57 protein-coding genes (2 of these 57 cut by a window edge) are annotated in these 54,698 nt (G+C 64.4%); 34 read left to right on the forward strand and 23 right to left on the reverse strand.

All coding sequences use genetic code 11. From position 1 onward, the window contains the following. Together ACU8YE_RS06710 and ACU8YE_RS06715 are read right to left on the reverse strand one after the other, a co-directional pair. A protein-coding gene (locus ACU8YE_RS06710; RefSeq protein WP_414560659.1) for an amino acid permease crosses the window boundary here: on the reverse strand, positions 1 to 274 show its beginning. 1,253 nt of this gene lie to the left of the window's left edge; 274 of the gene's 1,527 nt are visible here — the first part of the coding sequence; it begins with the start codon at positions 272 to 274; its stop codon lies off the left edge, out of view. Positions 275 to 352: 78 nt separating this feature from the next. Beyond that, the gene (locus ACU8YE_RS06715; protein WP_440075943.1) at positions 353 to 1,888 is read right to left on the reverse strand and encodes an amino acid permease; all 1,536 of its coding nucleotides are present in this window, start codon (positions 1,886 to 1,888) and stop codon (positions 353 to 355) included. Between the two features lie 359 nt (positions 1,889 to 2,247). On the opposite strand from ACU8YE_RS06715, the gene ACU8YE_RS06720 reads away from it, so the two are divergent. From ACU8YE_RS06720 to ACU8YE_RS06775, 12 genes are all read left to right on the forward strand, one after another. Further along, positions 2,248 to 4,329, forward strand: coding sequence for a 3-hydroxyacyl-CoA dehydrogenase NAD-binding domain-containing protein (locus ACU8YE_RS06720; RefSeq protein ID WP_446928369.1), 2,082 nt, complete (start codon positions 2,248 to 2,250; stop codon positions 4,327 to 4,329). A gap of 36 nt (positions 4,330 to 4,365) precedes the next feature. Continuing rightward, positions 4,366 to 5,004: a bifunctional nicotinamidase/pyrazinamidase gene (pncA, locus tag ACU8YE_RS06725; protein WP_232042850.1), complete on the forward strand. Its 639-nt coding sequence runs from the start codon at positions 4,366 to 4,368 to the stop codon at positions 5,002 to 5,004. Positions 5,005 to 5,070: 66 nt separating this feature from the next. Further along, positions 5,071 to 6,249 carry an acetyl-CoA C-acyltransferase gene (locus ACU8YE_RS06730; protein WP_446928370.1) on the forward strand — a complete coding sequence of 393 codons (1,179 nt, stop codon included), beginning with the start codon at positions 5,071 to 5,073 and terminating at the stop codon, positions 6,247 to 6,249. Between the two features lie 313 nt (positions 6,250 to 6,562). Continuing rightward, the gene (locus tag ACU8YE_RS06735) at positions 6,563 to 8,431 is read left to right on the forward strand and encodes an acyl-CoA dehydrogenase (RefSeq protein ID WP_446928371.1); all 1,869 of its coding nucleotides are present in this window, start codon (positions 6,563 to 6,565) and stop codon (positions 8,429 to 8,431) included. A 25-nt stretch (positions 8,432 to 8,456) separates the two neighbouring features. Continuing rightward, the gene (locus ACU8YE_RS06740) at positions 8,457 to 9,239 is read left to right on the forward strand and encodes an SDR family oxidoreductase (RefSeq protein WP_012762008.1); all 783 of its coding nucleotides are present in this window, start codon (positions 8,457 to 8,459) and stop codon (positions 9,237 to 9,239) included. Between the two features lie 32 nt (positions 9,240 to 9,271). After that, the gene (locus tag ACU8YE_RS06745; protein WP_027681422.1) at positions 9,272 to 9,706 is read left to right on the forward strand and encodes a PaaI family thioesterase; all 435 of its coding nucleotides are present in this window, start codon (positions 9,272 to 9,274) and stop codon (positions 9,704 to 9,706) included. Between the two features lie 81 nt (positions 9,707 to 9,787). Beyond that, a complete protein-coding gene (locus tag ACU8YE_RS06750) occupies positions 9,788 to 11,191 on the forward strand; it encodes a serine hydrolase domain-containing protein (protein ID WP_446928372.1) in 1,404 nt (467 codons plus the stop codon). Positions 11,192 to 11,236: 45 nt separating this feature from the next. Continuing rightward, entirely contained in the window at positions 11,237 to 12,247 is a 1,011-nt protein-coding gene (locus tag ACU8YE_RS06755) for an NADP-dependent oxidoreductase (RefSeq protein ID WP_316871268.1), read from the forward strand. Between the two features lie 97 nt (positions 12,248 to 12,344). Continuing rightward, positions 12,345 to 13,193 carry a class II aldolase/adducin family protein gene (locus ACU8YE_RS06760; RefSeq protein WP_446928373.1) on the forward strand — a complete coding sequence of 283 codons (849 nt, stop codon included), beginning with the start codon at positions 12,345 to 12,347 and terminating at the stop codon, positions 13,191 to 13,193. A 27-nt stretch (positions 13,194 to 13,220) separates the two neighbouring features. Continuing rightward, positions 13,221 to 14,177: a glutathione S-transferase family protein gene (locus tag ACU8YE_RS06765; RefSeq protein ID WP_232042844.1), complete on the forward strand. Its 957-nt coding sequence runs from the start codon at positions 13,221 to 13,223 to the stop codon at positions 14,175 to 14,177. A gap of 56 nt (positions 14,178 to 14,233) precedes the next feature. Then, positions 14,234 to 15,136 carry an SDR family oxidoreductase gene (locus ACU8YE_RS06770; protein ID WP_045206327.1) on the forward strand — a complete coding sequence of 301 codons (903 nt, stop codon included), beginning with the start codon at positions 14,234 to 14,236 and terminating at the stop codon, positions 15,134 to 15,136. A 36-nt stretch (positions 15,137 to 15,172) separates the two neighbouring features. Beyond that, on the forward strand, positions 15,173 to 16,099 hold the full coding sequence (locus ACU8YE_RS06775; RefSeq protein ID WP_322016717.1) for an alpha/beta fold hydrolase: 927 nt from the start codon (positions 15,173 to 15,175) through the stop codon (positions 16,097 to 16,099). Between the two features lie 9 nt (positions 16,100 to 16,108). Here the strand turns inward: ACU8YE_RS06775 and ACU8YE_RS06780 are convergent, their stop codons facing one another. Continuing rightward, complete coding sequence (locus tag ACU8YE_RS06780; protein ID WP_446928374.1) at positions 16,109 to 17,257, reverse strand: iron-containing alcohol dehydrogenase; 1,149 nt, start codon at positions 17,255 to 17,257, stop codon at positions 16,109 to 16,111. A 110-nt stretch (positions 17,258 to 17,367) separates the two neighbouring features. Here ACU8YE_RS06780 and ACU8YE_RS06785 point away from each other — a divergent pair, with 110 nt between their 5' ends. From ACU8YE_RS06785 to ACU8YE_RS06795, 3 genes are read left to right on the forward strand one after another with little or no spacing between them, the layout of a single operon-like run. Beyond that, on the forward strand, positions 17,368 to 18,348 hold the full coding sequence (locus tag ACU8YE_RS06785) for an alpha/beta hydrolase (RefSeq protein WP_446928375.1): 981 nt from the start codon (positions 17,368 to 17,370) through the stop codon (positions 18,346 to 18,348). Positions 18,349 to 18,370: 22 nt separating this feature from the next. Continuing rightward, entirely contained in the window at positions 18,371 to 18,808 is a 438-nt protein-coding gene (locus ACU8YE_RS06790) for an acyl-CoA thioesterase (RefSeq protein WP_024975656.1), read from the forward strand. A 9-nt stretch (positions 18,809 to 18,817) separates the two neighbouring features. Beyond that, entirely contained in the window at positions 18,818 to 19,270 is a 453-nt protein-coding gene (locus ACU8YE_RS06795; protein ID WP_232042840.1) for a GNAT family N-acetyltransferase, read from the forward strand. On the opposite strand, the gene ACU8YE_RS06800 is transcribed toward ACU8YE_RS06795, so the two are convergent. Beyond that, entirely contained in the window at positions 19,260 to 20,165 is a 906-nt protein-coding gene (locus ACU8YE_RS06800; protein WP_446928376.1) for a LysR substrate-binding domain-containing protein, read from the reverse strand. The genes ACU8YE_RS06795 and ACU8YE_RS06800 overlap by 11 nt on opposite strands. 100 nt (positions 20,166 to 20,265) lie before the next feature. On the opposite strand from ACU8YE_RS06800, the gene ACU8YE_RS06805 reads away from it, so the two are divergent. Next, positions 20,266 to 21,174: a sterol desaturase family protein gene (locus tag ACU8YE_RS06805; RefSeq protein WP_446928377.1), complete on the forward strand. Its 909-nt coding sequence runs from the start codon at positions 20,266 to 20,268 to the stop codon at positions 21,172 to 21,174. Between the two features lie 12 nt (positions 21,175 to 21,186). On the opposite strand, the gene ACU8YE_RS06810 is transcribed toward ACU8YE_RS06805, so the two are convergent. The 3 genes from ACU8YE_RS06810 to ygfZ all read right to left on the reverse strand — a co-directional run bounded on the left by ACU8YE_RS06810 (position 21,187) and on the right by ygfZ (position 23,476). Next, positions 21,187 to 22,002, reverse strand: coding sequence for an NRDE family protein (locus ACU8YE_RS06810; RefSeq protein ID WP_024975660.1), 816 nt, complete (start codon positions 22,000 to 22,002; stop codon positions 21,187 to 21,189). A gap of 128 nt (positions 22,003 to 22,130) precedes the next feature. Then, positions 22,131 to 22,421, reverse strand: coding sequence for a DUF4936 family protein (locus ACU8YE_RS06815; RefSeq protein WP_446928378.1), 291 nt, complete (start codon positions 22,419 to 22,421; stop codon positions 22,131 to 22,133). A gap of 14 nt (positions 22,422 to 22,435) precedes the next feature. Next, entirely contained in the window at positions 22,436 to 23,476 is a 1,041-nt protein-coding gene (ygfZ, locus tag ACU8YE_RS06820) for a CAF17-like 4Fe-4S cluster assembly/insertion protein YgfZ (RefSeq protein WP_260802458.1), read from the reverse strand. 133 nt (positions 23,477 to 23,609) lie between these two features. Between ygfZ and mltG the strand changes: the two genes are divergently transcribed. The 6 genes from mltG (at position 23,610) to ACU8YE_RS06850 (ending at position 28,467) form a co-directional block, all read left to right on the forward strand. After that, positions 23,610 to 24,608: an endolytic transglycosylase MltG gene (gene mltG / locus ACU8YE_RS06825; protein ID WP_232042836.1), complete on the forward strand. Its 999-nt coding sequence runs from the start codon at positions 23,610 to 23,612 to the stop codon at positions 24,606 to 24,608. After that, the gene (tmk, locus tag ACU8YE_RS06830) at positions 24,605 to 25,222 is read left to right on the forward strand and encodes a dTMP kinase (protein ID WP_316881125.1); all 618 of its coding nucleotides are present in this window, start codon (positions 24,605 to 24,607) and stop codon (positions 25,220 to 25,222) included. Before mltG ends, tmk begins: the two co-directional genes overlap by 4 nt. Before the next feature lie 81 nt (positions 25,223 to 25,303). After that, positions 25,304 to 26,314, forward strand: a complete 1,011-nt coding sequence (locus tag ACU8YE_RS06835; RefSeq protein WP_414560648.1) for a DNA polymerase III subunit delta' — start codon at positions 25,304 to 25,306, stop codon at positions 26,312 to 26,314. A 42-nt stretch (positions 26,315 to 26,356) separates the two neighbouring features. Beyond that, positions 26,357 to 26,776: a PilZ domain-containing protein gene (locus ACU8YE_RS06840; protein WP_316871285.1), complete on the forward strand. Its 420-nt coding sequence runs from the start codon at positions 26,357 to 26,359 to the stop codon at positions 26,774 to 26,776. Between the two features lie 52 nt (positions 26,777 to 26,828). Then, complete coding sequence (locus ACU8YE_RS06845) at positions 26,829 to 27,632, forward strand: TatD family hydrolase (RefSeq protein WP_260802462.1); 804 nt, start codon at positions 26,829 to 26,831, stop codon at positions 27,630 to 27,632. Further along, complete coding sequence (locus ACU8YE_RS06850; RefSeq protein ID WP_446928379.1) at positions 27,616 to 28,467, forward strand: ankyrin repeat domain-containing protein; 852 nt, start codon at positions 27,616 to 27,618, stop codon at positions 28,465 to 28,467. The genes ACU8YE_RS06845 and ACU8YE_RS06850 overlap by 17 nt, the downstream gene beginning before the upstream one ends. Positions 28,468 to 28,495: 28 nt before the next feature. On the opposite strand, the gene egtB is transcribed toward ACU8YE_RS06850, so the two are convergent. Next, positions 28,496 to 29,794 (reverse strand): ergothioneine biosynthesis protein EgtB, encoded by a 1,299-nt coding sequence (egtB, locus tag ACU8YE_RS06855; protein WP_446928380.1) that lies wholly within the window; start codon positions 29,792 to 29,794, stop codon positions 28,496 to 28,498. Between the two features lie 241 nt (positions 29,795 to 30,035). Between egtB and ACU8YE_RS06860 the strand changes: the two genes are divergently transcribed. The 6 genes from ACU8YE_RS06860 to ACU8YE_RS06885 are packed head-to-tail and all read left to right on the forward strand — an operon-like array spanning position 30,036 to position 35,694. Further along, positions 30,036 to 31,106: a LacI family DNA-binding transcriptional regulator gene (locus tag ACU8YE_RS06860; protein WP_446928381.1), complete on the forward strand. Its 1,071-nt coding sequence runs from the start codon at positions 30,036 to 30,038 to the stop codon at positions 31,104 to 31,106. Next, complete coding sequence (locus tag ACU8YE_RS06865; protein ID WP_446928382.1) at positions 31,103 to 32,134, forward strand: ABC transporter substrate-binding protein; 1,032 nt, start codon at positions 31,103 to 31,105, stop codon at positions 32,132 to 32,134. The genes ACU8YE_RS06860 and ACU8YE_RS06865 overlap by 4 nt, the downstream gene beginning before the upstream one ends. 2 nt (positions 32,135 to 32,136) lie before the next feature. After that, positions 32,137 to 32,988 (forward strand): ABC transporter permease, encoded by an 852-nt coding sequence (locus ACU8YE_RS06870; protein WP_446928383.1) that lies wholly within the window; start codon positions 32,137 to 32,139, stop codon positions 32,986 to 32,988. After that, positions 32,985 to 33,782, forward strand: coding sequence for an ABC transporter permease (locus tag ACU8YE_RS06875; protein WP_232042826.1), 798 nt, complete (start codon positions 32,985 to 32,987; stop codon positions 33,780 to 33,782). The genes ACU8YE_RS06870 and ACU8YE_RS06875 overlap by 4 nt, the downstream gene beginning before the upstream one ends. Beyond that, a complete protein-coding gene (locus ACU8YE_RS06880) occupies positions 33,779 to 34,840 on the forward strand; it encodes an ABC transporter ATP-binding protein (RefSeq protein ID WP_414560645.1) in 1,062 nt (353 codons plus the stop codon). Before ACU8YE_RS06875 ends, ACU8YE_RS06880 begins: the two co-directional genes overlap by 4 nt. A 5-nt stretch (positions 34,841 to 34,845) precedes the next feature. Beyond that, on the forward strand, positions 34,846 to 35,694 hold the full coding sequence (locus ACU8YE_RS06885; protein WP_446928462.1) for a phosphodiesterase: 849 nt from the start codon (positions 34,846 to 34,848) through the stop codon (positions 35,692 to 35,694). Here the strand turns inward: ACU8YE_RS06885 and ACU8YE_RS06890 are convergent. Further along, positions 35,691 to 36,374: an FMN-dependent NADH-azoreductase gene (locus ACU8YE_RS06890; RefSeq protein ID WP_446928384.1), complete on the reverse strand. Its 684-nt coding sequence runs from the start codon at positions 36,372 to 36,374 to the stop codon at positions 35,691 to 35,693. The two genes, ACU8YE_RS06885 and ACU8YE_RS06890, sit on opposite strands and share 4 nt — an antisense overlap. 142 nt (positions 36,375 to 36,516) lie before the next feature. Between ACU8YE_RS06890 and ACU8YE_RS06895 the strand changes: the two genes are divergently transcribed. After that, positions 36,517 to 37,446 carry a LysR substrate-binding domain-containing protein gene (locus ACU8YE_RS06895; RefSeq protein WP_446928385.1) on the forward strand — a complete coding sequence of 310 codons (930 nt, stop codon included), beginning with the start codon at positions 36,517 to 36,519 and terminating at the stop codon, positions 37,444 to 37,446. Here the strand turns inward: ACU8YE_RS06895 and ACU8YE_RS06900 are convergent. The 3 genes from ACU8YE_RS06900 to ACU8YE_RS06910 are packed head-to-tail and all read right to left on the reverse strand — an operon-like array spanning position 37,435 to position 41,478. Continuing rightward, positions 37,435 to 38,910, reverse strand: coding sequence for an amidase (locus ACU8YE_RS06900; RefSeq protein ID WP_446928386.1), 1,476 nt, complete (start codon positions 38,908 to 38,910; stop codon positions 37,435 to 37,437). The two genes, ACU8YE_RS06895 and ACU8YE_RS06900, sit on opposite strands and share 12 nt — an antisense overlap. 20 nt (positions 38,911 to 38,930) lie before the next feature. Next, the gene (locus ACU8YE_RS06905) at positions 38,931 to 40,142 is read right to left on the reverse strand and encodes a M20 aminoacylase family protein (RefSeq protein ID WP_322016696.1); all 1,212 of its coding nucleotides are present in this window, start codon (positions 40,140 to 40,142) and stop codon (positions 38,931 to 38,933) included. 34 nt (positions 40,143 to 40,176) lie between these two features. After that, on the reverse strand, positions 40,177 to 41,478 hold the full coding sequence (locus ACU8YE_RS06910; RefSeq protein WP_446928387.1) for an MFS transporter: 1,302 nt from the start codon (positions 41,476 to 41,478) through the stop codon (positions 40,177 to 40,179). A 234-nt stretch (positions 41,479 to 41,712) separates the two neighbouring features. Here ACU8YE_RS06910 and ACU8YE_RS06915 point away from each other — a divergent pair, with 234 nt between their 5' ends. Continuing rightward, positions 41,713 to 42,630, forward strand: a complete 918-nt coding sequence (locus ACU8YE_RS06915) for a LysR substrate-binding domain-containing protein (RefSeq protein WP_440476464.1) — start codon at positions 41,713 to 41,715, stop codon at positions 42,628 to 42,630. A 3-nt stretch (positions 42,631 to 42,633) separates the two neighbouring features. On the opposite strand, the gene ACU8YE_RS06920 is transcribed toward ACU8YE_RS06915, so the two are convergent. Beyond that, positions 42,634 to 43,596: an AraC family transcriptional regulator gene (locus tag ACU8YE_RS06920; protein WP_414560641.1), complete on the reverse strand. Its 963-nt coding sequence runs from the start codon at positions 43,594 to 43,596 to the stop codon at positions 42,634 to 42,636. 119 nt (positions 43,597 to 43,715) lie between these two features. On the opposite strand from ACU8YE_RS06920, the gene ACU8YE_RS06925 reads away from it, so the two are divergent. Further along, complete coding sequence (locus ACU8YE_RS06925) at positions 43,716 to 44,927, forward strand: MFS transporter (protein WP_446928388.1); 1,212 nt, start codon at positions 43,716 to 43,718, stop codon at positions 44,925 to 44,927. A 139-nt stretch (positions 44,928 to 45,066) separates the two neighbouring features. On the opposite strand, the gene ACU8YE_RS06930 is transcribed toward ACU8YE_RS06925, so the two are convergent. Together ACU8YE_RS06930 and ACU8YE_RS06935 are read right to left on the reverse strand one after the other, a co-directional pair. After that, positions 45,067 to 45,405, reverse strand: a complete 339-nt coding sequence (locus ACU8YE_RS06930; RefSeq protein ID WP_316871301.1) for a zinc ribbon domain-containing protein YjdM — start codon at positions 45,403 to 45,405, stop codon at positions 45,067 to 45,069. Between the two features lie 191 nt (positions 45,406 to 45,596). Next, a complete protein-coding gene (locus ACU8YE_RS06935; protein WP_440075930.1) occupies positions 45,597 to 46,583 on the reverse strand; it encodes a hypothetical protein in 987 nt (328 codons plus the stop codon). Positions 46,584 to 46,940: 357 nt separating this feature from the next. Between ACU8YE_RS06935 and ACU8YE_RS06940 the strand changes: the two genes are divergently transcribed. Then, the gene (locus ACU8YE_RS06940; RefSeq protein ID WP_440838214.1) at positions 46,941 to 47,288 is read left to right on the forward strand and encodes a hypothetical protein; all 348 of its coding nucleotides are present in this window, start codon (positions 46,941 to 46,943) and stop codon (positions 47,286 to 47,288) included. A 7-nt stretch (positions 47,289 to 47,295) separates the two neighbouring features. Next, positions 47,296 to 47,505 (forward strand): DUF1653 domain-containing protein, encoded by a 210-nt coding sequence (locus tag ACU8YE_RS06945; RefSeq protein WP_316871303.1) that lies wholly within the window; start codon positions 47,296 to 47,298, stop codon positions 47,503 to 47,505. 42 nt (positions 47,506 to 47,547) lie between these two features. Here ACU8YE_RS06945 and ACU8YE_RS06950 read toward each other — a convergent pair whose 3' ends face one another. From ACU8YE_RS06950 to bioA, 5 genes are all read right to left on the reverse strand, one after another. Beyond that, entirely contained in the window at positions 47,548 to 48,072 is a 525-nt protein-coding gene (locus ACU8YE_RS06950) for a hypothetical protein (protein ID WP_440476463.1), read from the reverse strand. Positions 48,073 to 48,256: 184 nt separating this feature from the next. Further along, positions 48,257 to 48,775 carry a hypothetical protein gene (locus ACU8YE_RS06955; RefSeq protein ID WP_322016693.1) on the reverse strand — a complete coding sequence of 173 codons (519 nt, stop codon included), beginning with the start codon at positions 48,773 to 48,775 and terminating at the stop codon, positions 48,257 to 48,259. Between the two features lie 55 nt (positions 48,776 to 48,830). Continuing rightward, positions 48,831 to 49,520 (reverse strand): dethiobiotin synthase, encoded by a 690-nt coding sequence (gene bioD / locus ACU8YE_RS06960; RefSeq protein WP_446928389.1) that lies wholly within the window; start codon positions 49,518 to 49,520, stop codon positions 48,831 to 48,833. A gap of 1 nt (position 49,521) precedes the next feature. Beyond that, a complete protein-coding gene (gene bioF / locus ACU8YE_RS06965) occupies positions 49,522 to 50,769 on the reverse strand; it encodes an 8-amino-7-oxononanoate synthase (protein ID WP_446928390.1) in 1,248 nt (415 codons plus the stop codon). Further along, positions 50,756 to 52,162: an adenosylmethionine--8-amino-7-oxononanoate transaminase gene (gene bioA / locus ACU8YE_RS06970; protein ID WP_343617897.1), complete on the reverse strand. Its 1,407-nt coding sequence runs from the start codon at positions 52,160 to 52,162 to the stop codon at positions 50,756 to 50,758. The genes bioF and bioA overlap by 14 nt, the downstream gene beginning before the upstream one ends. Before the next feature lie 392 nt (positions 52,163 to 52,554). On the opposite strand from bioA, the gene ACU8YE_RS06975 reads away from it, so the two are divergent. Beyond that, positions 52,555 to 52,722 (forward strand): hypothetical protein, encoded by a 168-nt coding sequence (locus ACU8YE_RS06975; protein ID WP_414560636.1) that lies wholly within the window; start codon positions 52,555 to 52,557, stop codon positions 52,720 to 52,722. 93 nt (positions 52,723 to 52,815) lie between these two features. On the opposite strand, the gene ACU8YE_RS06980 is transcribed toward ACU8YE_RS06975, so the two are convergent. The 3 genes in view from ACU8YE_RS06980 to benB are tightly spaced (at most 47 nt apart) and all read right to left on the reverse strand, a layout consistent with a single transcriptional unit that may run on beyond the window. Beyond that, positions 52,816 to 53,598, reverse strand: a complete 783-nt coding sequence (locus ACU8YE_RS06980) for a 1,6-dihydroxycyclohexa-2,4-diene-1-carboxylate dehydrogenase (RefSeq protein ID WP_446928391.1) — start codon at positions 53,596 to 53,598, stop codon at positions 52,816 to 52,818. Next, a complete protein-coding gene (benC, locus tag ACU8YE_RS06985) occupies positions 53,595 to 54,623 on the reverse strand; it encodes a benzoate 1,2-dioxygenase electron transfer component BenC (RefSeq protein WP_316871306.1) in 1,029 nt (342 codons plus the stop codon). Before benC ends, ACU8YE_RS06980 begins: the two co-directional genes overlap by 4 nt. Positions 54,624 to 54,670: 47 nt before the next feature. Further along, on the reverse strand, positions 54,671 to 54,698 hold the 3' portion of the coding sequence (gene benB, locus ACU8YE_RS06990) for a benzoate 1,2-dioxygenase small subunit (RefSeq protein ID WP_232042804.1). The gene runs 461 nt beyond the window's last position; 28 of the gene's 489 nt are visible here — the last part of the coding sequence; its start codon lies off the right edge, out of view; it ends in the stop codon at positions 54,671 to 54,673.

A 54,698-nucleotide genomic window follows, 5' to 3' on the forward strand; every position in this document is an offset into this window, starting at 1 on the left:
ACAGGCGGCTGTAAGTCACGAACGAGCCCGAGACGGGCAGATGCACCGCCAGTTCGCCAAGACTCGTCATCAGGCAATAGACCATCACGCCGATCAGCGTGTAGGTCAGCAGTGCGCCGCCGGGGCCAGCCTGCGCGATGGACGCTCCGGACGCAACGAACAGCCCCGTGCCGATGGCGCCGCCCAGGGCGATCATCATCAGGTGGCGCGAGCGCAGGCGTCGGCGCAGTTCGGATTGGGCTTCGAGGCCGGTGGGGGTGATGGGTGTATGCATAGCCGGTGGCGCCGGAGCGGGCGCCCCAATAAAAACGCCCGCCGGATGCTGTGCAACCGGCTGGCGGAGCGGGGGGGATTACTGCGTACGGTTTGCGACGGTCGGCAATTCGGGGCCAGGGTCTTGGCCGGCCAGCGAATCGCGCAGCACTGGCGGGCGCGGGAAGTGCATGTCCTGGTAACGGACAATGCCGCCGCCGCGCACCAGCCGGTAGCCGATCCAGATCAGGAAGAAGACCGGGATGCCGATGTACGTGGCGATCACCGCTGGCCAATCGACGGTGCCGGTGGTGAATGCCTGGTAGTTCTGGCCGAGCGTGATGATCAGGCACAGCCCAAACGCGAACAACGGGCCATATGGAAAGAACTTGGAGCGGTACGGCAACTGCGCCGGATCATGCCCCTGCGCCACAAGCCCCTTGCGGAACCGATAGTGGCTGATGGCAATGCCAAGCCATGCCACGAAGCCGGTCATGCCCGAGGTGTTCAGCAGCCACAGGTAGACCGTCTTGTCGCCATACAACGAACTCAAGAAGCAGAGCGCGCCGACGGCGGTCGTGGCCAGCAGCGCATTGCGTGGCACACCGTTCCGGGTAAGTTGCGCAAAGATGCGCGGCGCGCGGCCCTCGGTGGCCAGGTTGTAGAGCATCCGCGTGGACGCATACATGCCCGAATTGCCGGCCGACAGCACCGCCGTCAGGATCACCGCGTTCATCAGGCCTGCGGCAAACGCAAGGCCTGCGTGCTTGAAAACGAGCGTGAAAGGGCTCACGCCAATGTTCGTCACTTCCGTCGAGAGCAGATTGGGATCGGTGTACGGCACCAGCACGCCGATGATGAAGATGGCCAGCACGTAGAACAGCAGGATCCGCCAGAACACTTGCTTGACCGCACGCGGAATGGTGCGCGCCGGGTCGGCCGATTCGCCGGCCGCCACGCCAATCAGCTCCGTCCCCTGGAACGAGAATCCCGCGATCATCGCCACGCCGATCATCGCCGGCAACCCGCCGACGAACGGCGCATCACCGATCGTCAGATTCTGCAGGCCCGATTGCGGACCGCCTTTCATGATCCCGAAGATCATCGCCAGGCCAATGCCGATAAAGAAGATGACGGTGACGACCTTGATGAGTGCGAACCAGTATTCCGCCTCGCCAAAGCCGCGCACCGAGATGGCGTTGAGCAGGAACATGATGGCGAGGAAAACGGCGCTCCACAGCACGCCCGGCACATCGGGAAACCAGTAATGCATGACGAGCTGCGCGGCCGCCAGCTCCACGGCAATCGTCACGGCCCAGTTGTACCAATAGTTCCAGCCGAGCGCGAAGCCGAAGCCTTCGTCCACATACAGCGCGCCGTAGGTGGCAAACGATCCGGAAACGGGCATGTAAGCGGCAAGCTCGCCCAGGCTGGTCATCAGGAAATAGACCATTGCCCCGATGAGGATATAGGCGGCGAGCGCGCCTCCGGGGCCTGCCTGCGAGACCGATGCGCCCGAAGCCACGAAGAGCCCGGTGCCGATCGACCCGCCGATGGCGATCATGGTGAGATGGCGCGCGCGCAAGGTGCGGCGCAAGCCCGGCGTCTCTGAGGACGGGGTAGCGTGTTCTGACATGGATACAGAGTGGTCGATTTTGCTCGGATCGCGAATCAAATCGACGAAATGTGACGAGGCGTCCCCGCGCCTGGTGGGCGTCCGGCGAACGAAATGCGCGACTCTATCAAAACCGTCACGCAGCGGGCAAAAAATCCATGCTGCGTCACACGCGTTTGAACCCGTCGGGGCCCGTCGCATCGCCCGCCAGACGGCGCCGTGCAGCGCAAAAATAAAAATTGAACGACCGTGCTATTTTGTGTATTCTGTGTCGAGTCGCGGCCTTACCGCGCGTTAAAAAAACGATAGTTGAGAGACAGTTCAACCGCGAGGCACGGCGCGCCTGATCTGCCGGCCCTCGCATCACCAAAGGAACCAGCATGACTGCGGAGTACAAGGTCCAGGACGGCGTTGCCGTCATCACGCTCAGCAACCCGCCCGTCAACGGCCTTGGCCACTCCACGCGCCTGGGCATCGTCGAGGGCATGGTGAAAGCGGGCGACGACGCCAACGTCAAGGCCATCGTGATCACCGGTGCGGGCAAGGCCTTCTCGGGCGGCGCAGATATCCGTGAGTTCAACACCCCCAAGGCCACGCAAGAGCCGACACTGCACGCCGTCATCAAGGCAGTGGAGTCGAGCAGCAAGCCGGTCGTGGCGGCCATCCATTCGGTGGCGATGGGCGGTGGGCTGGAACTGGCGATGGGCTGCCATTTCCGCGTGGCCGCACCGGGCGCGCAGATCGCGCTGCCGGAAGTGAAGCTGGGCATTCTGCCGGGCGCAGGCGGCACGCAGCGTCTGCCGCGCGCGATCGGCCTGGAGCCGGCGCTGAACATGATCGTTTCCGGCAACGCCATTCCGTCGGAAAAGCTGGCCAAGAGCGGCCTGTTCGACCAGATGATCGAAGGCGACCTGATGGCCGGCGCCATTGACTTCGCGCTGAAAGCTGCTGCCGAAGGCAAGCTGCCGAAGCTGCGCGATCGCAAGGTCGAGCACGACAATCCGCAAGGTTTCTTGCAATTCGCCCGTAACACGGTGGCCGCTGTCGCCAAGAACTTCCCGGCGCCAGGCAAGTGCGTCGACGCCGTGCAGGCCGCGGTTGAAAAGCGCTTTGACGACGGTATCAAGTTCGAGCGTGACCTGTTCATCGAACTGGTGAATACGAGCGAATCGCGCGCACTGCGCCACGCCTTCTTTGGCGAGCGCGCCGCCAGCAAGATTCCGGACGTGCCGGAAGACACGCCGGTGCGCAAGGTGGAGAAGGTTGCCGTGATCGGCGCCGGCACGATGGGCGGCGGCATCTCCATGAACTTCCTCAATGCAGGCATTCCGGTCACGATGCTGGAAACCAAGCAGGAAGCGCTGGACCGCGGCGTCGCCACCATCCGCAAGAACTACGAGAACAGCGCCAAGAAGGGCAAGCTCACGCAAGAGAAGGTCGAGCAGCGCATGGCCCTGCTGACCCCGACGCTGTCCTACGACGACATCAAGGACGCCGACCTCGTCATCGAGGCCGTCTTTGAAGAAATGGGCGTCAAGGAAGTCGTGTTCAAGAAGCTGGATGAAGTTGTCAAGCAGGGCGCGATCCTGGCATCGAACACCTCCACGCTGGACGTCGACAAGATCGCCAGCTTCACCAAGCGCCCGCAAGACGTGGTCGGCATGCACTTCTTCAGCCCGGCCAACGTGATGAAGCTGCTGGAAGTCGTGCGCGGTAAGGAGACGGCCAAGGATGTGCTGGCCACCGTCATGAAGCTGGCCAAAGCCATCAAGAAGACGGCGGTCGTTTCCGGCGTGTGCGATGGCTTCATCGGCAACCGCATGATCGAGCAATACAGCCGCCAGGCCGGCTACCTGCTGGACGAAGGCGCGCTGCCCGAGCAGGTCGACAAGGCCATCGAAAAGTTCGGCTTTGCGATGGGCCCGTTCCGCATGGGCGATCTGGCCGGCAACGACATCGGCTGGGCCATCCGCAAGCGCCGCGCCGTGGACAAGCCGGACATCGTCTATTCGAAGACCGCCGATCTGCTGTGCGAGATGGGCCGCTTTGGCCAGAAGACCGGCGGCGGCTGGTACGACTACAAGGCGGGTGACCGCAAGCCGTATCCGAACCAGCAGGTCAACGACATGATCGTCCAGCATTCGAAGGATCTGGGCATCACCCGCCGCAAGATTTCGGACGAAGAAATCGTCGAGCGCCTGGTGTTCGCGCTGGTCAACGAAGGCGCGAAGATCCTGGAAGAGGGCATTGCCTCCAAGGCGTCGGATATCGACATGGTCTACCTGACCGGCTACGGCTTCCCGCTGTTCCGCGGTGGCCCGATGCTCTACGCAGACACCGTCGGCCTGTACAACGTTGCGCAAGCCATGCACCGCTATAGCAAGGGCTACCACGGGGAAGCCTGGAAGGTCGCGCCGCTGCTGCAGAAGCTGGCCGACGAAGGCAAGGGCTTCAACGGCTGATGCGGGGCTAACGGACCAAGCGACTAAGCAACCGCCATGCAACTCACGCCCACCGATTGCCTGCTGATCATCGACGTGCAGAACGATTTTCTGCCCGGCGGCGCGCTGGCCGTGCCGGAAGGCGACCAGGTCGTCCCGGTCGTCAACCAGCTCGCCCAGGCATTCGGGCGCGTGGTGCTGACGCAGGACTGGCACCCGCGCGAGCACGTGTCGTTCGCAGCCAACCATGCGGGAACGCAGCCGTTCGGCACGATCGATCTGCCGTACGGCCAGCAGGTGCTGTGGCCGGTGCACTGCGTGCAGCACAGCGCAGGCGCCGCGCTGGCCGACAACCTGGACGTGCCGCATGCGCAGTTGATGGTTCGCAAGGGCTATCACCCGCACATCGACAGCTACTCCGCATTTTTTGAAGCGGATCGCAAGACGCCGACCGGCCTGCTGGGCTACCTGCGCGAGCTTGAAATCAAGCGCGTGTTCTGCGTTGGGCTGGCCACCGATTTCTGCGTGGCGTGGTCAGCGCTGGATGCGCGTGCCGCCGGGCTGGAAGTTGCCGTCATCGAGGATGCGTGCCGCGCGATCGACCTGAACGGGTCGCTTGCGCAGGCGTGGCAGCAGATGACGGAGGTGGGCATCGCGCGGTTGCAGTCGCCGGACGTTTTGAACACCTTGTCTTGAACGGATAACGGAATACATCGGGCGCTGCCGAAGCCGCGCCCGCCACCAGATACGAGGAGCAACACCATGACCGAAGCAGTCATCGTTTCCACCGCACGTACCGGCCTGGCCAAGAGCTGGAAGGGCGCCTTCAACATGACGCACGGCGCCACGCTGGGCGGCCATGCGGTTCAGCACGCCATCGAGCGCGCCAAGATCGAGCCGGGCGAAGTGGAAGACATCCTGATGGGCTGTGCGAACCCAGAAGGTGCAACGGGCGCCAACATCGCGCGCCAGATCGCCCTGCGTGCCGGCTGCCCCGTGACCGTGCCTGGCGCAACCGTCAACCGCTTCTGCTCGTCGGGCCTGCAGACCATCGCCATGGCCGCGCAGCGCGTGATTGCCGATGAAGGCGACATCTTCGTGGCCGGCGGCGTGGAATCCATCTCGTGCGTGCAGCAGGAAATGAACCGCCACATGATGACCGAAGGCTGGCTCAACAAGCACAAGCCGGAAATCTACTGGAACATGCTCCAGACCGCCGAGAACGTCGCCAAGCGCTACAACATCGCCAAGGAGCGCATGGACGAGTACGGCGTGCAAAGCCAGCAGCGCGCCGCCGCCGCTGCTGCTGCCGGCAAGTTCAACGACGAAATCGTCCCGATGACGACGGTGATGGGCGTGGCCGATGCCAAGACCGGCCAGCTCATGACCCGCGAAGTCACCATCTCCACCGACGAAGGGATTCGCCCCGACACGACGCTTGAAGGCGTGGCGAAAATTCGCTCGGCCGTGCCGGGCGGCGTCATCACGGCAGGCAATGCCAGCCAGTTCTCCGACGGCGCATCCGCTGCGGTGGTCATGAATGGCAAGGTCGCAGCCGCCAAGGGCCTGCAGCCGCTGGGCGTGTTCCGTGGCTTTGCCGTAGCCGGTTGCGAGCCGGATGAAATGGGTATCGGCCCGGTGTTTGCCGTGCCCAAGCTGCTCAAGAAGGCCGGCCTGAAGGTGGACGACATCGGCCTGTGGGAATTGAACGAAGCGTTCGCCGTGCAGGTGCTGTACTGCGCAGACAAGCTGGGCATCCCCATGGACCGCCTGAACGTCAACGGCGGTGCCATCGCCGTGGGCCACCCGTACGGCGTGTCGGGTGCACGCCTGGTCGGCCACGCGCTGATCGAAGGCAAGCGTCGCGGCGTCAAGTACGTGGTCGTGACCATGTGCATCGGCGGCGGCCAAGGCGCAGCCGGCCTGTTCGAGGTGCTCTAAAGAGGCCAGGCTCCCGAGTAAAAACGGGAGCCTGTTTTGTTTCTGGCAGCGCTGATTTCAGTGTCAGCCCATGCACGCACATGGTTTGTGCCGTTCCTGCCCTAGATGGCGCCTTGAATTTTCGTAAGCGGGCGGAAATAAGACGGGAAACTGTCTGAGCGAAGCGAGTTTTTCCCGTCTCCGCACGGTTACGGAAATTCAAGGAATCTTTCGCCATCTCGGGCGCGCCTTTCTTTGCTTACTTTCTTTGGCAAGACAAAGAAAGTGAGTCGGGCCCGGCAGGGCACGAAACACAGGATGCACCACCAACATCATGTCCTCGAAACTGCTATCCCGCCGCGACCTCAGCTTCCTGCTTTACGAATGGCTCAACGTCGAATCGCTCACACGCATTCCACGTTACGCAGACCACTCCCGCGAAACCTTCGACGCCGCACTCGACACCTGCGAGCGCATCGCAACGGACCTGTTCGCCCCGCACAACAAGAAAAACGATCAGGAAGAACCGCACTTCGACGGCAACAAGGTTCACATCATCCCCGAAGTGAAGGTCGCGCTGGATGCCTTCAACAAAGCCGGCCTCATGGCTGCGGGACAAGACTTTGAACGCGGCGGCATGCAACTGCCGACCGTGGTCGAAAAAGCCGGCTTCGGCTTCTTCAAGGCCGCCAACGTCGGCACCAGTTCGTACCCGTTCCTGACCATTGGCAATGCCAATCTGTTGCTCGCGCACGGCACGCCCGCGCAAATCGAGACCTTCGTGCAGCCCGAGATGGAAGGCCGCTTCTACGGCACGATGTGCCTGTCGGAGCCGCAGGCAGGCTCGTCGCTGTCGGACATCGTCACGCGCGCCGAATATGAAGGCGAATCGCCGCTCGGCGCGCAATATCGCCTGACCGGCAACAAGATGTGGATCTCTGCCGGCGAGCACGAACTGTCGGACAACATCGTCCACCTCGTGCTGGCGAAGATTCCCGGCCCGGACGGCAAGCTGATTCCCGGCGTGAAGGGTATTTCGCTCTTCATCGTGCCGAAGTTCCTCGTCAATACCGATGGCTCGCTCGGCGAGCGCAATGACGTGGTGCTGGCCGGGCTGAACCACAAGATGGGCTATCGCGGCACGACCAACTGCCTGCTGAATTTTGGCGAGGGCACGCAGTTCCGCCCCAAGGGCGCAGACGGCCAGCCGCGCGCCGGGGCGATCGGTTACCTCGTCGGCGAGCCGCACAAGGGCCTCGCCTGCATGTTCCACATGATGAACGAGGCGCGCATCGGCGTCGGCATGGGTGCAACGATGCTTGGCTACACGGGATATCTGCATGCGGTGGACTACGCGCGCAATCGCCCACAAGGCCGTCCGGTCGGGCCTTCGGGCAAGGATGCCGCTTCTGCGCAGGTCCGCATCGTCGATCACGCCGACGTGCGTCGCATGCTGCTTGCACAAAAGGCCTACGTGGAAGGCGCGCTCGGTCTGAACCTGTATTGCGCCAAGCTCGTCGATGAAGAGCGCGGTGAAACCGACGCGGCCAAACGCGCCAAACTCGGTCTGCTGCTCGACATCCTGACGCCGATTGCGAAAAGCTGGCCGTCGCAGTGGTGCCTGGAGGCCAACAGCCTGGCGATCCAGGTGCACGGAGGCTACGGCTACACGCGCGAATACAACGTCGAACAGTTTTACCGCGACAACCGCCTGAACCCGATTCACGAAGGCACGCACGGCATCCAGGGCCTCGACCTGCTGGGCCGCAAGGTCGTGATGCAGGACGGCGCCGCCTTCGCCGCGCTGGGTGAGCGTGTGCAGGCCACCGTCGGCCGGGCGTTGGAAACCGACGACGAAACGCTGGTCAGCTACGGCCGTGCGCTTGGCATGGCGACGCAGAAACTGGCCAAGGTCACGCAGACGCTGTGGGCCGCTGGCGACCCGCGCGTGACGCTGGCGAATGCCTCCGTTTATCTGGAAGCGTTCGGCCACGTGGTCGTGGCGTGGATCTGGCTGGAGCAGGCGCTGGCCGCCGCCAAGGCACTGCCCAACGCACAGGGCGAAGACGTCGATTTCTACCGCGGCAAGCTGCAGGCCGCACGCTATTTCTTCCAGTGGGAACTGCCGAAAATCGACCCGCAGATCGTGCTGCTGGGCTCGCTGGACACGACCACGCTGGACATGCAGGACGCTTGGTTCTAACTACGACAACGACACTGGAGACACCATGGGTACGCTGAAACACCTCTTCGATCTTTCCGGCAAGACGGCGCTGATCACCGGCGGCTCGCGCGGGCTTGGCCTGCAGATTGCCGAGGCACTGGGCGAGCAGGGCGCTCGCATCGTCTTGTCTGCCCGCAAGGCCGATGAGCTGAAGGAGGCGCAGGCGCACCTGAAGTCGCTTGGCATCGAGGCCGACTGGATTGCTGCCGACGGCGCCGTCGAGGCCGACATCCAGCGCCTGGCCGACGAGGCGCTGGCCAAGCTCGGCCACGTCGACATCCTCGTCAACAACGCGGGCGCGACGTGGGGCGCGCCGGCGGAAGACCACCCAGTCGAAGCGTGGGACAAGGTGATGAACCTGAACATCCGTGGCCTGTTCCTGCTCACGCAGCAGATCGGCAAGCGTTCGATGATCCCGCGCAAGTACGGAAAGATCGTCAACGTGGCGTCGATTGCCGGCCTGAAGGGCAATCCGCCGGGCTCGCTCGATACGATCGCCTACAACACCAGCAAGGGCGCGGTGGTCAACTTCACGCGCGCGCTGGCTGGTGAGTGGGGCGAGCACAACATCACCGTCAACGCGATTGCGCCGGGCTTCTTCCCGTCGAAGATGACGCGCGGCTCGCTGGAAAAGCTCGGTGTGGACAAGCTGACCGAAAAATCCCCCCTGCATCGCATTGGCGACGATGAAGACCTCAAGGGCGTGGCTGCGCTGTTTGCGTCGGATGCGTCCAAGCACATCACTGGCCAGATCCTCGCTGTCGACGGCGGCGTGAGCGTGGTCTAATTTCGGCTGCTTCTCACTCTTTCTGACGCAGCATGAACGCAGACAACAACGGTTTTCCGATCGACATCCCTTTCCTGAAGCTCCTCGGCATGCGCTGCCTGAAGGTGGCCGACGGCGAGGGCGTGGTCGAACTCGCACTCGAAGCCCAGCACATGAACAGCTGGGAAATGGCCCACGGCGGCGTGACCATGACGATGCTCGACGTCGCCATGGCCATGGCTGGGCGTTCGGCCGACGTGCATGGCCGCGGCGTGGTGACCATCGAGATGAAAACGGCGTTCATGCAGCCCGGGCGCGGCACGCTCAAGGCGAGCGCCCGTTGCGTGCATCAGTCCACCACCATGGCCTTCTGCGAAGGCGAGGTGCGCGATGCGGATGACAAGCTGGTCGCACGCAGCTCGGGCACGTTCAAGTTCGTCAAACGCATGCCGCCGCCGCGCACGCCCGAGCCGGGCGCCGACGGCTGACCCGGCGACACCGCAGTTGCAGTACCCAGTTGCACACCGGACAGCGTCCGGCACACAAGAAGAGCAACCACGGAGACAAGCATGCAACAACCTGCGCGGCGCACGGCGTCTGCCCTTGCCATCACTCTGCTTTGCTGCACCGGACTGACCATGACCCTGGAAGGATGCGCCTCGAGTTCCGCGCCTGCTGCCGCACCAGCCGCTGACACGAAAACCACGGTGCAGGCCCCCCCCGCACCGACGCCGCCGATGCAGAAGCCTCTCACGGCGGACGAATCCGACCCGAACAAGATGGGCTGGATGCAGGGCTTCCCGCCGCCGACCGATCGCATCATCCGCTTTGACCTGGCGGGCAACATGTTCCCACGCACACGCTACGGCTACAGCCACGTGCGCGAGTTCGTGCCGACGCGTGTGGTGTGGCACGGCGACGGCCCCGTCAGCAAGCTGCCGCGCGCCGAGCGTGACATCAGCGGCGTTCTGTTCACCGATCCGAACGGCACGCGCCGTACGTTTGCCGAAGCTCTCAAGCTGACCTACACCGACGGCATCCTCGTCATGCACAAGGGCAAGGTGATCTACGAGCGCTACTTTGGCGCGCTCGATGCGCATACGCAGCACATTGCCATGTCGGTCACGAAATCGTTTGTCGGCACGCTGGCCGCCATGCTGGTGGCCGACGGCAAGCTTGATCCGGCCGCGCCGGTGACGCAGTACGTGCCGGAGCTGAAGGACACCGCCTATGGCGACGCCACCGTGCGCCAGGTCATGGACATGACCGTGGGCGTGCGTTATTCCGAAAACTATGCCGATCCGAACGCCGACGTCTGGGCCTACGCTCGCGCCGGCGGCATGCTGCCGCGCCCGGCTGGCTACAAGGGCCCCGACAACTTCTACGACTATCTGACGACGTTGCGCAAGGAAGGCGAGCACGACGCGGAGTTCTCGTACAAGACCGTCAACGCTGAAACGCTGGCGTGGATCGTGCGCCGTGCGTCGAACAAGTCGCTGGCGGCGCTGTTGTCCGAGCGGATCTGGCAACCGATGGGGGCACAGGACGACGCGTACTTCTCGGTCGACAGCATCGGCACGGAATCGGGCGGCGGCGGCCTGAACACCACGCTGCGCGACCTGGCGCGCTTTGGCGAGATGATCCGCAACGACGGCCGCTTCAACGGCAAGCAGATCCTGCCCAAGAGCGTGATTGAAGACATCCGCCGCGGTGGCGACCCCGCCAAGTTTGCCAAGGCAGGCTACACGACGCTGCCCGGCTATTCGTATCGCAACATGTGGTGGGTTTCGAGCAACGACCACCACACGTTCGAAGCGCGCGGCATCCATGGCCAGCGCATCTATATTGATCCGGTGGCCCAGATGACGATCGTGCGCTATGCCTCGCACCCGATCGCTGCCAATGCTGCCAATGATCCGGTCACGCACCGCGCGTATGCGGCGCTAGCCGAGTACTTCATGCAACACAAGTAACAACCCGACCCAACACCGATATCCGATATTCAGGAGCGTTTTTTCATGTCGAAGACCTATCAGCGCATCGTTCTGGCTTCGCGCCCGCAAGGGGCCGTAACGCCCGACAACTTCCGCCTGGAAACGGTGGAGATTCCGGAACTGCAGGACGGCCAGGTGCTGGTGCGCAACCATTTCCTGTCGCTCGATCCGTACATGCGCGGACGCATGAACGACAGCAAATCATATGCACAGCCGCAGCCGCTGGATGAAGTGATGATCGGCGGCACCGTGGGCGTGGTAGAAGCGTCCAAGAACCCGTCGTTTGCCGTGGGCGACAACGTCGTCGGCATGTTCGGCTGGCAAGAGGTTGGTGTGTCTGACGGCCGCGGCATCCAGAAGGTCGATACGCGCCACATTCCGCTGTCGGCGTACCTGGGTTCGGTCGGGATGCCCGGTGTGACGGCGTGGTATGGCCTGAACAAGATCATGCTGCCCAAGCCGGGCCAGACCGTGGCGGTGAGCGCCGCTTCGGGCGCCGTCGGCAGCGTGGTCGGCCAGCTCGCCAAGCTCAAGGGCTGCCGCGTGGTGGGTTTTGCCGGTGGCAAGGACAAGTGCGACTACGTGGTCAACGAGCTTGGCTTTGACGCCTGCATCGACTACAAGGCCGCCAAGGACCCGAAAGAGCTGTACAAGATGCTCAAGGAGGCGACGCCCGACGGCATCGATTCGTACTTCGAGAACGTCGGTGGCGCGATCCTGGATGCGGTGCTCTCGCGCATGAACGCGTTCGGCCGCATCGCCATGTGCGGCATGATCGCCGGCTACGATGGCCAGCCGCTGCCGCTGCAGAACCCGCAACTGATCCTGGTGTCGCGCCTGACCATTGAGGGCTTCATCGTCTCCGAACACATGGACGTGTGGCCGGAAGCCCTGCGCGAGCTGGGCGGTTTCGTGGCGCAAGGCAAGCTGAAGTTCCGCGAGAGCGTGGCACAGGGCTTGGCGAGCGCACCGGAAGCGTTCATGGGCCTGCTCAAGGGTAAGAACTTCGGCAAGCAACTCGTCAAGCTGGTTTGAGTTAAGCCGCACGCGGACTGTCAATCGCTTGACAGTCCTCCGGGCGAGGGCCGCCACAGAATGGCCCCACCCACAACGAACGCGTGAAGGAGACACCATGAACGCACCTGAAACCACGCAAGCGAAGCGGCCGGACAGCATGGCCGCCAGCCTCAGCTCCGAGGCCGCTGCCCGCTATCGCAACCTGCCGCGTCCGCCGCAATTTGCCACCGTGGCCGAAGAGCGTCTGCACCGCAAACAGCGTCTGGCTGCGGCGTTCCGGCTGTTCTCCAAATTCGGTTTCGACGAAGGCGTGGCCGGGCACATCACGGCGCGCGATCCGGAGCATCAGGACAGCTTCTGGGTGAACCCGTTCGGCGTGCATTTCAGCCAGGTGACGGTGTCGAACCTGATCCGCTGCGATCACCACGGCAACGTGGTCGAAGGCGATTACCCGGTCAACGCCGCCGCGTTTGCGATTCACTCGCGCGTGCATCAGGCACGGCCCGATGCGGTGGCCGCGGCGCACTCGCACAGCACGTACGGCCGCGCGTGGTCGACACTCGGCCGCAAGCTCGATCCGCTCACGCAAGACGTGTGCGCCTTTTATGACGACCACGCCCTTTACGACGATTTCGGCGGTGTGGTGGTCGAGCTGGACGAAGGCCAGCGCATTGCAGAGGCGCTGGGCGACAACAAGGCCGCCATCCTGCAGAACCATGGCCTGCTGACGGTCGGCAAGACGGTCGACGAGGCGGCATGGTGGTTCATCACATTGGAGCGCTCCTGCCAGGTGCAGTTGCTGGCCGAAGCCGCCGCTGCGCGCACTGGCGACGCACCGCGCACGATTTCCGATGCCGCTGCCCGTCAGGCGTACTCGATCGTCGGATCGGCGCAGGCGGGGTGGTTCCAGTTCCAGCCGCTGTATGCGCGCATCGTCAAAGAACAACCCGATCTGCTCGATTGATCGGCATCGCAAATTTCTGGAGCACGCATGACGGACTTGATCCTGCATCACTACGCCACCTCGCCGTTTTCTGAGAAGGTGCGGTTGATCCTCGGCTACAAGGACCAGCCGTGGAAGTCCGTCACGGTGCCCGTGATCCTGCCCAAGCCGGACGTGATGCCGCTCACCGGCGGCTACCGGCGCACGCCGTTCCTGCAGATCGGCGCGGACATCTATTGCGATACCGCGCTGATCGCGCAGGTGCTGGAGTCGATTCATCCCGCGCCGACGCTGTATCCGGCAGACCATGCCGCAGCGGTGTTTTCGATGGCGCAGTGGGCCGATACGACGCTGTTCTGGGCTACAGCAACGTTCGTGACGCAGCCGGCGGGCTTCCAGAGCCTGTTCGGTGATGCACCGGAAGCCTTCGTCAAGGCCTTTGTGGAAGACCGCAAGGCGATGCGTGTGGGCGGCACCGGCTTGCGCACGCCGCTGCCGGAAGCGACCTCAACGCTGCAGGTGTTTCTCGCGCAGTTGGAGCGGCAGTTTGCAACAGGCGAACGCATCTTCCTGTTTGGCGAGCAGCCGACCGTGGCCGACTTTTCCGTCTATCACTGCCTGTGGTTCATCCGCCGCGCGACGGCGGTGGCTGGCATTCTCGATGCGCACCCGGAAGTCGTGGCATGGATGCATCGCGTTGCGGCATTCGGCCACTCCCAAGCGCAACCGATGACGCCCGCCGAAGCACTGGACGTTGCCAAGGCCGCCACACCGCGTGCGCTGACTGAAACGAACGCCATCTTCGACGACAGCCACGGCTTGCCCAAGGGCACGCGCGTAACGGTGGCCGCGGTTGACTACGGCGTCGATCCCGTCGAAGGAGACCTCGTCGTCTCCACGCGCGATAGCGTCGGCGTGCTGCGCGAAGACCCGCGCGTCGGCCAGGTGGTCGTGCATTTTCCGCGCGTGGGTTATGCCGTGCGCAAGGTCGAGGCGGCCGGCTGATACGGCTCGGCCATCTCGATCGCCTTTCCTATTACAACGACATCAGTGAGACACGTATGAAGCAATTCGCAGGCGGTGTGGCCGTCATCACGGGCGGTGCGTCGGGTTTCGGCAAGGAGTTCGCCAAGAACGCTGCCGGGTTGGGCATGAAGCTGGTGCTGGCCGATATCCAACAGGATGCGCTGGATGCTGCCGTGGCCGAGTTCTCGGCGCAGGGCGTGGAAGTGATTGGCCTGCGTGTCGACGTGTCGAAGGTGGAAGACGTGCAGGCGCTGGCCGATGCGGCCATCAAGGCGTTCGGCAAGGTCAACCTGCTGTTCAACAACGCCGGCGTGGGCGCCGGTGGCCTCATCTGGGAAAACACCGAGCGCGACTGGGATTGGGTGCTTGGCGTGAACCTGCACGGCGTCATTCACGGCGTGCGCATCTTCACGCCGCTGATGCTGGAAGCCGCCAAGAAAGATCCGTCCTACGAGGGCCATATCGTCAATACGGCGTCGATGGCGGGGCTGCTGAATGCGCCGGCCATGGGCATCTATAACGTGTCCAAGCACGCGGTGGTGGCGCTGTCCGAATCGCTGTATCAAGACTTGAGCCTGGTGACCGAGCAGATCCATTGCTCGGTGCTGTGCCCGTATTTTGTGCCGACCGGCATTACGCAGTCTGACCGCAATCGCCCGCAGGATCTGGCGAACACGGCACCGCCCACCAAGTCGCAGCTGGTTTCACGGGCCATGTCGGAAAAGGCGGTCAGCTCCGGCAAGGTCACCGCCGAGCAGGTCGGCCAGATGACCTTCGATGCCATCCGCAACGCGGGCTTCTACATCTATTCGCATCCGCACGCGCTGGCGCCCGTGCAGCATCGCTTTGAAGACATCATCTCGCAGCGCAATCCGTCTGATCCGTTCGAAGGCAAGCCGGACGTGCGCGCACGTCTGGTCGATGCGCTGCGCGGGTAATTCCACCTCTACGACTGCCACAACGCCGAGATCGCCATGAACACTGCAACGGCTGCCGCCATCACGGAATCGCAATTCGCCGATCTGCCCAACGGCACACGGCTGCACTACGCCAGCGCGGGCAAGCGCGGCGCACCGCTGATGCTGTTCGTGCATGGCTTTCCCGAGTTCTGGTACGAATGGGAAGCGCAACTCGCTGCGTTTGGCGATACGCACTTTGCCGTGGCGCCCGACATGCGCGGCTACAACCTGTCGAGCAAGCCGGCGGCGGTGGATGCGTATCGCCCGAAGGTCCTGGTGCAGGATCTGACGCAGTTCATCACGGCGCTGGGCTACGAGCGCGCCATCGTGGTGGCGCACGATTGGGGCGGGGCGATCTGCTGGAACCTTGCCATCCAGCATCCGGAGCTGGTCGAGCGGTTGGTGATTGTCAATTCGCCGCACCCGTGGGTGTTTGCGAATGCGCTGCTGAGCGATCCCGCGCAGCAGGCTTCATCGGCGTACATGAACTGGTTGAGGCAGCCGGGCTCGGAACAGGCGCTGTCCGCCAACGATTTCGAAAAGCTTGAGGGCTTCTTCAGCGGCATGGGGCAGCCCGTGGCGGAATGGTTCACGCCCGAGGTTCGAGCGCGCTATCACGCCGCCTGGAGCCAGCCGGGCGAGGGCGGCTCGCACGGCCTGACAGGCGGCGTCAACTATTACCGCGCGTCGCCGCTGCACCCCCCCACGGAGGGCACGGCGCCGCTGCGCATCGACCAGATGCCACCCGAGGCGTTTGTCGTGAAGGTACCGACGCTCGTGATCTGGGGCGAGATGGACATGGCGCTGCCGAAAAGCCTGCTCAACGGGCTGGAGCGCTTCATTCCCGATATGCGCCTGGAGCGCATTCCCGATGGAACGCACTGGGTCGTGCACGAACAACCGGAGCGCATTGCCGCGCTGATCCGGTCGTTCGTTTCCTGAACGCCTGCGTTACATCGATTCCGCTAGCATGCGGCGGTAGTCGTCCGCCGTGGCAATGCGCGGGTTGGTCTTGTGGCAATGGTCGAGCAGGGCGCCTTCCACGACGTGTTCCAGCGCTTCTTCAGGTACGCCCATCTGGCGCAGGCCAGTCGGCAGGCCCAGCCGCGCCGTCAGGTCATGCACGGCCTGGGCGAGGTCAGCGCCCGCTGGCAGGTTCATCACGCGGCGCATGCGCGCGTAGCGGTTGTCGCGCACCACCGTCTCTGCCGTCTCGTTGAAGCGCAGCACCGCCGGTAACACCACCGCATTCAGCGTGCCGTGATGCAGCCCCGTCTTGCCATCGACCTTCACCCCGCCGAGCGGGTGCGACAACGAATGCACGCACCCCAAGCCCTTCTGGAATGCCATCGCGCCCTGCATCGATGCGCTCATCATGTTCAGCCGCGCATCGCGGTCGGCGCCATCGCGCGTGGCGCGTTCGATGTTGGCCCATGCGCGCTCCAAACCATCCAGGGCGATGCCGTCCGCAGGCGGGTTGAACGCCGGCGCCAGGAACGTCTCGATGCAATGCGCAATCGCATCCATGCCGGTGGCGGCCGTCAACGCGGGCGGCAGACCCAGCGTCAGTTCCGCGTCGCAGATGGCCGACTTGGGCAGCAGGTGCCACGAGTGGAAGCCGAGCTTGCGGCCGTCTTCCAGGATGATGATCGCGCCGCGCGCCACCTCACTGCCGGTACCGGCCGTGGTGGGAATCGCAATCAGCGGCGCCGCCGCTTCGGTGATCTTCGTGCTGCCACCCTCGATGGTCGCGTAGGTGGTCAGCGGCTCCGGCTGCGTGGCCGCAATGGCGATGCCCTTGGCCAGGTCGATGGACGAACCGCCGCCAATGGCGATCAGCCCGTCGCAGCCGGCGTCCTTGTACTGCGCGGTGGCCTTCAGCACCATCGCCTCGGTCGGGTTGGAAGGCGTTTCGTCGAACACGGTGACAGGCAAGCCGCCCGTGGCGTCAATGGCGCGCTGTGCGAGCCCTGCAGCGGCCACGCCCTTGTCCGTCACGATCATCGGCCGGCGGATGCCGACGCGTGCGCATTCGCTTTTCAGCTCATTGACGGTGCCGAAACCGAGGTGAACGTGGGTGAGGTAAAAGATGAGGGCCATGCTGTCTCCGGAGGGTGTTTGCCTGCGTCGCCCGTCTTGTCGTGCGGGCGTGGTTCAATGGATACTGCGATGATAGCCAAATTAGAACGATCGTTCAGTTCCCGCCCCGAATGCAGCACCCCTCTCTCGACCCGCACGTCGCCCAGTTGCTCGAGCTGGTGGCGCGTGCCAAGCGTCCGCCGCTGAATGCCCTTGACCCGGCCGACGCCAAGATCGCCTACGAAAAAAGCAGCCCCATCGTCGACATCCCAGCCATCCCGCTGGAAGCCGTGCACGACCTGACGGTGACGGCGCGCGATGGCCATGTCATCCCCATTCGCACATACGCGGCGCGTGAGACAAGCTGGGCCGATCCGTTGCCGTTGCTGGTGTATTTCCACGGCGGTGGTTTTACGGTGGGCAGCATCAAGACGCACGACCAGCTCTGCCGGTCGCTGGCGGCCAAATCGGGGGCGATGGTGTTGTCGGTGGATTACCGGCTTGGGCCCGAGTGGAAATTTCCGACCGCAGCGAACGACGCATTCGACGTGCTGCAATGGGTGTTCGATGAAGCCGCCACCATCGGCGCCGACCCTGCCCGCATCGCATTCGGCGGCGACAGCGCGGGCGGGACGCTGGCTGCCGTGACTGCTATCGAGGCACGCAACCGCGGCCTCGCGCCGGTGCTGCAACTGCTGATCTATCCGGGCACCACCGCGCGCGAATCCACCCCGTCGCACCGCGAGTTTGCCGAGGGCTACTTGCTGACGCAGGAGATGATCCACTGGTTTTTCTCGCAATACCTGCGCAGCGATGCCGACCGCGACGACTGGCGCTTCGCCCCGCTGGATGCCGGTGGCCACGGCGCAGACGTCACCGGCGTGTGCCCCGCGTGGATTGCCGTGGCGGGCTTCGACCCAATCCGCGATGCCGGCATCGGCTACGCCAACAAGCTGCGCGTGGCGGAGGTGCCGGTCGAGCTGAAACTGTACGAAGGCATGATTCACGACTTCTTCAAGATCGGGCGCTTCGTGCCGGCCGTGGAAGACGCGCACCGCGATGCCGCCAACGCGCTACGCCGCGCCTTCGGCACCGAGACCGAATCCCCCTGACGAGAGCACACAAGGAGACCGCATGGCGATCGAGGATTTCCGCCACAGTACGCCGCTGCGCGTACGCTGGGCCGAAGTCGATGCGCAGAGCATCGTCTTCAACGGCCACTATCTGCTGTACGCCGATGTCTGCATCACCGAATACTGGCGCAGCATCGGCGTCCGGTATCCGGTGGATGTGGTCGACACCTTTGGCGTGGATTTCTACGTGGTCAAATCCACGCTCGAATACCACGCCTCCGCACGGTTTGACGACGAGCTGGACCTGCGCTGCCGTGTGGCGCGCCTGGGCCGCTCCAGCATGCGATTTATCATCGAGATGTATCGCGCAGACGAGCACCTTGTCACCGGCGAAGTCATCTACGTGTGTGCTGACCCTGCCACGCAGACCTCCGCGCCGATTCCCGACACGCTGCGCGAGCGCATCCTCAATTTCGAAGTCCTGAAGCCTGAAGTGTGAGAACTGAGCATGACTGCCCCTGAATCTGTCCGCCCGCTTGCCGGTGTTGAAGTTGCCCGCTGGGACGCCGTGCGCGAAGAAGCGCGCGCCATCCGCTACGACGTGTTCGTTACCGAACAGGGCGTGCCCGTTGAACTGGAATGGGACGAGTGGGATGACCAGTGCTGGCATGCGCTGGCACACGACACGGCTGGGCGCGCCGTTGCCACGGGCCGCTTGCTGCCCGACGGTCATATCGGCCGGATGGCGGTGCGCAAGGAAGCGCGGGGCACGGGCGTCGGGGCGCGCGTGCTGGAGGCCTTGATCGACAAGGCGCAGTCACTTGGCTACCCCGAGTTGATCCTGAACGCGCAAACCCACGCCATGCCGTTTTACGTGCGCGCGGGGTTTACGGCCGAGGGTGAAGAGTTTGAAGAGGCCGGCATTCCGCACCGGACCATGCGCCGCGTGCTTACACGTTGATGTCCTGGGCGGCCCGCACAATGGCTGCGATGGCCGCCTGCGCTGCTGGCGACGCGGTTCTGCCGTGCAGCCGCACGATCCCCGTCGTGGATGGCGGTGATAGCCAACCCTTCACCGCCAGCTGCACCAGCGCGCCGCTTTCCAGTTCCTCCCGCACGGCGGCATCCGTGGCACCCAGCACGGTGTCCGTCGACAGTGCAACCGTTTTCAGTACGCCGTAGTTGTCGCACTCCAGCGCGATGCTGGCTTCCTGACCTGCCGGCAGGCCAAGCAGCATCGCCAGCTCCACCTTTGATGGGCTCAGGAGTTTCGGTACGGCAATGCCGTATTCCCAGACTTCACGCAGCGTGTGCGTACGCCCCGCAAGCGGGTGTCCAGCCCGTACGTACAGGTGAGGAGGCTGGCCTCCAATCAATTGGATATCGAGCGCGGCGTCTTTCGGCATGTCGCGCACGTCTGCGGCAAAGAATTCGATGTTCTCGCTGCGCAGGCTCTCCAGCAGTTGCACCCAATTGCCGACCTCCATGCGCAGTGCGACCCGGGGATGCTGCAGCCGCAGTTCCTGCAGCGCGCGCGGCATCAACGTCGCCGTCAGCAGCGGCCCGACGCCGAAGGCTGTATCGCCGAGCTGGCTGTCGCGATACAGATCAACGTCGCGTTGCAAGCAGCGCGCCTCGAACAGCAGGCGCCGCGCGCGTTCGATGACGAATTCGCCTGCGGGCGTGGGGCGCACGTCACCGGTTTCGCGATCGAACAGGCGGATGCCCAGATCGTCTTCAATCGCCTGGATGCTCCGGCTGAATGCGGGCTGGCTCAGATGCACTGCTTGCGCGGCCCGCGCGAAGTGCAGGGTGTCGGCAAGGGCTACGACGTGACTCAGGCGGCGCAAATCCATGGCGTTGCGTCTTGTGCATTAAACAGATGTTCATTATGCATTGGACGCATTGATGGGGCACTCCTAGGCTTGTCTCCACAACAAAAGCGAGGAGACACCAATGAGTTCGCACATGGAGCACGCGCTGATCGTCGCCTGCATCCTGGGATTTGCCGCCATGGAGTTCGTCACGCGGCGCTACCAAGCCAACGTGCGTGGCCGCGCAACGGCCAACGATGCCTGGCTCGAGGTGCTGATGTTCATCAGCCTTGTCGCCGTCACCCAGCCGATCGCGCTGCTGGGCAGCAACGCATTGTGCAAGTGGCTCATTCCGACACAACACAACGCTTGGGCGGATCTGCCCTGGTGGGCGATGACGGGGCTGCTGCTCATCGGCGACGACCTCACGCAATACCTCTGGCACCGCGCCTCGCACACACCGTTGTTGTGGCCGCTGCACCGTGCGCATCACAGCGCGTCGTACATGAGCGTGCGAGTGACGTACCGCAACAACTTCTTCTACTACCTGATGATGCCGGGGCTGTGGATTGGCGGCGTGGCCGTGTACCTGGGCTTTGGCCCGGTCTATGCGGCGTATCTGGTCGTCAAGCTGGCCGTCATTGTTGGCGCGCATTGCGCCTGGCCTTGGGATGCGCCGCTATACCGCATCCGCGTACTGCGCCCGCTGATGTGGGTGATCGAGCGGACGATTTCCACGCCCGCCACGCACTGGGCGCATCACGCACTCACCAACGCCGACGGCATCGGCCACTACAAGGGCAATTTCGGCAACCTGCTGTTCTTCTGGGATGTGCTGTTCGGCACCGCGCACATCACGCGCAAATATCCCGCAAAGATTGGCTTGCAGGATGACGTGCTGTTCGGCGCCGAACCGTGGACGGCGCAGATGTTCTATCCGCTGGTGCAGTCCAAGCGCGAACATTCGGCATTGCGCCCTGGCGGCGGCGCCGTCACCGAAATGGAAATGGAAAGAGATCAGCCCGCGAGCGCCAAGCAGGAGGCGGCCTGAGCGGGGCGGCGCTTACGTATCGGCGTGCGTAACGGTATCGAGCACGCCGAGGTAGCGCGTCTCGCCAATCTGGCCCTGAGCGTCGAAGCGGCGTTCGGTCACGTCGAAGCAGCCGTCGTGGCGAATGCGCACGATGGTGCTGGCGCGCGTGCCATAGCGCGGTGAACGGATGAAGGCGGCGGAAAGCAGCTTCTCCCACTCCGGCGCCACGCCCGTTGCGGGCAAGGAGGCGGTCGGCGCCTCGCGCGTTTCCGACAGCAGATCAAGATAGCGCGCCACATCCAGCGCGTTGCCGTGCCGGCCCGTATCTGCGGCCAGCGCCTCGGCAAAGGCGGCCATGCGGTGCCGCACCTTGAACCACGGCGTATCGAGCAGCGCGTTGGACAGCCCGTAGAGGCCAGGCGCGAGCTTGCGCGGCGCTTCGGCGCGGTTGCTTGTCCACCAAAGTTCGTCGCGTGTGGCGGTCAGCAGGTTGTAGCCGTTGTAGGCACGGTCGCGGGCGGTGAGGCTATCGAGATAGGCGGGCACCGACATGTCGTCCGCCGTCAGGAAATTCGAGACGAGTTCTCCGCGCGAGCGCGCATCGGGCCGGCGCTCAGAAGGTGCGCGGTAATTCGTCAGCGCGGCAAAGCGGCCGTCGCGCGTCATGCCCATCCACGTGCCTGCGTGACCGACCACCTGGGCCATGTCACGCCCGGCCAGCACATTGGGCGCGTCGCTCCACCACGCCAGCGGTGCGGCAGGGCGGTCATAGAATTCGTCCCGGTTGGCGGCCACCACCAGCGCGTAGTCGGGGTGGGCGTGCCAGGCCGTGAGAATCAAACACATGAGCACTTCCTTTGAACATGCCGCGTAACGAACGGCCAATGGCCAATGTGACGATCTGTGTCGCGCGGGCTTCGGCCAAGCATAGCAGCCTGCCGGATTTTTGCGATGACGATTGCGGCAGGGCGCCGTCAGCTGTTTTCCAGATCGACAAACAGCTCGGCGTGGCGTTCACCCGCGACGAATTCGCGCGGGCCGCCGGTTTCCCACAGCGCCGCCAGTGTGGCGGCAAAGGCGGGCGGGACATCGTCGAAGGACTCCATCCACGTGGCCTGGCCGTCGCGTGTTTCCGGGCGGCGCATCAACGCGCCGGCCACGCCGGTCGCCTCTTCCACGGTTTCGAGCCAACGCTGCCAGCGCGGTAGCGCAGCGGCAGCGTCATGCTCGGCGATGCGGAAGTAGACGAACAGGTGGTCGGCCATGATGGGGTACGGTGTCAGGCGTTTTCTGAAACGGGAATGGCGTAAGGCAGGTTTTGCAACGTCAGAACCGGCCCGTCCGCTGTGGCCAGGTGGATGACGGTGTCGAGCGCGTCCAGCTTCAGCTCGACCAGCAGATCGGTGCCACCATCCGGCGCCATGGCGGCGTTGACCACCATGCCACAAGGTTGGTTCGGATCGGTTGCGCTGTAGACCTCGGCACCGGCGGACGTGGGTGCATTCACGTGCGCGCGCTGCATGCGCCGCTTGAGCGTGCCGCGATACTGGCTGCGCGCCACGATTTCCTGGCCGGGGTAACAACCTTTGCGGAAATCGACGCCACCCAGGAGCTCCAGGTTGACCATCTGCGGGACGAACTGTTCCTGAGTGGGCAGGGTGATGTGCGGCACCCCTGCTTGCAGGCTCAGCCAGTCCCACACCTCGGTGCCGACCAACGACAGGCGCGACGACAGCGTCTTCCAGGCGTCCTGGAAGTGCTCGGCATGGACCATCCATTGATAGCGAGGGCGCCCGCCGGCATCCGGCAGGCGGACGACCGCGCCGAACTGCTGGCCAACCGTGGCGGGCTGCTGCGCCACCGCGTTGACGGTATCGGGTTCAGGCAAGACGGCGCCGGCCTCACGCAGCGCTTCTGCCGCATCGGGCCCGGCGACGCCGATGGCGATGAACTCGTCCATCGGACGCAGCTTGGCCTTGGCGCGCAGCACGAACATCGACAGGCGCTTGGTCAACGCGGGCGCGATCAGCTTGTCTGTCTGCAGCACGATCGTATCGGCCTGACGCCACACCAGCAGCGTGGCGAGCAGCCGGCCCTTGGGCGAGCAATAGCCGGCCAGGCGCGCCTGGTTCAGGCCAAGGCCCGTAACGGCGTTGGTAAGCTGGTTGTGGAGGAACTCGGCAGCATCGGCACCTTCAACGGCGATGCGCGCGAGATCGGTCGGTGCGCACAGCACACTGCCGCGCGTGGCGGCGTCAAATTGCACGTCGAGCGGCGGAAAGCTCAGCGTATCGACAAAATCGTGGAAGACATCGTTCATGGTGTGCGGGGCGGCCTTGGATAGACCGGTATTATATTGGGCTGTCTGAAGGGCAGCTTGTGCCCTGTCTATCCATTTCAAGAGTGCGGAAATCGCCGGTGTCGGCCGGTTCCACACGCAGATTCGCAACACAATGTTCTCTTTTCTCAAACGCTTGATCCTGCTGGCGACGCTGATTGTGCTGGCGGCAGCAGGCGGTGTGGTGTGGTGGGCCCAGCAACCAGTGAGCCTGGCGGCGTCGCCGCTGGAAGTGGTGATCAAACCGAACTCGAGCGTGATCTCGGTCGGCAAGCAGCTTGCCAATGCCGGCGTCGGCGTGCAGCCGCAGTTGTTTTCGCTGCTGGCGCGTGCCACGGGCAACGCCAAGAGCCTCAAAGCCGGCGGTTATGCGCTGGAGACTGGCGCGACGCCCATGTCCATTCTCGACAAGATGGCGCGTGGCGAGGTTACGCACTACGTCGTTACCGTCATCGAGGGCTGGTCGATGCGGCAGATGCGGGCGGTGGTTGACGCGGAACCCGCGCTCAAGCACGACACGGCCGGCATGTCGGATGCGGACCTGATGCGCAAGATCGGTGCGCCCGAAACCAACCCGGAAGGCCTGTTCTTTCCCGATACCTATCTTTTTGCGCGTGGCAGCAGCGATGTGGAGCTGTACCGCCACGCCTATCAGGCGATGCAGAAGCGCCTGAATGACGCCTGGGCGAAACGCTCGCTGGATCTGCCCTACAAGACGCCGTACGAGGCGCTGACCATGGCCTCCATCATCGAGAAGGAGACCGGCCAGAAGCTGGAGCGGCCGATGATTGCTGCCGTATTCGTCAACCGACTGCGCAAGAACATGCTGCTGCAGACCGACCCGACGGTCATCTACGGTCTTGGTGCTAGCTTTGACGGCAACTTGCGCAAGCGAGACCTGCAGACCGACACCCCGTACAACACCTACACGCGCACGGGCCTGCCGCCCACGCCGATCGCGCTGCCGGGCATGGCATCGCTGCAGGCGGCGCTGAACCCGGCACCGTCGGATGCGCTGTATTTCGTGGCGCGCGGTGACGGCAGCAGCCAGTTTTCGACCAACCTGACGGACCACAACCGGGCCGTCAACAAATATCAGCGCGGCCAACCATGACCGGCAAGTTCATCACATTCGAAGGGATCGACGGCGCGGGCAAGAGCACGCACCTCGCGTGGTTTGCCCAGCAGTTGCAGGCGAAGCTTGCTCCGCAGGGCAAAAAGGTGGTCGTCACCCGCGAGCCGGGCGGCACGCCGCTGGGCGAGCGGCTGCGCGAAGTGCTGCTGCACGAGCGCATGCACCTTGAAACTGAGGCGCTGCTGATGTTCGCCGGTCGCCGTGAGCACATCGCGGAGGTGATTCAGCCTGCGCTTGACGCCGGCGATTGGGTTATCTCCGATCGCTTCACCGATGCCACGTTCGCCTATCAGGGCGGCGGCAGGGGCTTGGCGATCGACCGGCTAGAGGTGCTGGAGCGCTGGGTGCAGCAGGGCCTGCAGCCGACCAAAACCATCCTGTTTGATCTGGCCCCCGAGATTGCCGCCGCACGCCTGGCCGATGCCCGCACGCCAGACAAGTTCGAAGCCGAGTCCGCGCAGTTCTTCTTGCGCACCCGTGCTGAATACCTGCGCCGTGCAGCAGCCGAGCCGGATCGATTTGTCGTGCTCAACGCCAACCGAGAGCGAGCCGATATCCAGAAAGACTTAGAGAATCTGCTTGCAACACTCTGATTTTGCAGGCAATTTCGGATACGGAAATAATGGTTTCACGACGAGTTTCTGCCTCAACAACCTGACGCAACCCATTGATTCATGATGCTTTATCCCTGGCAATCCGCTGACTGGTCCCGCCTGCAAGCCATGCGGGCCAAGTTGCCGCACGCGATTCTGCTCAACGGCCAGGCTGGCACCGGCAAGCGCGATTTCGCCATGCATTTCGCGCAGAGCCTGCTGTGCGATACGCCCGCGGCCGACGGCCAGCCGTGCGGCACATGCGCGGCCTGCAACTGGTTTGCGCAGGGCAACCATCCGGATTTCCACCTCGTGCGCCCGGAAGCCATGGAAGACGCGCCCGAGACGGAGAAAGACGCCGACGGCAAGAAAAAGGCGCCGAGCAAGATCATCCGCATGGAGCAGGTGCGCAACCTGATCGAGGGGGTGGGGGTCGGCACGCACCGGGCCGGGTTGCGGGTGGTGGTGCTGTATCCGCTCGACGCGTTGCAGACTGAGGGTGCCAACGCACTGCTCAAGACGCTGGAAGAGCCGCCGCAGAACACTGTGTTCCTGCTGGTGACGGACCGAATCGACCGTATCCTGCCGACCATCCTGTCGCGCTGCAGGCAGTTTCCGCTGCAGCCGCCGCAACCCGAGGCGGCGCGCCAGTGGCTAGAGCAGCAAGGCGTGCCGCACGCGCAAAACCTGCTGGCCGAGTTCGGCAATGCGCCGCTGGCCGCGTTGGCCGCCGCCGAGTCCGAAGACCGTCCGCTGTTGCAATTCCTGCTCGAACAGCTGGGTCAGGGCGCCAAGCTTGATGCGCTCGCCACGGCGGATCATTTACAGAAATTGTCGGTGCCTGCCGTTCTCAGTACCATGCACCGGTGGGTCTTTGACCTGATGGCGGCACGGCTGGCGGGGCGTCCGCGTTATTTCCCGGGGCAACGCGATGCGCTGCAACGTTGCGCGAATAGCATCCCGCTGGATCGCCTGGAACGTTTTGCGCGTGCCTTGCCGGAGCGGCGCCGCACCGAGCAGCATCCGCTTGCCGCGCGACTTGTCATCGAAAGTCTTTTGCTGGATTACCGGCAGCTCTTTCCGGCTGCCTGAACCCGAACCCGCACCTGAACGTTTGCACTCTGTGGACACCCTGTGAGCACTGCACCTCTTCGTACGCCCGGCACCCCCGTCATCCCTGGCACGCCCGCTGCAGCCGGCACGGCGCCGGGCGCTCCGACCCGTCCGGGCATCGTTTCGCTGGCCATCAAGGATGAAGCTGGCCTGCACGCCGCCTACATGCCGTTCCTGAAGAACGGCGGCATCTTCGTGCCCACGCAGCGCCCTTATCGGATTGGCGAGGAAGTCTTCCTCGTGCTGTCGCTGCTGGATCGCCCACAGAAGTATCAGGTGGCCGGCAAGGTGGCCTGGATCACGCCGGTGGGCACTCCTGCCAAGACGCCGGGCATTGGCGTGCATCTTGGCGAAGATGAGCAGTGCCGCGTGTTGCGCCGCGTGATCGAAGAGTTGCTCGGCAAGCAGATCAACTCGCAGCGCCCGACGCAAACCCTCTGATTTTTTCCTTATACGGTGCATCAAGTTTGCGCCGTAACCTTCTGATTATTCGATGTTTGTCGACTCCCACTGTCACATCAATTTTCCCGACCTGCGCGCGCGCCTGCCCGAGCTGTTGACGCGCATGCGCGAAAACCGCGTCACCCACGCGCTGTGCATTTCCGTCACGCTGGAAGACTTTCCGAGCGTGCTGGAGATCGCCGAGCAGGAACCGAACGTGTACGCCACGGTGGGCGTGCACCCTGATGCCGAAGCGGACATTGAGGAAGGCAGAGCCATTGAAGAGCCCACGCTGGAGCGTCTGCTGAGCCTTGCTGATCACCCGCGCGTAGTCGGCATCGGCGAGACCGGTCTCGACTATTACCGCTTGGGCGACCGCACCGTGGCCGACATGGAATGGCAGCGCGACCGCTTTCGCACGCATATTCGCGCGTCGAAGCAGACCGGCAAGCCGTTGGTGATCCACACGCGCTCGTCGGCTGACGACACGCTGGCCATCATGCGCGAAGAGGGCGCCGAGGCTGCACGCGGGGTCATGCATTGCTTTACCGAGACGTGGGACGTGGCCAAGGCCGCGCTGGACCTGGGTTTCTACATCTCGTTCTCGGGCATCGTCACCTTTAAGAACGCGGTGGACCTGCAGGAAACCGCCAAGAAGGTGCCACTGGATCGCATGCTGATCGAGACCGACTCGCCGTACCTTGCGCCGGTGCCATTCCGCGGCAAGACCAACGAGCCGGCATACGTGCGGCACGTGGGCGAATTCCTGGCCACGCTGCGGGGTGAACCGCTGGAGCGCATTGCCGGGGTCACCACCGAAAATTTCTTCAATCTATTCAATGCAATACCGCGATAACTTGACGCAAATGATGAACAAGATCGCGCTGGCTGCGGCGCTGACGATGGCGTTGTCAGGCGCAGCATTCGCCACGCCGCAGGACGATCTTCGCAACGCCGTCGAGTACAACCGCCCGGCGCTGGTGCAGAAGTACATCGCGCAGGGCGTTGACCCGAACTTGAACACGCGCGACGGCACGCCTCTCTTGGTCGACGCGCTCAAGGACAAGAACATCGAGGTGGCCGAGGCGCTCATCCGCGCCAAGAACATCGATTTCGAGCGCACCAACGCTGCCGGCGAAAACGCGCTGATGATGGCCGCCTACCAGGGCCTGCTGCCCATGGTGAAGCTGCTGGTGGAAACCTACGACGTGGAGGTCAACAAGACCGGCTGGACCGCGCTGCATTACGCCGCCACCAACGGGTATGACGACATCGTCAAATACCTGCTCGACCACGCGGCCTATATCGATGCGGAAAGCCCCAACGCGACCACGCCGCTGATGATGGCAGCCATGGGCGGGCACATCACGACAGTCAAGCTGCTGCTGGACGAGGGCGCGGACATGAACCTGCGCAACCAGCAGAAGATGGACGTGATCGACTTCGCCAAGCGGTATCACCAGGATGAGATTGCGGCGGGGTTGGAGTCACGCCGGCGCAAGCTGGCGGCGCAGGCTGGCCAGCCAGCTCCGGCGGCTGCCCCTCAGCCTGCCAAGGCAAGCGCGCCCGATACACCAACGCCAACGTCAACGCCAATGCCGGCACCAAAACGAGACGCAGCGGCACCCAGCCCGGCTGGCCAGGAAACGATCGGCACCCCAACCAACATGCTGTTTGACAGCAACCGCTAGACGCGACGCAACTACCGGGCGTGAAGCGTCACGCCCGCTTTGCCAGCCGCACTCCGGTGAACTGCCACCGCTGGTGCGGGTAGAAGAAATTGCGATACGTCGCCCGCAGATGCCCCTCTGGCGACACGCACGACCCGCCACGCAGCACCATCTGGCTGCACATGAACTTGCCGTTGTATTCCCCCACGGCCCCCTCGGCTGGCTCAAAGCCCGGGTAGGGGCCATAAGGGCTGGCGGTCCATTCCCATACATCACCGAACAGTTGACGCAGGCTGCCCGCCTCGGCGATGCCGTGGTCGGGCAACGGGCGTAGTGCGCCCCGTCCGGCAAAGTTGCCTTGCACGGGGAGACCTTCTGCGGCGTGCTCCCATTCGGCTTCCGTCGGCAGGCGGGCGCCGGCCCAGCGGGCATAGGCATCGGCCTCGTAAAAGCTGACGTGCGTGACCGGCGCGTCCAGATCCACCGGCTGCAGGCCGTGCAGCGACATCTGCTGCCAACCTTCGGCCTCGTCCATGCCGGCGCGCCAGTAGAGCGGGGCGTCAATGCCTTCGCGCTGCACCCATGCCCAGCCGTCGGAGAGCCACAACGTTGGCTGCCGGTAACCGCCGTCCTGCATGAAGGCAAGCCACTCGCGGTTGGTGACCGGGTGCGTGGCCAATGCATAGGGCTCCAGCCAGACCGTGTGGCGCGGGCCTTCGCAATCGAACATGAAACCGGCATCGGACTCGGTTTTGCCGATCTGCACTGCGCCGCCCTGGAAGCTCACCCAGCCCGGTTGTGTGGGCGCCGCATGCACGCGTGGCGGCGGCGTTTCTGCATAGGCCGGGCATAGCGGATTCTGTGCAAACAAGTGGAGCAGATCGGTCAACAGCAGTTCCTGATGCTGCTGCTCGTGGTGCAGACCAAGCGTAATCAGGCGCGCCAGGTCATCCGTTACGCCGTCGGCCAGCAAGCGCTGCATGGCCGCATCGACATGGGCCCGATAGGCACGCACTTCGTCGAGCGTGGGGCGGGTAAGCATGCCGCGGCGCGGGCGCGGGTGCCGCGCACCCACGGTCTCGTAATACGAATTGAACAGGTAGCGATAGCGTGCGTCCGGCGAGCGGTAGCCCGGCACGTTCGGGCCCAGGATGAATTCTTCAAAAAACCACGTCGTATGGGCCAGATGCCATTTGGCGGGGCTGGCGTCGTCCATGGATTGGACGGTGGCATCGGCGTCGGACAGGGGCGCGGCCAGGGCCAGCGATTGCGCTCGCACGACGCCGTAGTGCTGCATCAGCGCGGGCAGGGCGGTAGTTGACACATCAAAAACGGGCGATACGCGCATGGGGTCTCCAGAGCAGGCAGCGAGAACAGCACAGCAGCAAGTGGGCCATGCCGCTGCGCGCGCGTTGGCGCACGCCGCCTGCCCATTTTCGTAAGAAGCATATGCGAGCTTTGTAACTTTGCCATGCACAACCCTGGCGACGCTGCGTTGCGGCGATGACTGCACTGCAGCATCGATTGTCATGAAACAGTCACTGCGGCCGCCTACGATGTAAACGTTTACACATTCCAAGGGGCACGCAGTGGGCAGCAGCATCAAGGACGTGGCGACGCATGCCGGCATTTCGATTGCCACGGTGTCGCGGGCGGTCAATACGCCGGAGCGGGTGAGCGCGTCGACGCTGACCCGTGTGCAGGCGGCCATGAATGCGCTTCACTACCGCCCGAACGCGCTGGGCCGCCAGTTGCGCGCCGAGCGCACGGGCTTGCTGGGCGTGGTGCTGCCATCGCTGGCCAACCCCGTGTTTGCCGAATGCATGCAGGGCATCGAGGAGGCTGCGTCCATCACAGGCCAGCGCGTGATGCTCATGACCACCGCCTACGACCGCGAGCGTGAAGCCCGCGCCATCGAGACCATGCTCGAGCAGCGCGTCGACGGCCTGATCCTGACCGTGGCCAATGCCGCCGCCAATCCGCATCTCGATCGCCTCGACGCCGAGCATGTGCCTTATGTGCTGGTCTACAACGACACGGTCGGCCAGGCGCGCATTCCTGCACGCTGCTGTGTGACCGTCGACAACCGCGCCGCCGCCCGCGACGCCATTCGCGCGTTGCTCGCACAGGGCCACCGCCAGATCCGCATGCTCACCGGCACGCTGGCCGCCTCCGACCGTGCAGCACTGCGCCACGACGGCTACCGCGAAGCGCTGGAAGCGGCCGGCATTGCGCCGCAGCCGCCGGTCGAAATTGACTTCAATGCCGACGCCATGCTGCCAGCCGAGCTGGCCCGCCTGCTGGCGCCGCCGCGGCCGACCGCCATTTTCTGCAGCAACGACCGCCTTGCGTTGCTCACCATCCGCTCGCTGCGCGAGATGGGCCTGCGCGTGCCAGAAGACGTGAGCGTCGTCGGCTTCGATGGCCTGGCGATGGGGCAGTGGCTTTCGCCCACGCTGGCGACGGTGGCGCAGCCGCATCGCCGGATCGGCACCGACGCAGCCATGGCGCTGGCCCGCCGCATCACTGGCGAGGCGGTGCCCTCGATTACGTTGCCGCACCGCCTGCTGGCGGGCGGCACGCTGGCCCGTGCGCCGGCTGAAGCGTCTCTCTCCGTTGTTTCTTCCCTCACGTCTGATACGCAAGGAGCGTCTCGATGAAACGTCTCGTTCAATGGCTGCGCGCGTGCGGCCTCGTGGCTGCCGGCGCATTTGCCGTGGCTGCGCCGGTGCAGGCTCAACCTGCTGGCCAGCAAGTCGCCATCTGCTACAACTGCCCGCCCGAATGGGCCGATTGGGCCAGCCAAATCAAGGCCATCAAGGAAAAGACCGGCATTACCGTGCCGTTCGACAACAAGAATTCCGGCCAGGCCATCGCACAGATGCTGGCCGAGAAATCGCATCCCGTGGCCGACGTGGCCTATCTGGGCATCACGTCCGCGTATCAGGCCAAGGAAAAGGGCCTGGTCGCGAACTACAAGCCGAAGCATTGGGAAGACATTCCGGCCGGCATGAAAGACCCGGATGGCGCGTTCTTCTCGATCCACTCCGGCACGCTGGGCTTCTTCGTCAACAAGGACGCGCTGGAAGGCAAGCCCGTGCCGCGCTCGTGGAAGGATCTGCTCAAGCCCGAGTACAAGGGCATGGTCGGCTATCTGGACCCGAGCAGCGCCTTTGTCGGCTACGTGGGCGCCGTGGCGGTCAACCAGGCGCTGGGTGGCACGCTCGACAACTTCGGTCCGGCCATCGAGTGGTTCAAGCAGTTGAAGAAGAACGCGCCGATCGTGCCGAAGCAGACGGCCTACGCGCGCGTCGTGGCAGGCGAAATCCCCATCCTGCTGGACTACGACTTCAACGCCTATCGCGCCAAGTACAAGGATCACGCCAACGTGGAGTTTGTGATTCCGCAGGAAGGCACGATTGCCGTGCCATATGTGATGAGCCTGACCGCCGGTGCGCCGCACGCCGAGAATGCCAAGAAGGTGCTCGATTTCGTGCTGTCGGACGAAGGCCAGACGCTGTGGGCCAACGCCTATCTGCGCCCGGTGCGCGCCAGCGCCATGAGCAAGGAAGCCGCCTCGCGCTTCCTGCCGGCCAGCGAATACGCCCGCGCAAAGACGGTCGACTTCAACAAGATGGCAGCCGGCCAGCAGGCGTTTGGCACGCGCTACCTGAACGAGGTCCGCTGAGCATGAGCACCGTCACCCGAACCACCTTGCCCGACGATGCGGTGTTGCCCGCACGGTGGCGGGTGGCGTTGCTGGCACCGGCCGTCGCGCTGTTCTGCGCGTTCTGGCTGCTGCCGATGGCCGCGCTGCTGCGTGTGAGCGGCAGCGAAGGGCTGGTCGCCACCTACACGGCGGCGCTCACCACACCACGCTACCTGGGCAGTCTGTTCTCGACGGTGGTGCTGTCTGCGGCGGTCACGCTGGCGACCCTCATTCTCTCGACCATTGCCGGGTTGTTTCTGGTGCGCCACAACGTGCCGGGCAAGCGGATGATTACCGCCATGCTGACGTTTCCGCTGGCGTTTCCCGGCGTGGTGGTCGGCTTCATGGTGATCCTGCTGGCCGGGCGCCAGGGCCTGCTGGGTGACCTCACGCACAAGCTCGTCGGCGAGAAATGGGTCTTCGCCTATTCCATCGGCGGGCTGTTTCTCGGCTACCTGTATTTCTCGATTCCGCGCGTGGTGCTGACGGTCATGGCAGCGGCGGAAAAGCTCGATCGTTCACTGGAAGAAGCGGCGCGATCGCTGGGCGCATCGTCGTGGCAGGTGACGCGCGATGTGCTGGTGCCGGGATTGGCGCCAGCGCTGATCGCCTCCGGCGCGATCTGCTTTGCCACGTCGATGGGGGCATTCGGCACCGCCTTCACCCTCGCCACCGATATCGACGTGTTGCCGATGACGATCTATACCGAGTTCACGCTCAACGCGGGTATTGCGATGGCGGCGGCGCTGTCGGTGGTGCTGGGCGTGGTGACATGGCTGGTGCTGGCGATTGCGCGCACGGCGAGTGGTAGCGCAACCGGAGCGGCAGCATGAAGCGCGCTTTGTCTATTGCCCAGTGGGGTATCACGCTGCTGCTGTGCCTGTTCCTGATCGTGCCCGTCGTGCTGTCGATGGCCGTGGGCCTGACGCGCAACTACATCCGCGGCTTCAAGAGTGGCTGGACGCTCGATTGGGTCGCCCAGGTCTGGGATATGTATCAGGCGTCGATCTGGATGTCACTGCTGGTGGCGCTGTGCACGCTGGTGATCGTGCTCGCGGCCGGCGTGCCTGCGGGCTATGTACTGGCGCGGCGTCAGAGCCGTGCAAGCCGCCTGATCGAAGAATTCCTGACGCTGCCCGTGGCGCTGCCTGGCTTGGCGACGGCGCTGGGGTTGATCGTGGCCTATGGCGGCTTTGGCGGTTTTCGCGAGAGCCTGTGGTTCATCGTCGTCGGGCATGTGGTGTTCACGCTGCCGTTCATGGTGCGCTCGGTTGCAGCCGTGGCGGCAGGCCAGAACCTGAAGACGCTGGAGGAGGGCGCCGCCAGCCTGGGCGCGTCGTTCTGGCAGCGCTTTCGCACCATCGTTCTGCCCAACGTGCAGCCCGGCATCCTGGCCGGGGCATTGACAGTGGTGACGCTCTCGGTGGGCGAGTTCAACCTCACCTGGATGCTGCACACACCGGAAACCAAAACCCTGCCGGTCGGCCTGGCCGACACCTATGCGTCGATGCGCCTGGAAATCGCCAGCGCCTACACGCTGATCTTCTTCGTCATGATCGTGCCGCTGTTGGTGCTGATGCAGCGCTTTGGCGGCCTGCGGGTGAACAACGGAAAGGCTTCCCGATGAGTACCGAACCCCTACATCTCGCGCCCGTGCCGATCCGGCTGCGCGGCTGCGGAAAACACTTCGGCGGCCAGCGCGTGCTGGAGTCGATGGACCTCGATATCGCCGCCGGCGAAACCGTCGTGCTGCTCGGCCCCTCGGGCTGCGGCAAGACCACCACGCTGCGCATCGTCGCCGGGCTGGAAGCGCCGGACGCCGGCGGCACCGTGCACTTTGGCGACGAAGACGTCACCGCGCGCCCGATCGAGCGCCGCCGCGTCGGCATGGTGTTCCAGAGCTACGCGCTATTTCCCAACCTGAGTGTGCGGGGCAATGTGGAATACGGCCTGCGCATCCAGCGCCGGCAGAACGGCTTGTCCGACACGCAGATCAGCGCCCGGGCGAACACGCTGCTGGAGATGATGCACCTCACGCCGTATGCAGACCGCGGTGTGGATCAGCTCTCCGGCGGGCAGCGCCAACGCGTGGCCCTGGCGCGCGCGCTGGCGCCCGAGCCGCGCGTGCTGCTGCTCGACGAACCCCTCACGGCGCTTGACGCCAAGCTGCGTGAATCCGTGCGCGCCGAGATGGACCGCCTGCTGCGCAGCCTCGGCATCACGACCATCTACGTGACACACGACCAGGAAGAGGCAATGGCGCTGGCCGATCGCATCGTCGTCATGGAAGCCGGCCGCATTGCGCAGATCGGCACGCCGCGCGAAATCTACTTCCAGCCGGCCAACCGGCACGTGGCGGATTTCATCGGCGTCATGAACCGGCTTGACGGCGCGCGAGAGGATGGCGCGTTCGTCTGCGCGGGTGGCCGCGTCCTCGTGCCGGCAGGCGAAGGCAACGCCGTGTTTTTCCGCCCCGAAGATGCTGTGCTGGCGGACCCGGCCCAGGCCGCGCTCAAAGGCACGGTCGAATCGGCGGTGTTTCTCGGTTTCCGCACCCGCGTGCGCGTGGCGGGCGTGTCGGCCATGCCGCTGTTCATCGACGTGCCCGGCCGCCAGCAAATCGCGCCGGGCCATGCGGTCGGCTTCGATGTTCCGGCAGACCGCCTTCTGACCCTGCAAGCCTGATGCTGATGCATTTCCTGCAACTGACCGACCTTCATATCAAGCGCCCGGGGCGACTGGCGTACCGGCGCGTGGACTCGGCGGCGTATTTGGCACGCTGCGTGGCGCATATCCTGGCGCAGCCGGAGAAACCGGACGCCATCGTGCTGACCGGCGACCTGGTCGACGCGGGCGCGCCAGAGGAGTACGCCCACCTGCGCGCCGTACTGGCGCCGCTCGATGCGGCTGGCATCCGCATGCTGCCCGTACTGGGCAACCATGACGGCCGCGATGCTGCCCGCGAAGCGTTTGCCGATTGGCTTGCGCCCATTCCGGCCACCGCGCAAGACACGCGCGCTTTCCAATACTGGACCGACATTGGCGACGTGCGCCTGATCGCGCTCGATACGCTGGACGCCGGCCATCCGGGTGGCCGCCTGGGCGTGCGGCGTCTGGATTGGCTGGCCGAAGCGCTGGCATGCGAGACGCAACGCCCGACCGTCATCGCGATGCATCACCCGCCGTTCGCCACCGGCATCGGCCACATGGACGTGCAATCGCTGGCCGAGGAAGACATCCCGGCCTTCGCGCAGATCGTGCGTGCGGCCGGCAACGTCGAGCGGATCATCTGCGGGCATCTGCATCGCTCCATTGACGTGCGCTTTGCGGGCACCGTCGCATCGACATGTCCATCACCCGCGCACCAGGTGGCGCTGGATCTCGACCCCGACGCGGCGCCCGGCTTCGTGATGGAGCCGCCCGCCTACAAGGTGCACGCATGGGTGCCGGGGCAGGGCCTGGTGAGCCACCTCGCCTACGTGGGGCAATTCGATGGTCCGCATCCGTTCTTTGAGGCGGATGGCCGGCTGATCGACTAGGCCGCTTCCTCGGCGGCGGCCATACGCGCGACCAGCGCGTCGACATCGTTTTCGGCCGATGCAATCGACGCACGCAGTCGCTCGTCGGCAAACTCGTCGTATTCGATAGCGACGGAGGCCACATCGGTGATGCCGATGTAGCCGAATGCCGTTGCAACGCCGCCTTCCACGTGGTTCATGTGGGCGATGCGCTGGCCAGGGCCGTAACCGAAATCGCCGCGCGCGCTGAGGATGACGAGGCGCTTGTTCATGCCGGCCAGCAGCGGCCAATAGGGCTCGCCAGTGCGGCTGCGGTCGAAGCCGAACGTACGGCCCACGCGCACGATATTGTCGATGTACGCCTTGAACTGCGCGGGCATGCCGAAGTTGTACATCGGCACGCCGGCCACGATCACGTCGGCGGCGAGCAGTTCGTCGATCAACGCATCGCTTTGCGCAAGGCGGTCGTGCATCCAGGGTTCGCGCTGCGGGGGCGGCGTGAACGCGGCGTGCACCCAGCCGCCGTCCACGGGCGACGGCGGTTCGGCGCCGATGTCGCGATAGCCGACCTGCGTATCGGGCGCATGCTCAAGCCAGCGCTGTACAAAGCGCGCGGAGAGCCGGCGCGTGTGCGAGCCATGGCGCGAAGTCTCGGAGCTGCCCGGCCGGGCGCTGGAATCCAGATGCAGAAGGCGGGTCATGTTGGATCGTTGATGAGTGAAGGTGTGCCCACTCTACGAACCGCGCCGCAGCGCGACAAACGACATGTTTTGCGCGCGATGGCTGACATGGATTCATCCATGCCGCCCACGCGGGAAAAGCGCCCGTGACACAATCCCGCGCATGCGAAAACTGCCACCCCTGAGCGCGCTGCGCGCCTTTGAAGCCACCGCGCGTCACCTCAGCATGAAGCGCGCTGCCGACGAGCTGTCGGTCACGCCCACGGCTGTCAGCCATCAGATCCGCCGCCTGGAAGATGCGCTGGGCGTGGTGCTGTTCGAACGCCACGTGCGTGCGCTGCGCCTGTCAGCTGCCGGCGAGCAGCTCTACCCGGTGCTCAATACCGGCTTTGACGCGTTTGCCCAGGCCATCGATGCCATTCGCGGCACGCAGGCACAACCGGGGCGTCAGCGCGTGACGCTCACGGCACCGATGGGGCTTGCTGCCCGCTGGCTGGTGCCGCGACTTGGGGAATTTGCGACGCAGCATCCGGAGGTGGATCTGCGCATTCATGCGTCCGACACCGTGGTCGACCTGCATGGCGGCAGTGCAGACCTTGCGGTGCGCTATGGCGATACGCCGGCCACGGGGAATGGACTCGTCACCGAACGGCTCTTTGGCGACGCCTATGCACCCGTCTGCCACCCGGGCCTGAAGGTGCAGTCGCACGACGATCTGGCGCGCGTGCCGCTCATCCACTCCGAATGGCAGCGCACGCTGCCGCAGGCGATCGGCTGGCCGATGTGGGCACGCGCCGCTGGTATCGAGCAAACGCTCAAGACCGACACGGGCATCGTGCTGTCCGACGACGGGCACGCCATGTCGGCGGCAATGGCCGGGCAGGGTGTGATCCTGGCGAACCTGCCGCTGGTGCGCGATGCCTTGGAGGCTGGCGCGCTCGTCCAGCCGTTCGCAGCGCCGGTCATTCAGCGCTACGCCTTCTGGGCCGTGGCGCCGTCTGCGCGGCTTGACGACGTTGCCGTGCGCGCGGTGTGGGATTGGCTAGGCGCGTGCCGGGAAAACACGGCACGCATGCATCGCTCAGCCCAATAGCGGCGACGCCGCACGCGCTGGCGCAAACGCCTCGTGCCACGCGGCGGCAAGTTGCAGCAAGGCAAACTCCGACCGGGGCGGCGCAATCACCTGCAGGCCCAGCGGCAGGCCTTCGGCGGTCAAGCCCGACGGCAGGCTCGCCGCCGGCACGCCCGCCAGCGTGGCGCCAATCACGACTTCCATCCAGCGGTGATACGTGTCCATCGCGCGGCCGGCGACGGTCTTGGGCCAGTGTTCTTCAGCAGGGAAGGGCGCAACCTGCGTGCAGGGCAGGACGAGGAAATCGTAGTGCGCAAACTGCCGCAGCAGCGCCTGGTACCAGCTCGCACGCGTGGCGATGGCACGGTTGATGTCGATGGCGGTGCGGCTGCGTCCGTGCTCGATTTCCCAGATCGCTTCGGGCTTGAGCAAATCGCGCGTGGCGGCGTTGTCGTACAGCAGGCCGAGGTTGCCGGACACGCTCAGCGCGCGCAGTGTGCACCAGCATTCCCATAGCGCGTCCATGGCGAAGAAAGGCCGTACGGTTTCGACATGGCAGCCCAGCGTATCGAACGTGTCGAGCGCCTGTTCGTTGACGGCCAGCACTTCGGAATCGATGGCAAGGTAGCCACCAAAATCGCCTAGCCAGCCAATGCGGGCCTGCCGGAAATCCCGGTGCAGTGGCTGCATGAAGCACGCCGGATCGTCACTCAGCGACAGCGGCGCACGCGGGTCGTAACCGGCTTGCGTGGCGAGCAGCCAGGCGAGGTCGTGCGGATTGCGCGCCATGGGGCCCTCGGTGCCGAGTTGCTGAAAAAACACGTCGCCGGTGGGGCCGTACGGCACGCGGCCGAGGCTCGGACGCAGGCCGTAGATGTTGTTCCAGGCGGCGGGGTTGCGCAGCGAGCCCATCATGTCGCTGCCGTCGGCCACGGGCAGCATGTTCAGCGCCAGCGCGGCGGCGGTGCCACCGCTGCTGCCGCCGGCCGAGCGCTCGGGGTTCCAGGCGTTGCACGTGGTGCCGTACACGCGGTTGTAGGTATGTGAACCGAGCCCGAACTCCGGCGTATTGGTCTTGCCGATCAGCACGGTGCCCTGCCGGCGAATGCGCTCGACAACGATGCTGTCATGCGTCGGCACATTGCGCGCCATGGCGAGGCTGCCCATCGCCGTCACCATGCCCGCCGTGGCGGCAAGATCCTTGGGCGCTTGCGGAAAACCATGCATCCAGCCGCCGGACAAGCCCTGCGACAGCAGCACATCGCGCTCGCGTGCCTGCTCGATGGCGGATTCGCCATCGATGCGGGCGACGACGGCGTTCACCGCCGGGTTATGGCGATCGATCTGCGCAAGGAACGCTTCCATGACTTCGACGCACGACACATCGCGCGCGTGGATGTGCCGCGATAGCTCGATCGCGCTCCATTGCACAATCTCTTCGTTGGTGGCCGCCGGTGTGGCTGCATGGCTCAGATTCGCTTGCATTGCTTGACTCGAAGTTCACTTCACGCGATCAGGTAGGTCTGTGCCAGTCGCACCCAGGCGGCCGCGCCCAACGGCAGCACCTGGTCGTTGAAGTCGTACCCAGGGTTGTGCACCATGCAGCCGCCGAACTCACCTTCGCCATTGCCGAGGATGAGGTAGCAGCCAGGCACTTCGTTCAGCATCCAGGCAAAGTCTTCGCTGCCGTTGAGCCCCTTGGGCGCCTGGGTGACGACGTTGGCCGCGCCAACCAGTTCGGTGCAGACCTGCTGCGCCAGTTGCGTCTCGGCCTCGGTGTTGACCATGGGCGGCGTCAATTGACGATAGTCGATCTGCGCCTCAACGCCATGGGCTTGAGCGGTCAGGCTGACGATCTCGCGAATGCGCATTTCCACCAGTGCACGCGTCTCGGGCCGCGCCGCACGCACATTCAGGCCGATCGTCACCGATTCCGGAATCACGTTGTGCGTTGCCCCGCCGCGAATGAAACCGACCGACACCACCGCCGTGTCATCGGGCGCGACGTTGCGTGCGACCACGGTCTGCAAGGCGGTGATGATGGCGGCCGATGCGGCAATCGGGTCACGCGCGCGATGCGGCATCGCGCCGTGTCCGCCCATACCCTTGATGGTGACGTCGGCCACGTCGGAAGACAGGCTCACCGGCCCCGGCAGCACGCGGAAGCTACCGGCCGGCACACCCGGCATGTTATGCAAGGCATAGACGGCATCGCACGGGAAGCGCTCGAAGAGGCCGTCTTCGATCATGGCGCGCGCACCGCACAGGTTTTCCTCATCGGGCTGGAAGATGAGGTTCAGCGTGCCGTCAAAATCGCGGCTCTCGGCCAATGCCTTGGCCGCGGCGAGCAGGATGGCGGTGTGCCCATCGTGGCCGCACGCGTGCATCTTGCCGTGGTTGCGGCTGGCGTAAGGCAGACCGGTTGCTTCAACGATGGGCAGGGCGTCCATGTCTGCACGAATGCCGAGACGGCGCGTGCCGCTGCCGAGCTTCAGCTGGCCCACCACGCCGCTCTTGCCGATGCCGGTGTGGACCTCGTAGCCCCAGCTTTTGAGCAGATCGGCCACTAACGTGCTGGTGGCGCCGACCTCGAAACCGAGTTCAGGCTGCGCGTGAATCTGGCGGCGGATGTTGACGAACGTTTCCGCATCGATGTGGACGGGCGGCAGCAGATGCGGCAGCAGTTGAAACGGCGTGAGCGTGGGGGCTTTGGTCATGTCGGGGCTCCGGGGTGGGCGGTAGGAATCGGGTTCAGTGGGTTTCGCGCGCTTCGCGCAGGCTCAGCACGGTCAGCAGCGTGATGGCGCTGCACGCCATCATGTAGAAGGCAGGGGAGAGCGGATTGCCGGTGCGGGCCAGCAGCCACGTCACGACAAACTGGCACGAACCGCCAAACACCGTCACGCCGATCGCGTAGATGACCGACAGGCCACTGGCGCGCACCTTGATGGGCAGCAGCTCCATCATCATGAGCAGCATCGGCGTGGTGCCCAGGTACAGCGTGCCGGTCAGCAGCGCAGACAGCGCCAGCACCAGCGGCACGCTCGGGTAATGCGTCATCAGCCAGAAGGCCGGGTAGAGCGCCACCACGGTGACCAGCGTTGCGCCCACCACCAGCGGCTTGCGGCGTGGCAGGCGATCCGCCAGCCAACCGGAGAGCAGCGACGCGCCAAAGCTTGTCAGCCCCGTCACGCAGCCGGCAAGCAGCGACAGCGAAGGCGGCAGATGCAGCTCGCGGATCATGTAGGTCGGCATGAAATAGATCACCAGATACGTGCCGACCGTCCCGCCGATGATCGTCAGCACGCCCTTGATGACGAGCCCGCCGTGATCGCGAAACAGGGTGCCGAGCGGGCTCGGGGCATGCGTTTCGGCGGTGTGCGTTTCGTCGAGGTGCGAGCGGATATACAGGCCCACCGGCGCAATCAGCAGGCCGAGGAAGAACGGCACGCGCCACCCCCAGCTCTGCAGCGCTGCTGGCGACAGGCTGCCGTACAGAATGGCCGCAGTCAGCGCGCCGCACAGCGCCGCAATGCCCTGGCTACCCAGTTGCCAGCTCACGCGAAAGCCGCGCCCCCGAATACCGCCGGATTCCATCAGCATCGCGGTCGATGCACCGATTTCGCCGCCCAGCGAAAAGCCCTGCAGCAACCGCCCGGCCAGAATCACCAGCGGGCCGAGCAGGCCGGCGGTGGCGTATGTCGGCGCAACCGCCAGGCACAGCGTGCCGACGACCATCAGCCCGATCGTCAGCGTCATCGCGGCCTTGCGTCCGTGGCGGTCCGCATAGTTGCCGATCACAAAGCCGCCGAGCGGGCGCATCACAAAGCCGATGCCGAACGTCGCCACTGCCAGCAGCAGCGAGCCATACGCGCTGTCGGACGGAAAGAACAGCTTGCCGATCATCAGCGCGAAGAAGCTGTAGACCGTGAAGTCGTACATCTCCAGCGCATTGCCGATCGAGCATGCGGCGATCAGGCGTGCCTGGCCGACAGGCTTGGGCGCGGCCGCGACCGAGGCGGGCAACGGCGTCTGCAGGGTGGCGTCATTCATGTGGATCTCCATCCGGGGTATTGGCGAGAGGGCTTCTGCGAACCCTTGGGCGCTTGCAGTATTCCGCCAAGCCGCCGTCCGGAAAAAATCGTAAATATTCATCCCGATAACCAAATAGAATCGCCGTCATAACCGGCCTGCATCCGCTATCGGGGAAAGCCCGCGAATCATTGGGGCGATGTCGGGTGACGTGCTGAATGCCGGGCAGTGCGCCCAATGATGGGGAGGAGCGACGTGAAGCTGCACCAATTGCGCATCCTGCTGGCCGTGGCACAGCACGGCAGCATCCACGAAGCGTCTCGCGGGCTGCATATCTCGCAGCCGGCGCTGTCGAAGGCGATTGCGGAACTGGAAAGGGAGCTTGGCGTCACGCTGCTGTCGCGTTCGGTGCGCGGCGTGAGCCTGACCTCATATGGCATGGCGCTGGTCAAGCGCGCGAGTGTGGTCGAGCAGGAACTGCGTCACGCGCTGGAAGACATCGAAGCCATTCGTGGCCATGCGGAGGCGGAACTCAACATCGGCTTTACCGCCGTGGCGTCGAGCGGGCCGCTGCCAGATGCGATGGCGGCATTGCGCAAGCGCTTTCCCAACGTTGCGCTGCGCGGCTTCGAACAGCGTCCGCAGCAGATTCTGGAGGGGCTGCGGGAGGGGCGGCTCGATATCGGCTTGATCTCCAGCAACAGCGGCCCCGGCACGGGCAGTTTTCAGTGGGAGCCGCTGTTTTCAGTGCCGATGCGCCTGGCGGTGCGCCCGGGCCATCCGTTGCGCCGCGTGCGCCGACTACGCCCGCTGCTGGATGCCGACTGGCTGGTGCTCGACCCGCTGGAGGATCCGGGTAGCCCGATGGTCAGCCTGATGCGTCTGCATCGCCTCGACATCCCGCGCCGGATCGTGCAAAGCGCGTCGAATCTGCTGGGGCTGCAATTGGCCACAAAGACGGATGTCGTCAGCATGTGGTCGGAGTTTGTCTTCAGCGGCACCGGCGGGCCGCTGCGCATGGTGCCGGGCTCGCTCGAAACCTTGCCGATGGAAGATGAGCTGCCGGATTTCAATGTCTACATGGTCTATAGGTCGGCGGACCTGATGACGCATGTGTGTGCGGAATTCAGCAAAGAGATCCGGCACGCGGCGCAGCACTATCGCCAGCGCTGACCATCACGCCCCAAGTTCGGCGCCTTCCGTGCGCATCGCCCCCGGCGGTCGCCCAACGACGCGCTTGAATGCACGGCTAAACGCAGCGAGAGACCCGTAGCCGAGCCGGTACGCGACGGCTTCGATTGCCTCGCGGTCGCGCGTGATCCATTGCGCGGCGAGACGCATTCGCAGCTCGGTCAGATAGCGCACGGGCGTCATTCCGGTCGCTGCAAGAAAGCGCTCGGCAAACACCGAGCGCGAGACGCCTGCTTGCGCCGCCAGCTCCGCGACGCTCCAGTTGCGACCCGGGTCACGATGCAGCGCGACGATCGCACGACCGAGTTTCGGCTCGCGTAGCGCCTGCACCCAGCCCGTCGCGTCGCCGCAACCGCATTCCACCCAGCCGCGCACAATGAAGGCCGCCACCACGTCCGCCAGCCGCGCGAGGATGCCGGCAAAGCCTGCGCGCTCGGAGCACGATTCGCGCTCCATCGCATCGAGCATCGGGCGGATTTCCGGGTAGCGCGCGAGCAGGGTGCCGACGTGCATGAACTCCGGCATCGTGCCCACCAAGGGCTGCATGCCACCCAGATCCAGCTCCATGCACGCGCTGAAAATGAGCGCATCGCCCGGGGCCGCTTCCGTACCGCCACCCACCGACGCCACCGTCTCGCAGATCTTCGCGGCTTCAAAACCGGCGATCTCGCGGCAAGGCGCATCCGGATCGGACAGCAACGCGTGTGGGGTGCCCTGGGGCAGCAACACCGCATCACCAGCCTCAAGTTGCATGGTTGCGCCCGACGCGTCGCGCAGCAACACGGGCCCGCGCCCCACGAAGTGGAACTGCGCACGCCCTGGCGCCTCACCAAAGCTCAGCCCGAAGGGCCGCGCCACGTGGATACGGCGGTACTGGACACCGCTCAGCCGCATGCCCAGCAGCAGCTCGCTGACAAGGTCGTGCACGTCGGGCAGGGGAGTGAGCATGTCGAAAGTCCGGACGATTGATCAACAAGACCGGATTGTATGACATAGACCGTCCCGCTATCGGGCCCTACCATGCCACCTTATTAGTACTTTCCCTGATCCTTTCCACGGAACGACGCATGAATCCCGGAATCTCCACGGCCGCTTCAATCGCGGCCCCGCGTGAACCCGCCTGGGGCGCTGTCTTTGCGATGGCGCTGGGCGTGTTCGGGCTCGTCACGGCCGAATTCCTGCCCGCAAGCCTGCTGACGCCCATGGCGGAAAGCCTGGGCGTGACCGAAGGCGTAGCAGGGCAGGCCGTCACGGCCACCGCAACGGTTGCGCTCGTCACCAGCTTGCTGACCGCCGCCGTCACGCGCTCCATCGACCGTCGGCGCGTGCTGCTGGCGTTTTCGGTGCTGCTCGTGGCATCGAATCTTGCAGTAGCGTTTGCGACCAACCTGACGGCGATCCTGATCGGTCGCGTGGTGCTAGGCATTGCGCTGGGCGGCTTCTGGACCATGGCCACCGCTACCGCAATGCGCCTCGTGCCTGCAGCGCTGGTGCCGCGGGCGCTGTCGATCATCTTCAGCGGCGTGGCCGTCGCCACGATTGCTGCCGCGCCCCTGGGCAGCTACTTCGGCCATCTGATCGGCTGGCGCAACGTGTTCCTGGCCGCGGCCGGGCTTGGCGTGGTTGCGTTTGTGTCGCAGGTGGCGACGCTGCCCTCGATGGCGCCAAGCGGCACGACGCGCCTGCGCACGCTCGTCGACGTGCTGCGTCGCCCATCCGTCGGCATCGGAATGTTTGCGACGATCCTCGTGTTCACCGGGCACTTCGCGTTCTTTACGTACCTGCGGCCGTTCCTGGAGCAGGTGGCGGGCGTTGGCGTGAACGGGCTATCGGCAATCCTGCTGGGCTATGGCATTGCCAACTTTGTAGGCACATCGCTCGCAGGCCGCGTGCTGGAACACCGGCTGCGCCCAATGCTGATTGCAATGCCGGCGCTGATGGTGGTGCTCGGCATCGCACTCGTGGCGCTGGGGCGCGCCCCCGTCATCGACGCCGTGCTGATCGCCTTGTGGGGCATGGCGTTTGGCGGCGTGCCGGTGGCGTGGTCGACATGGGTCACGCGCACCGTGCCCGACGAAGCCGAAAGCGCGGGTGGCCTGATCGTCGCCGCCGTGCAACTCGCGATTGCTACCGGTGCAGCAGCCGGCGGCGTGGTGTTCGACGCGAACGGCGCGGCCGGTGTGTTCATCGGCGCCGCTGTGGTGCTGGCGATTGCCGTCGCGACCATCGTGACGGGCGTGCCGAAGCGTGTTGAGGTGGTGCCGGCAATGGCGGAGTGACAGAGCGAGATGCGCGCCGCTGGGTCGGTCGGCTACCGTTTGAATCGGTCCAGTGCGCGCCATCTTTATTTCTCATAATTTGCATTATGTTAAATGCTGGACCGACCAGCATCCGCCGGTCTCGATCCAACACCCTCCACTAAGCCTTCTTCAAAAACTCCGGCTTCAGCAGATAGCTCACACCATCAATCTTGCAGTCGATCGGATGGTCGCCCGCCACGAGCCGGATGTTCTTGATCTTGGTCCCCGCCTTGAGCGTGCCCGACCCGCCCTTGAGCTTCAGGTCCTTCACCAGCGTTGCAGAGTCGCCAGCATTCAGTTGATTGCCGTTGGCGTCCTTGATGACCACCTCCGTCTCATCCTCGTCGTCCTGTGCCGACGGATTCCATTCGTGCGCGCAATCCGGGCAGATATAGAGTTCGCCGTCCTGGTAGGTATTCTCAGAGGCACATTGAGGACAGGCGGGAATCGTGGACATGTCGAGTGGCATAAAGCGGCTGAATTGGGGCCCGCACTATACCAGCCGGAACCTCCTGGATGGCTTGACCATTGTCACGCCGATATCGATATGCTCCGCGCCAGCAAGAAAACGGGCCCCGTCGCCAACCGGGGCCCGTTTCCATCTCGCTTTTGAGGGCGTCCGTTACGACGCCCTCAAGGCTGCCCTGCTCAGTTGCCGAACAGGCTCTCCAGCGCGCTGATCGTCGTTGAAAGGGTCGCGGAAACCGTACCCGTTTTCCCTGCGTCGATCGCAAGCGCCACATCGCCCGTGGAGGCAAAGGATGCGCTCGCTTGATCCTGTGTGGTGGCAAACGCCACGGAGCCGGCGCTCGGTACGCCCGAGGCGCCCACGACCAGCGGCGACGTCGTGGTCAGCAAAAGGTTTTCGTTGCCCGAGGCCGTTGTGAAATTCAGGTTGCCGGAAAGCTTCACCTCATCGGTAAAGGTCAGCAGCGAAAGCGCATCATCCAGACGCCAGCCTGCCAGCATGATGGAATCCTGGACGCCATTGATGTTGCGGTTCACGGTTACGTCATTGGACGTCGCAATGTATTTCAGCGTGCTGTCGGGCTGCGGAATCGATTTGGAAATCGTCATGGTTCCATTGAATGTCATTGAGGCGGTACCAGCCTGCGCACTCAGATTATTTGCGGTGACGGCCGCGACAAACGAAAAATCCTGCAGGTTTGCCGTCGGGCCCGACGCCGCATTGATGACAAATGACATTCCGCCATTAAGCGTCGTCAATAACGTTGCGCCGGCAAGTTCAACGTTCTCCTGGCAATTCGCGAACGTCATGCTGGCGGTATCGCCTGCCGAGATGCTGCCCGACCCATCTCGATCGTCGAATGTAATCGATGCGGTGCCTCCGCCTGTGCAGTTGGACGAGAAGTTCCCAGGGCCCGCCTGGCTGCCCGCTGCGATGACGGAGAAGAGGCTGATCGCGTAAAGGCTGTAGGTATCGCGGGAACCAAAGTACGTATAGGCAGCAGCAGTCCGCGCGTTCAGGTAACCGTTGGCGGGGTCCGCCAGCCGGATGGAGGAAGGTTGCTGCGGCACAGGGGGAACGACACCGCCTTCGTCATCCCCGCCCCCGCACGCGGCCAAAGCCGCTGCCATTGCAGTGATCAGCGTTGTCTGCAGCAATGTCTTCATGGCGAACTCCTTATTCTTTTAACGAAGATTCAACAATCCATGCTGGAGACATCAGCTTATGCATCGTGGATTTCATTGCACTTGATGATTAAAACTTCATTGATCCACCGCAACACAAAATTCCCCTGAAAATAATCTGCCAAAGCAGAATTTGCTTATACCTTCAATTCAATTCATTCGTTGAATATCCGCCTTTCTTTCGCTTGGCCGCCCTCGCCTCGGCGCGTCATTGCCACCGCCCTTTCGCGGACATCCCCGCCTGTTCAATTGGTGTGCAATCCGTCAAGTGCGCGACAGGCACCGGTCTTCGTTCTATGATCCAGCCTTCAACGACCGTTGCTGAACAGGAGAACCACCATGGGCGAAGCCAAACGACGCGGCACGCAAGCCGAACGCATGTCCCAGGCGCGGAGCCGACTGGAAGCCTTGCGCCCTGAAAAACTCGTCTGCGGCGCCTGCCAGACCGCCTTTACCGAATTCGAGGGGATGGAGCCGCGCGACATGCCCGGCATCCACGCGATCTTCGGCGGCGAATGCCCGAACTGCGGCGAAAGCGTGATTTCCTTCAACGGCGAACCCGAAGCCGTGGCCGCCGCCATGCTGGCCTACCAGGACGCCATGGAAAACGCCAAGCTTGGCGCACAGACGCAGGAAGGCAAGCACGTGCCCTACGTCGACGAAGAAGACAAGCCCACGCAACACTGAAGCCATCATGCAGAACATGCCAAGGCGCCGCTACCGCCACTACAAGGGCGGCGAATACGAATGGCTGTGCGAGGCCACGTACGAACCCGATCCCGCCATCAAGATGACGGTCTATCGCGCCGCGAACGGCACGATCTGGACACGCCCATCGACGATGTTCCATGAGATGGTTGAAGTCGACGGCCGGCAGGTGCCGCGCTTTGCGCTGATCGACTGAATGCCGTTCTGACCATCATGACCTACGTGATGGTCACGCTGGTCAACCCGCCGCCGCCCGTTTCTGACGCTTGAACCAGGCATGCTCGCCAGGCGCCCGGTCGCGTAGTTCGAAGGTGATGTGCACGCGGCGCGAGGCCTGCAGATAGACGCCGCACGTCAGCGTCAGTGCCACAGCAACCGCCACGCCGTCGATAAAGGTCGAGCGTGCCCCTGGAACGCCGCCCGCCATGAGCATCAGACCAATCAGCGGCGGTAGCAGCGCCATGTGCACGAGCATGGCCGGCCGGAATGCGCTGTCGTGCGTGGTGGCCAGCACCAGCACCGTCACGCTGGAAATCAGATACAGCAGTGTGGTGAGGTTGATGGCCCCGCTGCCCGGCGCGTTGGCGTCGAACAGGTCGGCGCCGGCCAGTTGCAGCGCATCCATCGAAAGCCCCTGCCAGAACACCCACGTCGGCCCTGCGATGGCAATGGCAAGCACCCACGGCAGCCATCCGGCAATGCCGTACAGCGGATGTTGACCCGCTGCGATCGGGTCGATGTCGACCCAGCGATGCGTCAGCATGATGCACCCCCAACAATGCGCGTCCGTTCTGATGACGGCTGCTTTCGGCAAGCGCCGGCGGCGTCTGCCTCCCCTGCTCTGTAGCTTAGGTCGCTGCACAACGCGCGCAATGCGGGAGGAACCCTGAGCGCACAATCGGATTGCGCTACCTCAACTGGATTGCGCTACCTCAACTGCCGGCGAGCTATCGGCGGAACAGTCGCGGGCGGTCCGGATCGTAGAGCGGGTCGGGCGTGATCTGCGTGAGCTGCAATACGCCGGCGGGGTCGAAGTAGAAATGCATCAGCGACGGCCAGACATCGTCCGCCTTGAAGCGGTACGACCAGACCAAGCGGTCCATGCGCGGAAAATACGCCGTTTCCACCGGTTGGCCGAAATGTCGCAGCACGTCGTCCCGAGTCCAGACGCCGATCCTGGCCTGGGCAAACTCAAGGCTGCTCAAGACCTGCTTGAAGGCGACGAGCTTGCCACTGGCATCGAAGTCCGCCGCGTAGGTGAACTGGCCGTATGGTTTGGTCGGATAGAGCCAGCGAGTGCCGCCATTGAGTGGATAGGTTTCGCGCGGCGGCCCAAACTGCGCCTGCACAGCGGGCTCGTCCGCGCCCACCAAGCGTTGGCCCTTGGTGACGGGGGATTCCAATGCAGCACATCCCGCCGTTGCCGCAACCACAATCGCTACCGCCGCCCACCGCATTGCGCGCATGACGCCCGTCCTCGCCAAACTGAGTGAAGCCCGTAGTTTACCGCCGCGCGTCAGCTCAACGTGCGAGTAGCGGCGCGATATCGAGGTGCGTTGCGGCAAGGCGCGCATTGGCGCGCGGCAATCGCGGAATCGTGCCCAGATGCGGTGCGTTGATCCACCGACGCAAGGTAGTGACGTTGTCGTCAAGGCCTGCCATGGCCGGGTCGACCACGTTACCGACCCAGCCGGCCAGATGCAGGCCACGCGCGGCAATCGCCCCGGCGGTGAGCGCGGCGTGATTCAGGCAGCCCAGGCGCAACCCGACAACCAGCACAACGGGCAAGCCCAGCGCCACGGCCATCTCGGCCGTATCAAAGTCGTCTGACAACGGCACGCGGAAACCACCGACGCCCTCCACCACGACGGCATCCGCCAGCGATCTGGCGTGCGCAAACGCGTCGAGAATCGGTGGCAGCGTAATGGTCACGCCTTCGCGCGCTGCTGCCAAATGCGGAGACATCGGCGCGTCGAGCAACCAGGGGCAAACGGTATGGAGCGGCAGATCGACCGACGCAGCGGCACGCAGTTGCTCGACATCTTCGTTGGTGCGCGTGGGCGCGCCCGCCAGCGTGCCAGCAGCAATTGGCTTGAGGCCTGCGGCGCGGTAGCCGGCATCAGCCAGCTTGGTCAGCAATGTCGCGCTGACCAGCGTCTTGCCGATCTCCGTATCCGTGCCGGTGACAAAGCAATCGAAGCGTGCGCGCATATCAGGCTGCCTTGGCTGGCTGAAGCGATTGGCCGGCCGCTTCCAGCGCCTGCGCGAGGCGCTCGATGTCTGCATCGGTATGTGCCGCCGACAGCGTGATCCGCAGACGGGCCGTTCCGGCCGGCACCGTCGGCGGGCGGATGGCGGCGATGCGGATGCCTTCGCGTTCCAGTGCAGCGGCCAGTTCCAATGCCGGTGCGTTCTCACCGATCACGATCGGCTGGATGGCCGTGGGCGATGGCATCCACTGCCAACCGAAACGCGCAGCCAGACGCTGTGCATGCGCACTCCACACGGCGATATGCCGATCGAGGCGCGCGCGGCGTTCAGCGCCCTCCTCACCTGCGATCAGATCCAATGCGGCTTCCACCGCACACGCAATGCCCGGCGGCGTGGCCGTTGTGAAGATGTACGTGCGGGCGCGCTGGACCAGCCAGTCGATCACCAGTCGATGCGCAACGATGGCAGCGCCTGATCCGCCGGCGGCCTTGCCAAAGGTGCCGACATAGACGAGGCGCTTCGAGCGCAGCCCGAAATGCGACAGCACGCCCGCGCCCTTCTCACCGAGCACGCCCAGGCCATGCGCGTCGTCCACGATCAGCCAGGCGTCGTAGCGTTCGGCCAGCGCAAGCAGTTCAGGCAGCGGCGCGATGTCGCCGTCCATGCTGAACACGCCATCCGTGACGATCAGCTTATTGCGACTCGTGCTCGCCGCCAGCAGCGCTTCCAGCGCAGCAAGGTCGACGTGCGGATAGACCTTGATGGGCGCGCGCGACAACCTCGCACCGTCGATCAGCGAGGCGTGGTTCAGCGCGTCGGAAAAGATCGTGCATTCGTCGGCCGGGCGGATGCCGCCAGCCTGCGCCATGGCGCTCACCACGGCCAGATTGGCCATGTAGCCCGTGCAGAAGAACAGCGCGTCCGCATCGGGAATGTGTTCGCCTTGCAGTGCAGCCATGCGTGCTTCCAGCCGCGCGTGCGCGATCGAATGGCCGCTCACCAGATGCGATGCGCCGCTGCCAAAGCCATATTGCTGCGTGCCGTGCGTCACCGCCTCGGCCAGGGCCGGATGCGCTGCCAGGCCGAGATAATCGTTGCCGCAAAAGCCCAGAATGTCGCGCGGCTCTTCACCGGGCACGCTGATGCGCTGGCTGCGGTCGGTCGGGCTGTACGCGGTGCGGCGCACGCGGCGCAGGTGCGCGGCGTCGATGGCGTCAAGGCCCGCCTGCAGGTCGTCAAGCAATCGCATAGGTGTGTCCTTCTGTTTCGCCCGTAGCTTGGGCCAGCGTGTCTTCAAGCGTCTGCAGCGTGCGTTCGACCAGCGTGTCGGTCTCTTCGTCGCTCAGCACATAAGGCGGCAGCAGATAAACGGTGTTGCCGATGGGCCGCAGCAGCAGCCCGTGCGTGCGTGCCGTCAGCGCAAAGCGTTCGGCAAAGCGCGCACCGGCCACGTCGGGGTGCACGTCGAACGCGGTGATCATCCCCGTCTGCCGCAGATGGGCAAAACGCGCATCGTGCGACAGCGGCGCCAGGCCCTGGGCGATGCGCGCCGCGGTCACGCGATTACGTGCAAAGACGTCTTCTTCAGCAAACAGATCGAGCGTGGCCAGTGCCGCGCGGCACGCCAGCGGGTTGCCCGTGTATGAGTGCGAATGCAGGAAGCTGCGCACCGGCGCATCGTCGTTGAAGGCGTCATAGATGGCATTGCGCGACAGCACGATCGACAGCGGCAGATAGCCTCCGCTGATGCCCTTCGACAGGCACAGCAAGTCCGGCCACACGCCGGCCTGTTCGCATGCGAAGAACGTACCGGTGCGACCGCAGCCGACGGCAATTTCATCGGCAATCCAATGCACATCAAACTCATCGCACAGCGCACGCACGCCGCGCAAATAGCTCACGTCGTGCATGGCCATGCCGGCGGCACACTGCACCAGCGGCTCGATGATGACGGCGGCGATGGTGCCGGCGTGGGTGCTCAGGCAATCCCGCAGCGCGGCCAGCGCACGCTCGGCTACGTCGGCGGCGGTCTCGCCCGGGCCGGCCAGGCGCGCGTCAGGCGATGGCACGCGATGCGATTGCAGGATCAGCGGGTCATAGGCATCCCGGAAGATCGCCACATCGGTCACCCCCAGCGCGCCGAGCGTTTCACCGTGGTAGCCGTGTTCCAGGCAGACGAAACGGCTGCGCGCGCCCTGCCCTGCGTTGCGATGGGCGTGGAAGCTCATCTTGAGCGCGATTTCCACGGCAGAAGCGCCGTCGGAGCCGAAGAAGCTGTGGCCCAGCACGCCGCCTGTCAGGTCGATCAGGCGCTCAGCCAGCTCCACTGCCGGCCGATGCGTGGCCCCCGCCAGCATGACGTGCTCCAGCGAATCGAGCTGCGTCTTCAACGCCGCATTGATGTGCGGATTCGCATGGCCGAAAAGGTTGACCCACCACGAACTGGTGCCGTCCAGGTAGCGCTTGCCGTCAAAGTCGATCAGCCACGGCCCCTGGCCGCGTGCGATCGGCAGCGGCGGCATGGCATCAAGCCGCGCATTTTGGGTGCACGGATGCCAGACGGCCGCGCGGCTGCGCGCCTGCCACGCCGTGTTGGCGCTGGGCGCGCCGTCGACCGGCACCGGGATTGGGGGATACGCCATACGAGGCCTCCTCGAAGCATAAGCGGGGGATTCGGCGGCGTATGGTAGAGGTCATGTGGATCAAACAACAAGCCCGCACGTTGGATGAAATTACGCGCTCATACGCCGAAAAAGAAAGAAGAAGCGCACTTCTTCGGCGGATTCCCAACGTCCTGCGCGGATCATGTCGCTAAAAAATCTTTGTGCCAGGGCTCAAATGAGTGCCAAAAGGCACTTCGAAGAACCCGACGCTTACGCCTATCGGTATTGCGCTAGGGTGGCGCAGCTTTGGCCGACTATTTACCTGGAGTGATATTCAGAATGGACCGCAGGTTTGCTGTGCATCATTGCTCAGGCCTAGGGATAACCCTATACTCGGGAAAACCCTAGATAACACACCGAGAGAAAACATCATGGTCCAGCAAGCCTATTTCACCCCCAAGTTCGCCGGCAACATCCAAGTTCAGGCCACCAACCCTACGTCGCTGCTGCGCGCGGTCATCAATTTTTTCCGCAACGGGTGGGATGACAACCTGGTGTACGCAGAAGTGGTCGGCAAGTCCGGTTCGTACCTGGGCTGAATGCCGCGGCCGAATGTTCGGCCATGCCGCAAAGGCACGTAAAAAAAACGGCGCATCGGCGCCGTTTTTGTTTTGGGGCGTTCGACGGTGCGCCTAGCCCAGGTCTCCACCGCCCACCGGCAACACCGTCCCGGTGATGTAAGAAGCCTCGTCCGACGCCAAAAACAGGATCGCTCGCACCTGCTCGTCGATCGTTCCATAGCGGTGCATCAGGCTGCTGGCGATGGTCTGGTCAACGATGCCCTGGTACCAAGTGGCTTCCTGCTCCGACATGGGCGCCGTGTTGCGCGGGATTTTGCGTGGCGGCGCTTCGGTGCCGCCCGTGGCGACGGCGTTGACGCGGATGTTGTCCTGCGCGTGCTCCAACGCCAGGCTGGCCGTCAGCGCATTCACGCCGCCCTTGGCCGCAGAATACGGAATCCGATAGATACCGCGTGTGGCAATGGACGACACGTTGACGATCACGCCCTGCCGGCGCTCCACCATATGCGGCAGCACGGCGCGGCAGCACCACAGCGTGGGGAACAGCGAGCGGCGGATCTCCGCCTCGATCTGCGCTTCTTCATAGTGCTGATACGGCTTCGCCCAGATCGTGCCGCCGACGTTGTTGATGAGCACGTCGATGCCGCCGAACGCATCGAGCGCGGCCTGCACGGCGTGTTGCGCGCCGGTGTAGGTCTCCAGATCGGCGGTGGTGGCGAGGGCTCGGCCGCCCGCTGCGGCAATCTCGGCCTGCACTTCGTAGACCAGCTCCGCCCGGTCCACCAGCAGCACCTGAGCGCCCTCTTCGGCCACCGCCAATGCCACGCCGCGCCCGATACCTTGGGCCGCGCCCGTCACGACGACGGTCTTGCCTGAGAATCGTTGCATGCTCATGCCGCCTTCGCCTCCGGTACTGCATTGGGCGTGAATTTCTCGTAGTAGAAGCTGTTGGGCTTCACGCCCTCGTCGTCAAAGTACTTGCGCACGGCATCGACCATTGGCGGCGGCCCGCACAGATAGACATCCACGTCGCCATCGTTCAGGGCATCGGCCGGCACGTGCTGCGTCACCCAACCCTTGCGCGGATGATTCGACGCGGCGTCAGCCACGACCGTGGCGTAGCTGAAGTTCGGCAACCGCGCTGCATAGGCTTCAAGCGCGTCGACCTGCACCAGGTCGAGGTCACGGGTGACGCCATAAATCAGGTGCACCTTCTGCTGCGAGTTCGCACGTGCCAGCACTTCAAGCATCGACAGGAACGGAGCGAGCCCCGTGCCGCCAGCAAGGAACAACAGCGGCCGCTGCACATTGCGCAGATAGAAGCTGCCCAGCGGCCCGTGCAGATCGAGCTTGTCGCCCGGCTGCGCGGTTTCCAGCCAACGGCTCATCACGCCGCCGGGAATCTTCTTGATGAGGAAGCTGATCTTCGATTCTCCGGGGGCGGATGAGAACGAATACGAGCGGTGCTGGCCGGTGCCCGGTACGCCGATGTTGACGTACTGGCCAGGAAGAAACACCGGCGCAGTGGCATCCACGTCCAGTTCCAGCACGACGGCTGCGTCGTTGTGCAACTCGACTTTCGACACCGTTGTCCCGAAGCTGCTCTGACCAGTCTTGCAGCTGGTCGATGTGGTCGGCACCGCGATCACGCAATCGCTTTGCGGCACCATCTGGCACGTCAGGACGAGGCCCGTGTTCTTCTCGTCTTCGGTCAGGGCATCGTCAATGTAATCGTCGCCGAGGTCGTAACTTCCGCTCTCGGCGCGGCACTTGCAGGTTCCGCACACACCATCGGAGCAATCCATGGGCAGGTTGATCTTCGCGCGGAAGGCGGCATCGAGCACCTTCTCGCCCGCTTTGCAATCGATGAAACGGGTCACGCCGTCCTCGAAGTTCAGTGCGACTGTGAAACTGGACATGGAATACCTCCGCTGCCTCTTGTGCGTGTCCTATACGTGGGTGCAAATCAGACGTGATAAACGTCGAGCACCTGC

The sequence above is a fragment of the Ralstonia sp. VS2407 genome (genome assembly GCF_052950655.1).

Excerpts from the sequence above, each read along its gene's own strand:
- ACU8YE_RS06850 (WP_446928379.1), top strand. The coding sequence starts at position 27,616 with ATGCAATACCGCGATAACTTGACGCAAATGATGAACAAGATCGCGCTG.
- ACU8YE_RS06975 (WP_414560636.1), top strand. The coding sequence starts at position 52,555 with ATGGTCCAGCAAGCCTATTTCACCCCCAAGTTCGCCGGCAACATCCAA.
- ACU8YE_RS06880 (WP_414560645.1), top strand. The coding sequence starts at position 33,779 with ATGAGTACCGAACCCCTACATCTCGCGCCCGTGCCGATCCGGCTGCGC.
- benC (WP_316871306.1), bottom strand. The coding sequence starts at position 54,623 with ATGTCCAGTTTCACAGTCGCACTGAACTTCGAGGACGGCGTGACCCGT.
- ACU8YE_RS06895 (WP_446928385.1), top strand. The coding sequence starts at position 36,517 with ATGCGAAAACTGCCACCCCTGAGCGCGCTGCGCGCCTTTGAAGCCACC.
- ACU8YE_RS06940 (WP_440838214.1), top strand. The coding sequence starts at position 46,941 with ATGGGCGAAGCCAAACGACGCGGCACGCAAGCCGAACGCATGTCCCAG.
- pncA (WP_232042850.1), top strand. The coding sequence starts at position 4,366 with ATGCAACTCACGCCCACCGATTGCCTGCTGATCATCGACGTGCAGAAC.
- ACU8YE_RS06875 (WP_232042826.1), top strand. The coding sequence starts at position 32,985 with ATGAAGCGCGCTTTGTCTATTGCCCAGTGGGGTATCACGCTGCTGCTG.
- bioD (WP_446928389.1), bottom strand. The coding sequence starts at position 49,520 with ATGCGCGCACGCTTCGATTGCTTTGTCACCGGCACGGATACGGAGATC.
- ACU8YE_RS06920 (WP_414560641.1), bottom strand. The coding sequence starts at position 43,596 with ATGCTCACTCCCCTGCCCGACGTGCACGACCTTGTCAGCGAGCTGCTG.
- ACU8YE_RS06745 (WP_027681422.1), top strand. The coding sequence starts at position 9,272 with ATGAACGCAGACAACAACGGTTTTCCGATCGACATCCCTTTCCTGAAG.
- ACU8YE_RS06890 (WP_446928384.1), bottom strand. The coding sequence starts at position 36,374 with ATGACCCGCCTTCTGCATCTGGATTCCAGCGCCCGGCCGGGCAGCTCC.
- ACU8YE_RS06865 (WP_446928382.1), top strand. The coding sequence starts at position 31,103 with ATGAAACGTCTCGTTCAATGGCTGCGCGCGTGCGGCCTCGTGGCTGCC.
- ACU8YE_RS06930 (WP_316871301.1), bottom strand. The coding sequence starts at position 45,405 with ATGTCCACGATTCCCGCCTGTCCTCAATGTGCCTCTGAGAATACCTAC.
- ACU8YE_RS06845 (WP_260802462.1), top strand. The coding sequence starts at position 26,829 with ATGTTTGTCGACTCCCACTGTCACATCAATTTTCCCGACCTGCGCGCG.
- ACU8YE_RS06785 (WP_446928375.1), top strand. The coding sequence starts at position 17,368 with ATGCAGCACCCCTCTCTCGACCCGCACGTCGCCCAGTTGCTCGAGCTG.
- ACU8YE_RS06925 (WP_446928388.1), top strand. The coding sequence starts at position 43,716 with ATGAATCCCGGAATCTCCACGGCCGCTTCAATCGCGGCCCCGCGTGAA.
- ACU8YE_RS06795 (WP_232042840.1), top strand. The coding sequence starts at position 18,818 with ATGACTGCCCCTGAATCTGTCCGCCCGCTTGCCGGTGTTGAAGTTGCC.
- ACU8YE_RS06905 (WP_322016696.1), bottom strand. The coding sequence starts at position 40,142 with ATGACCAAAGCCCCCACGCTCACGCCGTTTCAACTGCTGCCGCATCTG.
- ACU8YE_RS06755 (WP_316871268.1), top strand. The coding sequence starts at position 11,237 with ATGTCGAAGACCTATCAGCGCATCGTTCTGGCTTCGCGCCCGCAAGGG.
- ACU8YE_RS06790 (WP_024975656.1), top strand. The coding sequence starts at position 18,371 with ATGGCGATCGAGGATTTCCGCCACAGTACGCCGCTGCGCGTACGCTGG.
- egtB (WP_446928380.1), bottom strand. The coding sequence starts at position 29,794 with ATGCGCGTATCGCCCGTTTTTGATGTGTCAACTACCGCCCTGCCCGCG.
- tmk (WP_316881125.1), top strand. The coding sequence starts at position 24,605 with ATGACCGGCAAGTTCATCACATTCGAAGGGATCGACGGCGCGGGCAAG.
- ACU8YE_RS06955 (WP_322016693.1), bottom strand. The coding sequence starts at position 48,775 with ATGCGCGCAATGCGGTGGGCGGCGGTAGCGATTGTGGTTGCGGCAACG.
- bioA (WP_343617897.1), bottom strand. The coding sequence starts at position 52,162 with ATGGCGTATCCCCCAATCCCGGTGCCGGTCGACGGCGCGCCCAGCGCC.
- ACU8YE_RS06870 (WP_446928383.1), top strand. The coding sequence starts at position 32,137 with ATGAGCACCGTCACCCGAACCACCTTGCCCGACGATGCGGTGTTGCCC.
- ACU8YE_RS06735 (WP_446928371.1), top strand. The coding sequence starts at position 6,563 with ATGTCCTCGAAACTGCTATCCCGCCGCGACCTCAGCTTCCTGCTTTAC.
- ACU8YE_RS06800 (WP_446928376.1), bottom strand. The coding sequence starts at position 20,165 with ATGGATTTGCGCCGCCTGAGTCACGTCGTAGCCCTTGCCGACACCCTG.
- ACU8YE_RS06780 (WP_446928374.1), bottom strand. The coding sequence starts at position 17,257 with ATGGCCCTCATCTTTTACCTCACCCACGTTCACCTCGGTTTCGGCACC.
- ACU8YE_RS06740 (WP_012762008.1), top strand. The coding sequence starts at position 8,457 with ATGGGTACGCTGAAACACCTCTTCGATCTTTCCGGCAAGACGGCGCTG.
- ACU8YE_RS06945 (WP_316871303.1), top strand. The coding sequence starts at position 47,296 with ATGCAGAACATGCCAAGGCGCCGCTACCGCCACTACAAGGGCGGCGAA.
- mltG (WP_232042836.1), top strand. The coding sequence starts at position 23,610 with ATGTTCTCTTTTCTCAAACGCTTGATCCTGCTGGCGACGCTGATTGTG.
- ACU8YE_RS06900 (WP_446928386.1), bottom strand. The coding sequence starts at position 38,910 with ATGCAAGCGAATCTGAGCCATGCAGCCACACCGGCGGCCACCAACGAA.
- ACU8YE_RS06805 (WP_446928377.1), top strand. The coding sequence starts at position 20,266 with ATGAGTTCGCACATGGAGCACGCGCTGATCGTCGCCTGCATCCTGGGA.
- ACU8YE_RS06835 (WP_414560648.1), top strand. The coding sequence starts at position 25,304 with ATGATGCTTTATCCCTGGCAATCCGCTGACTGGTCCCGCCTGCAAGCC.
- ACU8YE_RS06815 (WP_446928378.1), bottom strand. The coding sequence starts at position 22,421 with ATGGCCGACCACCTGTTCGTCTACTTCCGCATCGCCGAGCATGACGCT.
- ACU8YE_RS06720 (WP_446928369.1), top strand. The coding sequence starts at position 2,248 with ATGACTGCGGAGTACAAGGTCCAGGACGGCGTTGCCGTCATCACGCTC.
- ACU8YE_RS06980 (WP_446928391.1), bottom strand. The coding sequence starts at position 53,598 with ATGAGCATGCAACGATTCTCAGGCAAGACCGTCGTCGTGACGGGCGCG.
- ACU8YE_RS06885 (WP_446928462.1), top strand. The coding sequence starts at position 34,846 with ATGCATTTCCTGCAACTGACCGACCTTCATATCAAGCGCCCGGGGCGA.
- ACU8YE_RS06765 (WP_232042844.1), top strand. The coding sequence starts at position 13,221 with ATGACGGACTTGATCCTGCATCACTACGCCACCTCGCCGTTTTCTGAG.
- bioF (WP_446928390.1), bottom strand. The coding sequence starts at position 50,769 with ATGCGATTGCTTGACGACCTGCAGGCGGGCCTTGACGCCATCGACGCC.
- ACU8YE_RS06730 (WP_446928370.1), top strand. The coding sequence starts at position 5,071 with ATGACCGAAGCAGTCATCGTTTCCACCGCACGTACCGGCCTGGCCAAG.
- ACU8YE_RS06770 (WP_045206327.1), top strand. The coding sequence starts at position 14,234 with ATGAAGCAATTCGCAGGCGGTGTGGCCGTCATCACGGGCGGTGCGTCG.
- ACU8YE_RS06715 (WP_440075943.1), bottom strand. The coding sequence starts at position 1,888 with ATGTCAGAACACGCTACCCCGTCCTCAGAGACGCCGGGCTTGCGCCGC.
- ACU8YE_RS06950 (WP_440476463.1), bottom strand. The coding sequence starts at position 48,072 with ATGCTGACGCATCGCTGGGTCGACATCGACCCGATCGCAGCGGGTCAA.
- ygfZ (WP_260802458.1), bottom strand. The coding sequence starts at position 23,476 with ATGAACGATGTCTTCCACGATTTTGTCGATACGCTGAGCTTTCCGCCG.
- ACU8YE_RS06810 (WP_024975660.1), bottom strand. The coding sequence starts at position 22,002 with ATGTGTTTGATTCTCACGGCCTGGCACGCCCACCCCGACTACGCGCTG.
- ACU8YE_RS06910 (WP_446928387.1), bottom strand. The coding sequence starts at position 41,478 with ATGAATGACGCCACCCTGCAGACGCCGTTGCCCGCCTCGGTCGCGGCC.
- ACU8YE_RS06775 (WP_322016717.1), top strand. The coding sequence starts at position 15,173 with ATGAACACTGCAACGGCTGCCGCCATCACGGAATCGCAATTCGCCGAT.
- ACU8YE_RS06935 (WP_440075930.1), bottom strand. The coding sequence starts at position 46,583 with ATGAAGACATTGCTGCAGACAACGCTGATCACTGCAATGGCAGCGGCT.
- ACU8YE_RS06760 (WP_446928373.1), top strand. The coding sequence starts at position 12,345 with ATGAACGCACCTGAAACCACGCAAGCGAAGCGGCCGGACAGCATGGCC.
- ACU8YE_RS06750 (WP_446928372.1), top strand. The coding sequence starts at position 9,788 with ATGCAACAACCTGCGCGGCGCACGGCGTCTGCCCTTGCCATCACTCTG.